Below are 55,287 nucleotides of genomic sequence, written 5' to 3'. Positions count from 1 at the left end.
TTGCTCTCTGTTTTTTCTGTTTTTCTCTATCATTTTTATCACCTGCTTCTATTTTACCACTTTTATCGAAAAAAGCCCAGCGAAAGCTGAGCTTTTTCGACAGGCTGAGCGGCTTCAGTTTTGAAGCCGCTGTTTTTTAATTATGGAAATATACTGTTTTCTCATTTACCTCGGAGAATATGTTCTGTAAAAATATATTGAACATATATCCCTTGTCCACATCCTCCTGGGTGGAATAAACGTAAAATTCTGTGTCGCCGTTTTCAGTGGTTCTCTTTCCCCACCTGAAATAAAGCTGGGGATTTTCAGTCATGCAGTTTTCCTTTATGTCGAAAACATAAGATGAAACGCATACCTTTTGACCTGTAAAAACGGTGACCTCTTTGTTTTCGTTTATAATGTAGATGCTTTCGCCCTCATTCTTTCCTGAAAGGGCGTCTTTTATGAAGTTTTCAATTTCCTTAATCTGTGCGTCGTTTGACTTTGAATTGATTACAATAAAACCGTCCTTCTCCGCATTTTCAATGTTGTAGTCCGTTGGAAGAGAATCAAGCTTTTCCGAAGTCATTTTTTCCGAACAGCCGGAAGCAAAAACTCCCAACACAAAAACCGCCAAAAGAATAATCAAAACATTTTTAGTTTTTTTCATAAAACACCACCTCTTTCATAAATAATAAAATGTTTTTATATATATTATTTTCTTTATTATACCATGCTAGTTTTAAAAATAAAATATTTTTATAAAAAATAAGTTTGTTTTATAATAAATCGTTGGTGTGGTGTAAATTTATAGTTCCGCAAAAGAAAAAAACAGCCACGGTCAAAACAACCGTGGCTGTAACAATTCAAATATAAATAAAACGCAACCGAGAGCGAACCATTCCCAAAATTAAGGAAAACGTCTCGCCCGACCTGTGCAGGTGTTTATTTTTTATATTTTTACCTTGCAGGTCGGAAATAAAAAACTCGCCCGACCTGTAACGGAAGTCAATTTTTATATCCTCACTTTGCACGCCAGAAATAAAAATAATCAACCCTAACCGAGAGCGAACCACTCCAAAGATTTTGTGGAACGTCTCGCCCGCCTTGAAACGAACTTTATTTCCAAGCTAAACCTTTGCAAGGCGGAACTAAAAATCAGTTCCAGCCCATTACGAGCATGAAGATTCTGAGAGCGAAAAGTGCACCGGCAACGTACATAACAGGGTGAATTTCCTTGAATTTGCCCTGGAAAAGTCTGATGATAACCCATGCAAGGATACCGAACATGATACCGTTTGCAATTGAGCTTGTGAAAGGCATCATGATGATTGCCAAAAATCCGCCAGCCATGTCAGCGGCGTCGCTTGTCAAATCCATGTCCTTTACAGAGGACATCATGAGAAGTCCTACGAAAACAAGTGCAGGAGCTGTAGCAAAGCTTGGGATTGCAAGGAATATCGGTGAGAAGAAGAGAGCAAGGATAAATCCGATTGCGGAAACAACTGCTGTAAGACCTGTTCTTCCGCCCTCTGCAACACCGGCAGTGGACTCAACATAGCTTGTAACTGTTGATGTACCCAAAACTGCACCGGCAACTGTACCGATAGCGTCGCTCATGAGTGCTCTACCTGCCTTTGGAAGATTGCCGTCCTTATCAAGAAGATTTCCCTTTGAGGCAACGCCAACCAAAGTTCCTACTGTGTCGAAAAGGTCAACAAAGAGGAAAGCAAAAACAATAATTGCAAACTGAAGAACATTCTGAGTCATAAATTCAAAATTAAATTTAAAGAATGTAGGTGCAAGGCTTGGAGGGAGAATATTCTCCACGCTGAAATTAGGAATAAGTGAAGGATTTACAGTTACATCGTACCATCCTGTAAGCTGTGCGCCAATTCCCAAAAGCCATGTAACTATAATTCCGATAAGGATTGCACCTTTAACCTTGTAGTGTGTGAGAATTGCGATAATAAGGAAACCTACCAAAGCCAAAACAACCTGAGGAGTTGACATTTTACCCATGCCAACCAAGTTGCTTGCATCGTCTGCAACAATTCCTGCACCTTTAAGTCCTACAATAGCTATGAAAAGACCGATACCTGTTGTAATACCAAGCTTGAGGTTTTTTGGAATTGAGTTAACCAGTGATTCACGGAACTTGAAAATTGAAAGGATAATAAATATAATACCCTCTACGAGAATAGCGGTGAGAGCAACCTGCCAAGGGTCTGTTATGCCCTGCTCTGCAAGCATTGGACATACTGAATATGCAAAGTAAGCGTTAAGACCCATACCGGAAGCAAGTGCAACCGGATAGTTTGCCAAAAATGCCATCAAAAGTGTGGCAAATGCAGCGGAAACCGCTGTGGCTGTGAAAACCGCACCCTGATCCATTCCTGCTGCTGCCAGCATACCAGGGTTTACTGCAAGAATATAAGCCATTGACAGAAATGTAGTAATACCTGCAATGACTTCTGTTCTTACGTCGGTTCCGTGTTCTTTCAGTCTGAAAATTTTTTCCATCTTGAACATTCCTCCGAGTAAAATTTTTCTAAAGGATGACGTTTTAAAGTAAAATATCAGCCCTATTAGTCACAGAGCTGATTGTTTTCACTTTATTTTTTAAATTACGTCACCAATCGTACACTTTAATATTAACAGCACACAAAAGGAATGTCAATTATTTTTTGATGTTTTAATCCGTTAAACTTCAAATTATATCAAGATTTTTCAAGATACAAAGAAGATTTCAAATGAGATTTTTACATAATTTACCGGTTGCTAAAAGGTTATTTTTTCTTTGAATTAAATACGCTTTTAAAAATTTTCTGAGCCTGTATTCCGTTTTGGAAAATCTCCGCTTTCAAACGGTCAAGGTTTTCAAATTTTTTCTCCGGTCTTATGAAGTCCAGCAAAAGGGTTTCCGCCATTTCCCCGTAAATATCGCCGCTGAAATTTATTATCCAGGTTTCATACAGGGGGATTTTTGAACCAACCGTGGGTTTTACTCCCACATTGGTAACTCCGCAGTAGGTTTTCCCCTTTACCGTCACCGCCGAAGCATAAACTCCGAATTTCGGCAGAACTCCTCCCGGCGGAACCTGCTGATTTATTGTAGGGGTTCCCATTGTTCTTCCGATTTTATTTCCGGCAACAATGGTCTGTGACACTCCGAAATATCTGCCCAGCATTTTTGAAGCTGTCAAAACGTCGCCGTTTCTTATACATTCCCTTATGCGTGTGGAGCTTACCGGCTGTCCCTCAAAATTTTCCGCAGGAACAACAACCGGTTCTATTCCGTATTTGGAGCAGTTTTCAAAAAGGAAATCCTTATTTCCCTCTGCGTTTTTGCCGAAGCGGTAATTTTCACCGAAGAAAATCTTTTTTGCATTGAGCTTTTCAAAAAGTATTTTTTCCACAAAATCAGATGCTGACATATCCCTTACGGAATTAAAGTCAACGGCATACAAAACCTTTACGCCCAGCTTTTCCATAATAACAGCCTTATCGGAATTTGTGGTCAAAAGTCCCGGGCTTCTTTCCTTAATTTTTGCCGAGGGCATATCCAAAAAGGTAAAAACCGTTGGCACAAGTCCCTGCTTTTTACAGTTTACCGCCTGTGAAATTACCTTTTGGTGTCCCAAATGAACCCCATCAAAAAATCCCAGAGCTACAGCAGTGGGATTTTTTTCTTTATTTTCAAAAGTTTTGATTATTTTCATTATACCAACCTTTTTAATAATCCTTAAATCAAATCTTTCCTGATTTTAAAAGGAGAGCCGTTTTCAAAACTCCAATCTGAGTTTTTGCGTCGGGAATTTCGTTATTGAGAACCATCTCAACAGCCTTATCAAGAGGTATTCTTTCAAAGTTTAGGAACTCGTCCTCGTCAAGGTGCTGGTTTCCGAAAGACTCAACACGGCAGCAGTAAAGATGAATAATCTCGGTGCAGTATCCCGGTGTGGGGTAAATTTTTCCCAAAGACATATAGTTATAACCGGTAGCGCCTGTTTCCTCCATAAGCTCACGCTTGCCGTTTTCAAGGGGATTTTGTCCCTTTTCAAGCTTTCCGGCAGGAAGCTCCAGTGTTATCTCCTTATAGGGATAACGGAACTGTCTTACGAACAGCAGCTCGTTTTCATCTGTCAGCGCAGCAATGCTTACGCCGCCCGGATGAGCCACAATTTCTCTTTTTGCCGGTTCTCCGTTTGGCAGTTCAATGTCGTCTACAAAAACATGAATAATTTTTCCGTCATAAATTTCCGTTGTACCGACTCTCTTTTCTTCCAAATCCATCTTTTATTACCTCCTTTTATTTTTATTTCCGACCTGCAAGGTAAAAATATAAAAAATAAACACCTGCACAGGTCGGGCGAGACGTTCGCTTTATTACTTGCAATAGCTCGCTCTCATTTAATTTAATTTTTGTTCTATTTAATCCGTCCATACGGCGGTGTTTTATTTTTTATAACTATTTATGATTATAAAAATTATTTCTCATCCTCGCCGAAATAAATCTTATACCATACAAGGAAAACATAAATTGTCCAAACCTTACGGCTGTTATCCTCTTTGCCGCTGTAGTGCTCGTCAAGCCATGCAATAAGCTGTTCCGGCTTAAAGAATTTCTTTGAAATGTCGCTGTTGAACATATCCTTAACCACGTTGTAGTACTTCTCATCACGAAGCCATACTCTTGTTGGAACAGGAAAACCGAGCTTCTCTTTTTCCGCTGTTTCCTCCGGCATATGACGCTGGGCGGCTTTTCTCATTGCATATTTTGTATTGTGCTTATTAACTCTCAGTCTTGTTGGAAGCTTTGAAGCAACCCTGAAAACTTCCTTATCAAGGAAAGGAACTCTAAGCTCCAAGGAGTTTGCCATACTCATTCTATCGGCTTTAAGGAGAATATCTCCCACCATCCAAAGATTTATGTCAAGGTACTGCATCTTTGTAACGTCGTCGTAGTCCTTAACTCTATCGTAAAATTTCTTTGTGATATCCTGAGGACGTGTAGCGATTGACGGGTCTTTCAAAATCTCCTGCTTTTCCTTCATATTGTACATGAAAGCGTTTCCGATAAATCTTTCCTCCAGCGGGTGGGTGGCTCTCATAAGATAGTCACGTCCCTTTATATCAGGAAGCTTTGAAACAAGCTTATAAATTCCTCTTCTCACGCAGTAGGGAACTATTGTCTGATAAACCTTAAACACACGTGGGTCGTTATAAACTGTATATCCGCCGAACAGCTCATCTGCGCCCTCTCCGGAAAGTACAACCTTTACATACTCGGAAGCAAGCTTCGATACAAAGTACAAAGCGATACATGAGGGGTCAGCAAGTGGCTGATCCATATGATACTGAACCTTTGGAACTGCGTCCCAGAACTCCTCGCTTCCGATAATCTTTGTGTGGTGTTCAACGCCTATCTTCTCGCTGAGTCTTTGTGCCCAGCTTATCTCATTGTATTTAAGACCGAAGTCAAAACCAACTGTAAAGGTTTTCTGGTCTGCAAAATATGTGGAAACATAGCTTGAGTCAACGCCGCTGGAAAGGAAGCATCCAACCTCAACGTCTGCAATCTTATGGGCATTAACGGAATTTTCAAAAACCTTTTCAATCTCGTCAACAGCCTGTTCCTCTGTAAGGCTTTCGTCCGGGTTAAATCTTGCTTCAAAATATCTTGTGGTTTCCACCTTGCCGTCCCTATACCACATATAGTGACCGGGAAGCAGGCAGTAAACACCCTCAAAGAAAGTTTCCGGCGGAACTGCATACTGGAAAGAAAGATATGTATCCAGCGCTCTTGTATTGAATTTCTTAACAAATTTCGGGTGGCAGAGAATACTCTTTATTTCAGAGCCGTAAACCAACTCACCGTCAATAAGTGTATAGTGCATTGGCTTTATTCCGAAGAAGTCCCTTGCAATAAACACACTTCCATCCTTTTTATTATAGATAGCGAAACCGAACATACCTCTAAGCTTATTCAAAAGGTCTGTTCCCCACTCTTCAAAGCCGTGGATAAGTGTTTCACTGTCTGTTTCTGTATAGAACTTATGGCCTGCGGCGATAAGCTCTTTTCTCAAATCACGGTAGTTATAAATTTCTCCGTTAAATGTAAGTACAAGGCTTTTATCTTCATTATAAATAGGCTGGCTTCCTGCCTCAAGGTCTATAATGCTCAGACGGCGGAAACCCATTGAAATTCTATCGTCCAGAAAAAATCCGTCAGAATCCGGACCTCTATGTGTGATAACTTCCGTCATCTTATGTATTGTTTCGTTACGGTCAATAACTTCTCCTGTAAATCCGCAAATTCCGCACATACACTATTCTTCTCCTTTTTTATTTTATAATCGCCTTGCAAAGGTTTAGCTTAGAAATGAACGTCAGCACAAGGCGGGCGAGTCTTTTAGTTCCGCCTTGCAAGACTTTAGCTTGGAAATTAACATCATTTCAAGGCGGGCGAAACCTTTTCCGCAGTTTTGGGAATGGCTCGCTCACAATGAACTTTTGTATTTTAGTTCCGGCAAGGAAAGGTTAAGCTTGAAATTAGCTTCCGTTTTCCGTCGGGCGAGTCTTTTAGTTCCGCCTTGCAAGACTTTAGCTTGGAAATTAACATCATTTCAAGGCGGGCGAAACCTTTTCCGCAGTCTTTGGAATGGCTCGCTCTCAATTAACTTTTGTTTTTTTAGTTCTGCCTTGCAAAGGTTTAGCTTAGAAATAGGCATCATCACAAGGCGGGCGAAGCCTTTTCCACAGTTTTGGGAATGGTGCGCTCTCATTTAGCTTTATATTTTATATATTTATTTTAACTATATATACTTATTAGAAGTATATCACACCCCCACACCCTTTGCAATATTATTTTTTATTTTTCTTTTATGGAATAATTTTTCATTAAATCAATTCAATCCACCCCTGCGGTTTGGTTTTATTTTTAAAACATCATAATAAAAATGACTATGCCACAAAACTAAATGTGACATAGCCATTGTAATTTCAAAAACTAACGTCTCGCCCCTACCTGTGCAGACGTTAATTTAAAAGCTAAACCTTTGCAGGTCGGAAATAAATTACATGTTATTTTTATATTCCTCTACGGCTTCTATTTTCTCTCCGCCGTTTTCCAGATAGAGGTTATAAATTTCGTCAAAAAGCTTTCCCTCCGGGTCTTTCCAATAGGTTCTGCTGTCCTGCAAATTGTCATAGGAGGCAACTCTCACATCTCCGTCAATGGAAATTATAATTTCATAGGTTTCCTCGTTTTCATACACGTGCAGCGCAAAACCCAAATTAGGCATGGAGTTGTCTTTTTCTGCCCTTTTCAGATTTACATCTGAAATAAGCAAGCTTCTAAGCTCCTCTTGGGGCAATTCAATTTTATCGGTATATATGTCAACTCCCGGAACGCTTTCAAAAAAATGTACGGTTACAATTTTGCCTTTCTCCAAAGCGGGACATTCCTTTTTAAGGGTGGAATTAGAGGTTACGCTCCATACAACAAAAATCACTGCGGCAATCATAACAACGGCAACGCCGAAAATTACATATTTTTTCTTTGATTTTTTCTCCATAAAGCTCATCCCCTTTTTAAATTTTTTATTACACCTAATTATACCATGTTTAATTATTATATACAATTTATTTTTAATTTTTTTGTTATAACTTTATCGTGTTACCTTGTGCATAATAACAAACACTCTGTAACAATATATAAAAATAACATAAATTATTATACAAAATAACAAAACAGAATAACTACACAACAAACAATCCGAAAGCGAGCCATTTCAAAGACGGAAAAACAAAAGTTCATTGAGAGCGAACCATCCAAAAACTAAGAAAAACGTCTCGCCCGACCTGCGCAGGTGTCAATTTAAAAGCTAAACCCTGGCAGGTCGGATATAAAAAAATTGCATATCGGAAATAAAAAATAAGGGGTTGTAATAATGGGGGGAGTATAGTATAATAAGTTTTTGTCGGGTTAAATTGTTAAAATTTAAACCATTGAAGTGCTAAAGCGTGGGATTTTTTATCATTACAGGATTTTTGTAAGAAAAAATCCCAAAAAATCTAATGGGGGTGCTTTTGTGTCATCAAAAAATAACAAGAGTGCAGGTAACACTCTTGTGCACAAAAACGGCAGTTTCTCAAGCTCTATAGGATTTGTAATAGCCTGCGTTGGCTCGGCTGTAGGTTTGGGAAACATTTGGATGTTCCCGTACCGTCTGGGACAATACGGAGGAGCGGCGTTCTTAATTCCGTACATTCTTTTCGTAGCTCTTTTCGGCTATGTGGGACTTTCCGCAGAATTCGGAATCGGCAGACTTTCCGGAACAGGAACCTTAGGTTCTTACGAAAGATGCTGGTCTGAAAGAAAAGTAAACAAACACAATTTAGGCAAAGTGGGCAAGGTTCTGGGCTGGATACCGCTTTTTGGTTCCCTGGGAATCGCCATAGGTTATTCGGTAATTATCGGCTGGGTACTTCGCTTTTTGGCAGGTTCTGTAACAGGCAAGCTTTTTGAAAGCGGTCAAACCTCAGAGTATTTCTCACAGGCAACCGGTGAGTTCGGCAGTGTGCCGTGGCACGCAGCTGTAATTATCATAACAATGATAATCCTTATTTTCGGCGCAGTTAAGTACATAGAGCGTGTAAACAAAATAATGATGCCTGTATTCTTTGTTTTGTTTGCAATAATTGCTGTAAGAGTTGCTTTTCTTCCGGGCGCTGTAGACGGATATAAATTCCTGTTTATCCCTGACTGGTCAAAGCTTTTAGAGATTGACACCTGGGTTATGGCTATGGGACAGGCATTCTTCTCACTTTCAATCACCGGTTCAGGCATGATAGTTTACGGTTCATACCTCAGCAAAAAAGAGGACATCACAAAGGCTTCAGTCCGCACTGCATTTTTCGACACTGTAGCGGCTATGCTTTCCGCTCTGGCAATTATGCCGGCAGTGTTCGCATTCGGAATTGAGCCAAAGTCAGGCCCGCCTCTCATGTTCATCACAATTCCGGGAATTTTCGACCAGATGCCTATGGGCAGACTGTTTGCGGTTTTGTTCTTCCTTTCAGTTGCATTCGCAGGAATCACTTCCCTTATAAATATGTTTGAAGCAGTTGTTGAAAGCTGGCAGCACAAATTAAAGCTCAACAGAAAAGTAGCTGTTGCTCTCTGTGCAGCTATAGCATTTGCAGTTGGCATATTTATCGAGGAGGAAGGCAAGCTTGGCTCATGGATGGACTTCATCACAATCATTGTTGTTCCATTCGGCGCAGTTTTGGGAGCATTCTCAATTTACTACATTCTGGGACTTGACAAAATTCTCAAAGAGCTTAACATAGGCAGAAGCAAGCCGCTCAAAAAGATTTTCGGATGGCTGGGAAAATACTTCTATGTGCCTATAACAATTCTTGTTTTTGTTCTGGGAATTGTTTACGGCGGCATAGGCTGATAAATGCTTACATGAAGAAATTTTATTTCTTTATCTCGTCGGGCGCACAATTCAACGTGCGTCCGATTTTATTTTTACCATATAAATTAAAACAAAAGGATTAAAGTTAAAAAACATAAAAAATATGGCGCAAAAGTCAGAAAATTGTTGACATTCTGCCAAAACTATTTTACTATATGAATATCTGTTATATGGAACGTGATAGATATAATGAAAAAAGTTAGGAGTTGGACAAATTGTTTATCGGAACATGGTGGTCTATAGTACCGCCTATCCTTGCGATTACCCTTGCCCTTATCACAAAAGAGGTTTATGTTTCCCTTTTTGCGGGCGTTCTTTTGGGTGCGCTTTTTGTAGCAGGTTTCCATCCTTGGGAAACCTTTGACACACTTTTCACCACAATGGCTGACAGCATCGACCTTAACATTGTTATTTTCTTAGTTCTTCTGGGAATGGTTGTTGCTCTTATGACAAAGTCCGGAGGCTCTAAGGCTTACGGCGACTGGGCAAGCCAAAGAATAAAGACCAAAAAAGGCGCATTGCTTGCCACAACAGGTCTTGGCTGTCTTATTTTCGTTGACGACTATTTTAACTGTCTTACAGTCGGCTCAGTTATGCGCCCTGTTACAGACAAAAACAAAATTTCCCGTGCAAAGCTTGCATACATAATCGACTCAACAGCTGCTCCCGTATGTATTATCGCACCTATTTCAAGCTGGGCTGCTGCGGTAAACTCATACGTACCTGAGGACAGCTCAATGTCAGGTTTTCAGCTTTTCATAAACACAATCCCATTTAACCTCTATGCTTTGCTTACAATTTTCGCCGTTGTATTCTTAGCTGTAACCGGAATTGACTTCGGCAAAATGAAGATACACGAGAGAAACGCCGCAAAAGGCGACCTTTTCACCAGCGGCAAGGACGACATTGAAAGCTCTGAATCTCAGCCTCAGAACCTCAGCGCAAAAGGCAGAGTTATCGACCTTGTTCTTCCTGTTATCGTTCTCATTATTTCAGCAGTTGGCGCAATGATTTACACAGGTTTCCTTTCCGGAGCTACAAACGTAGTTGACGCTTTTGCAAACTGCAATTCCAGCAAGAGCCTTATTTTCGGCGGAATTATAACAGTTATTTTCATGGGATTTTTGTATCTCCCAAGAAGAGTTCTCCGTTTCGGAAACTTTATGTCAAGCCTTGTAGAGGGCTTCAAGCTCATGGTTCCTGCAATCACAATCCTTGTTTTTGCATGGACTCTTAAAGGCATGGGCGACCAGCTTGCAATCAGTGATTTCGTTAAAACCACAGTTGGCAACAACGCAAGCGCAAGCATTTTCATTCCTGTAATCATGTTTGCAATCGCTATTTTCCTCGGTTTCTCAACAGGTACATCATGGGGAACATTTGCTATTCTTGTTCCTATAGTTATTGACATGTTCGCTTCCACAGACCAAAACATGATGGTTATTTCCGTATCCGCAGTTTTGGCAGGAGCTGTATGCGGCGACCACATTTCACCTATTTCCGACACAACAATTATGTCATCGGCAGGCGCACAGTGCAACCACATCAACCACGTTTCAACCCAGATGCAGTACGCTCTGATTGTTGCCGCAGTTTCCGCAGTAGGTTATATTATTTCCGGTATCACAAAGAGCTGGATTATTTCCCTTTTGATTTCCGCTGTTCTTTTGGTAGCAATATTCCTTGTTATAAATCATCTTTCCAAAAAGAACGACATAAAATGATTTTTGGTTCCGACCTGCAAAGGTTTAACATAGAAATTAACACCTGCACAGGTCGGGCGAAACCTTCGGTTTAATATTTGGAATGGTTCGCTCCCGGTTGAGTTTTATTTTAAATATTACAGTTACAGCCACGGTTGTTTTACCGTGGCTGTTTTCTTTTATAGAATAATAATTTTACTGTGTTTATTCTTTTCTATTTCCATATACAACAAAAAAACCACCGACATAATCGGTGGTTGAAATTCTGGAGCTGATAGGCAGGCTCGAACTGCCGACCTCATCCTTACCAAGGATGCGCTCTGCCGCCTGAGCTATACCAGCGAAAAAAAATGGCGACCCGGAACGGGTTCGAACCGTCGACCTCTAGCGTGACAGGCTAGCGTTCTAACCAACTGAACTACCGGGCCATTTTAACGGCAATAACTTCAGGTCATTGACCGTTTTTTATTATATCATATGTTAAATGAAATTGCAAACATTTTTTTCAAAAAATCCAAAATTTTTTTGAGTTTTATATTAGTAATAATATAACTCTATTTCGCAGTAAAGCTCTTCCCAATCGACGGTGTCATTTTCCTCGTCCTGAACAGGGCGCATGTATCCCACTTTCATAACATCTCCGTCGTTTTTATCATAGAGTATTCTTTTGATATCCTCTACGCTGTCCACGGTTTCCCCGTCTATTGATACCACTACATCGCCGGCTTGAAGCTCACTGTTATAGGCAGGACTTTCCTCTATCACTTCGGCTATCAAAACTCCGGCAGGCATTCCGCTTTCTTCGCTGTCCTCCTCGGTAATCCTGTAACCGTAAATTCCCAGGCTGAGCCTTTCCCTTGCTTCTCCGTATTTTATAATATCGTTGGCAACCTCACGGACTGTATCGGAGGGTATGGCAAGACCTATGCCCTCAAAATTTTCCTTTGCCAGCTTTGAGGTGTTTATACCTATAATCTGACCGTCCATATTGCACAGAGGGCCTCCGCTGTTTCCGGGATTTATGGCGGCGTCAACCTGTATATAGGTTATTTCCTTGTCAAGCTTTCTGTTTATGGCTGATACAATCCCCTTTGTAAGGCTGTTCCTGAAATATATGCCCTCGGGATTTCCCAGAGCAACAACCTCCTGACCCACTTTCAGATTCTCGGTTTCCGCAAACTCCGCAGGCTCAAGGTCTATACCGTCAACCTTTATAACCGCAATATCCGTTTCCGGGTCGCAGCCCACAACAACCGCCTGTGAAATATTTCCCATATTATCTATAACCATAACCTGGCTGTCCCTGGAATTGTCTACAACGTGGCTGTTTGTAACTATATATCCGTCGCTGTGAATTACAACTCCTGTTCCCTGGTAAACCTCGGAAATATTTTCGCTTAACTCCTCTTTATTTGTCACAATAAGCACGGTGGAGGGCAGAATTTTTTCATAGGCCTTTTCCGCCGAGGACTCTCCGTCCACTGTCTGGGGCACAAGCTCTATTGATACATCGTCACGGAGATAATCTATGTACTGGGTTGAACTTTCCGTTGGTTCTTCCTCATATGTCTGTTCCTCTGTGGTGGTTGTTTCAACGGAATTTTCCTCATAATTATTATTTCCGTCGGAATACGTAAGAACAACAAAGCCCACAGCGACTGCGCAGAAAATAACTCCCACTGTCGCAAGAAAAATTATAAGTCCCGTGTTTTTCCTGCTTTTTTTATTTTGTTCAGTGCCTTCCGTTAAGCTTTGACTTGCAACAGGCGGCTGAACTGTGGGAATCTGAAAATCCGGAACATCCGGGCTAAAGCTCTGCCATTTAGCTTCTCCGTAAGGGTTTGGCAAGCTCTCACCCTGAGGGAAAAGCGGCTTTTCCGCCGGTTGTATGTTTTCAGCTTCCGAGATTTTTTCCTCTTCCTCAAAAGAAAAATTCTCATCCGGGTGTTTTTTAGGAGGTACAAAGGAAAATTCCTTCTGCCCCATCTTGGCTTTTTTATCGATAAAGCTCTGATAAGGTTTATCCATCATTTGAAATTTTTGAAACTGTGTTTCATCTTCCGTTTGATTTTGACTGCCCTGAAATTCTTCCTCCATTTTTCACCCTCCTTTTCTCAAAAAATTTACCATGTTGTTTTATTATATCACGGTCAAACCAAAAATAACAGTGATTTTTAGCCTTTTGGTTATTGAATATACAAAAAAGAACAGCGGCGTTTTTTACCTCGCCGCTGTAAAATTACATTTTATAAGCCCAAAGTAGGAGCCGGGTCATATCTTACGCCGTTGTACCAACATTCAAAATGGAGGTGAGCTCCGAAAGAATTTCCCGTATTTCCGATATATCCGATAAGCTGACCACGTTCAACGTAATCGCCTACATCTACAAGAACCTGGCTGCAATGGGCATACTGGGTAGCATATCCGCTGCCGTGGTCTATCATAATGTGATAACCCCAGCCTGAACCCCATTCGTCGGTTTTGTTTGCTCTGATAACCGTTCCTGATTCAGCCGCTACAATAGGTTTGCCGTATGCGCTTCCGTAACATGCAATATCAAGACCCTGGTGTGCTCTGCCATCGCCCCAATATGAGGTTATAACAGTACATCCCGGTGCCGGCCAAAGATAACTTCCGCCTGTTGGTTCTCCTGATGAAGAGCCGCCGTCAGATGAACCACCTGAGGATGAGCCGCCCTCTGAAGAGCCACCGGATGATGAACCGCCTGATGAAGAATCTCCGTCAGATGAACCGCCGGAGGATGAGTTTTCCTCTTCCTTCTTCTGTTCTTCCTGTTCTTTTACATATTCCTCATGCCACTTGGCTATTTCATCCATAAGCTGATCTTTTTCTGCGGCAATGGCAGCTTCTCTTTCCTCATAGCCGTCAACCTGAGTTCTAAGCTCTTCTATAACAGCCTTTCCCTCTGTTTCAAGCTGTGCCAGCTCATCGAGTTTTGCTTCCTGTTCCTGCTTTGTCTTGGTAACCTCATCTTTTGCTTTTTGAGTTTCCTCTATAAGTGTGTTTTTTTCATTTATAGAATCATTCAAGCCGTCGATAAGGTTTTTATCAAATCTTCCTACAGCCTCAACAATAACGCTCTTGTCAACAAAGTCGTTAAAATCCTTAGCTCCTAAAATTATTTCCAGGGATGAAGCATTGCCGGACTTGTAAATAGCATTGAGTCGGCTTCTGAGAACCTCGTAATCGTCTTCAATTTCCTGTTCGTTTGAAGCAATTTCAGCGTTGAGGGTTTCTATCTCCTCTTCATAGAGCTGGATTTTCTCTCGCATTGTATCGATTTCCTGCTCTACGGAATCCATTTTAGCACGGATTGTTTCCAGATATGCTTCCTTATCCTCTATTTGTTTTTTTGCCTCTTCCATGGCTTTGTCAAGCTCTTCCTGCTCCTCTTCAAGCTCGGACTGTTTGTCTTCCAAAGCGTCAAGCTCGTCTTGGCTTACCGCCGCCGCATTAAATGCAATAAAGGACGTTATGCAGGCAGCAGCCAGTAAAAGGCAAAGTAATTTTTTGAACTTCTTCATTTTTTCCTCCGTCAACCGCCGAATTTCGGCATAAAAACTTTTAAATCCTCTTAAAGTCGAAAATACTGACTAAATTGTAATTCATTATACAATAAAATTACAAATTTGTAAATATTTTTTCACTGTTAAAAATTTGCTGACGGAGTATAGACTTTATATTAAGCTGTTTAGGTCAAATATCGCCTGATGATTTTTTTGACATGGATAATTTTAAATATTTATTTTTAGTGGCAAGACCGCCACGTATATGCCTTTGGGATTTGTTTATATCCAAAATTTTCTTTACTTCGCTGTACAAAGCCGGATTGAGCTTTTTAAGCCTTTGACTTACGTCCTTGTGGACTGTGCTTTTGCTTATGCCGAACTTTCTCGCCGCCGCTCTGACGGTCTCCTTGTTTTCCAGTATGTATTCCCCAAGCTCTACAGCACGTTCTTCAACAACGCCTTTCACAATGACTACCCTCCAATCCTTGAGTAATATGCGTTGTTAAATCATATGCCGGTTATATATTTTTTATTTCTTTTTTATTTTTTCCATAGTTAAAGATAATTCAATAAAAGAATAATAAAAACAGCCACGGTAAAATAACCGCAGCTGTAAAATTATAATATTCAAAACAAAACCCAATCGAGAGCAAACCGTTCCAAAGATTGCGGAAAAGGTTTCGCCCGCCTTGAAATAATGTTTATTTTTAAAGTAAAGTTTTGCAAGGCGGAAATAAAAAACTCGCCCGACCTGAGCAGGCGTTAAATTACAATGTAATCTTTTGCAGGTCGGATATAAAAAATTCGCCCGGCGTTTAATGGGAGTTAATTTTATATCCAGCATTTGCTGGTCGGAAATAAAAACAATCAGACCCAACAAAGAGCGAGCCATTCCCAAAATTAAGGAAAAGGTTTCGCCCGGCGTGTAATGACGTTTATTTCTTAAAATTACTTTTGCACGCCGGAAATAAAAGTAACGACGTTGGTTGGGGTTCCGTTTATGAAGGATTTTAGGTTGTGCTCTACTATTTCCATGAGCCTTATTCTTGTTTCGTAGTGTGCCCAGGCAATGTGCGGTGTTATGATGCAGTTTTTTACACCAAGCAGACAGCAGTCGTGCTTCATCGGCTCTGTTTCTAAAACATCTATGCCGGCTCCGGAAAGCTGACCGCTCTCCAAGGCTTCCTTTAAATCCTCTTCGCAGAGAACGCCGCCTCTTGAGGTGTTCACGAAAAATGCGCCCTTTTTCATTTTGTTAAAGGTTTCCTTTGTAAACATCTTTTCAGAGTCCTTGTTTAACGGACAGTGAACTGTTACGATGTCGCTGTTTTGAAGAAGCTGGTCAAGGGAACAGAATTTTCCGTTTTCAACCTCTTTGAAATTTCTTGAATGGGCAAGAATATTCATTCCGAAAGCGTGGGCAATTCTTCCCACTGCCTTTCCTATGCTTCCGTAGCCAACTATACCTATGGTTTTGCCCCAAAGCTCGTTTATGTCAAATACAAATGGTGAAAATGTGGGACTGTTTTTCCAGCCGCCCTGCTGTACAAAATCGTTGTACTTTCCAACCTGTGTGAAGTGCTCAAGGATAAGGGCGAAGGTGTGCTGGGCAACAGCGTTGGTGGAGTAGCTTCCGGCGTTGCAGACGGTTATTCCCTTTTCGTTGCAGTAGTCAATGTCTATATTGTTGTAGCCTGTGGCAAAAAGCCCTATGTATTTGAGCTTTTCCGCCCCTGCCAGAGTTTCTCTGTTCAGGGGTGTTTTGTTGCAGATTACTGCGTCTGCGTCCTTGAGTCTTTCGGAGATTTCCTCTTTTGAGGTCAGTGGATATATCACCACTTCCCCGTATTTTTTTAAAAAGTCCAGGGAGATATCCCCTTTTGTAATTGTCTGTGCGTCGGTTATAACTATTTTCATTTTTTAATTCCTTCTTTCATTGGGAAAGCAGTCCCAGTATATTTTTTAAATAGGTTTCACCCATGTGGGATTTTACGCATACAAGGTTGTTTACATCCTGGGGCTTTATGTTTTCCGGATTTTCGCCGTACTCACCCAACACAAGCTTTGACAAAGGCTCAAGCTTTGTGTTCATTGAAAGCATAAACCTTGAAACCTCTCCAAGGGGATATTTTTTCGACATAAGTCCGGCAAGCACACGGAAATATTCATAAAGGGTAAAGGATTTCCCCTTTTCGGATGTTATTCTTTGTCTGTAATATTCGTTTCTGTCCTTTGCGATTTCCCATGCGCAGCGGGAAAAATCACGGCGCAGGTCGGTTTTCGGCTTTTCTCCCAAAGAAATTATTCTGCCGTATTTGCCAAAACCCCACTGACCGGGAGGACATACTGTTATTATATCGTTTTGATTTTCAAAATTCACTATATTTTCGTAATCTTTTTTATTTTCTACGCAAAAAGCCACGTTTGGCGCACCGAAGGTTATACAGCAGACATTTTTCTTGCCGTATTTCTCGGAAAGATACACACCTAAAAGATTAGCCGCCGCTCCCCCACGGCTGTGGCCCGTTACGAAAAACCTGACATTTTGTTCCGATATTTTTTCTTTTTCCAGATATTTCAAAAGGTTTTTCTTTATTTCAAAACAGCAGTTGTAAAAGCCTCGGTGAAACTTCTTTTCACCAAGGTCGAAATTACTGTACCACTGCTTTTTCACCGTTCCGCTTACGGCAATCATCACAAGGGTAAAATTTGAAAGCTTTCTTTTTCCCAAAGCAAAGGCGCAGGGCTTTACTCCGTTTTTGTCACGGTAGTTGTAAAGCCTTATATCCGTAAAACCGCAGGAGGAAAGGCAGTTTTTTATTTTCTCCCCGTTATAGGCACAAAGGGACACGGCGGAAAAGGCAAAAGCCCTTTTAAAATCCACGGAATAAAGGTCTGTATCCTTTTCCAGCTCCTCTTTTGAAAAAGCCTGAAAAAATCTTTTTGAGGGAGAAATTTTTCTTTTAAAAACAAATCTCTTTTGTCCGAAAGCACATCGTTTTAATTTCATTAAAATCACCATGTGTATTTTGTCCCGAACAAAAGAGATAATTCTTTAATATTAAATTTTAAACCTGTATTCCCAGAAGATGTGTTGCAATCTGGAAATAAACAAAAAGTGAAATTGCGTCAACCAGGGTTGTGATGAACGGGCTTGCCATAACTGCCGGGTCGAAACCGATTTTCTTTGCAAGCAAAGGCAATGTACATCCGATAATCTTGGCAACAAAAACGGTGACAACAAGTGTAAGACAAACAACCATTGCAACCGGAACAGTTACTGCCGGATTTGACATAAGCATGTTGTCGATGAGCATCATCTTTGCAAAGTTCGCAACAGCCAGCACAGCTCCGCAGAGGATGGCAACTCTCGATTCTTTGAAGATGATTTTCGGAACGTCCTTAAATCCGATTTCGCCCAGTGAAAGGCTTCGGATAACAGTAACGGAAGCCTGACTTCCCGAGTTACCGCCGGTGTCCATGAGCATTGGAATAAATGCGGAAAGCACAACGGAGGTTGCCAATGCGTCCTCGTAGAATGTGATTATCATTCCGGTAAAGGTTGCGGAAATCATCAAAACCAAAAGCCAAGGAATACGGCTTTTCCAGGTTTCAATAACGCCAACCTTTAAGTAAGGCTTGTCGGTAGGTGTGATAGCAGCCATCTTCTGCATATCTTCCGTGGTTTCCTCTTCCATAACGTCGATAGCGTCGTCAACTGTAACGATACCAACAAGACGGTTTTCAGTATCAACTACAGGCAAAGCCAGGAAGTTATATTTGTTAAACAGATGGGCAACGTCCTCCTGGTCGTCCAGGGTGTTTACGGAAATCACGTTTGTTTCCATAAGGTCTTCAACCACTTCGTCATCCTCGGCGATAAGCAAAGTTCTTATGGAGATAATTCCCGCAAGCTTGCCGGTTTTATCGTCGGCAACATAGCAGGTGTAAATTGTTTCCTTGTCGATACCTGTTCTTCTGATTCTTTTGATAGCCTCTTCGGCGGTCATCTTCGGGCGCAGTGTGACAAACTCAGTTGTCATAATTGAACCTGCGCTGTCCTCAGGGTACTTCAAAAGCTCGTTAATTTCTTTTCTTGTTTCCGGGTCTGCCTGACGGATAATTCTCTTTACAACGTTTGCAGGCATTTCCTCGATAATATCAACGGCGTCGTCCACATAAAGCTCGTCAACGATTTCTTTAAGCTCGCTGTCGCTGAAGCTGTGGATGAGCATTTCCTGTGTATCCTCGTCCATTTCGACGAAGGTTTCCGCCGCAAGCTCTTTTGGAAGCATTCTGAAAAGAAATGTAATCTTTTCGTCCTGAAGCTCTTCAAAAAGTGCCGCCAAGTCGGCGGAATTCATTGTTGTAAGTATGTCTCTCAAGGTTCGAAATTTCTTTTCTTCCAAGAGAACCTTGATTGTTTCAGTGATTGTAACCGATACTTTCTCCATTCTTTTTCCTCCCATTCTTTTTGATTAAGAAATAACTTGGGAAGTAAAGACACGTTCGGGTTATATTAGGCAAGAGAAAAAAACAGACGCAAAAAACACTTATCCGTCTGCTTTTTCCCGATGCTACTTCGCCCGGGAACAGCGCCTGCACTACTTCCAGCGTCCATTTTTTATCCCCCTTCAAAACTTTATTTATTTGCGCTTATAACTCTATAATGTTCCTAAAGCACCAAAATAATTTTATACTATCACGGCTTTATTGTCAATGTGTTTTCTTCTAAGAAACAATCCATTTTTGCCGGGTTTTTGGTCGATTTTTATATTTATACATCACATTAAGAATTTTGTAAAAACTCTGTTTTTCATTCGTTATTTTTAGGTAAATTTTATGTGTTTAAGTATTTTACACATAAAAGAATATTGCTGAAAAAACTTACAAAAATCACCGAAAAAATCAGTGTATCAGTAATTTTTCAGTTAAATATTATCGGCAGTCACCGTCATCGTGGAATTTGTGAAAAAAAACTCATATGCAACAAAATAATAATGTTATCATGCAGTAAAAACAAACCGTAAGGTTCGCAAATTTATGGGAAATGCTGAAAATTCACAAGAGATTTGACAATACAAAAAAATAAATATATAATTCATATTAACAGGTTAGGGATGGCCTGTATTTTCAAGGAAGAATTGTGGATTCAAAAGTAGAAAGTTTTTAATGAAAGAGGGTAAAACCAATGGCAACTACAAAGAAGACAGCTCCTGAGGCTGCAAAGACAGAAACAGCAAAGGTTGAAGCTGTAAAGGCAGAAGAGGCTGTTGAGACAGTTACCGCTGCTGATACAAAGGTAGAAGAGGTTGCTGCTCCTGCAAAGGCAACTGCTAAGAAAACAACAAAAAAGGCTGCAACAAAGAAAACTACAACTAAGAAAGCTGCTAAGAAAGAAGAGGCAGCTGAAGTTGCTGCTCCTGCTGCAACAACAGAAATTTTTGTTGAGTACAACGGAGTTCAGGTTTCCGGCGAAGAAATCGTAAGACTCGTTAAGGGCAGCTACGGCAAAGACGTAACAGACCTTAAGATTTATGTTAAGCCTGAGGACAACCGTGCATACTATGTTGCAGACGGCGAAGCCGGTTCTGTAAGAGTATTGTTCATTTAATCTTACATCTCGGAACTATAGGTTCTGAGGAAATCTTAACCTTTAATACTGCGGTTTTTTAATCACTGCGAATCAGGGACAGACCGAAAAGTCTGTCCCTTTTTTCATATTCTATAAATAAAAGGAGAGGAGAAACAAATGGCCAAAAAAGAAAAGAAGCCAAAGTCCGAAAGGTTTTTTTACGGACTTTTAGAGCAAATCAAAACAAGCAAAAGCACCTTTGCAGTTTTTATAACACTGAGATTTTTTGTAATACTTGCAATGGTGGTTTCCGTAATCAGAGGAAACTATGAAAACCTTTTTGTGTGCACCTTGGCTCTCGCCCTTTTTATGATTCCCGCCTTTGTGGAAAAAAACTTCGGCATACAGCTTCCGTCCACTTTGGAAATCATAATCCTGCTGTTTATATTCTCGGCAGAAATACTGGGAGAAATACAGAGCTACTACACAAAAATCCCCTTCTGGGACACAATGCTTCACACAATGAACGGTTTTCTCTGCGCCGCTGTGGGCTTTGCGCTGGTGGATATTTTCAACCGAAACGAAAGATTCACCTTTAAGCTTTCACCATTTTTCCTTGCATTTACAGCTTTCTGTTTTTCGATGACAGTTGGAGTTGTATGGGAATTTTTCGAGTGCGGCTGCGACCTTTTTCTCCACACGGACATGCAGAAGGATACAATCGTAACACAGTTTTCATCTGTGCTTTTAAACCCCGAGGGCATAAACGTGCCTATTGCCGTAAACAATATACACGATACGGCCATAAACGGAAACTCTCTGGGAATCAACGGCTATCTGGACATAGGACTTCTTGACACAATGAAAGACCTTTTTGTTAATTTCATAGGCGCAGTTGTGTTCAGTATTATCGGATTTTTCTATGTTAAAACCAGAGGCAAGGGGAAGTTTGCCAGAAGATTTATTCCGGTGGTAAAACATCATTTTGAATACTCCGACAGCAAAACAACACAGGCAAATCCCGAAACGGAAAACTCATCGGATTTATAATCCGGAAAGGCAAAATCATGAACAATTCTTTCCCCGATAAAATCTTTTATAACGGAAACATAATCACAATGGCAGAAAATGAAAACCCCGAAGCTGTGGCAGTGACTGACGGAAAAATTTCTTTTGTGGGAAAGCTTTCTGAGATATTAAATGATGAAAGCTTTAAAAACCACAAAAGGGTTGATTTAAAGGGCAGAACACTTATGACATCCTTTATAGACCCTCACAGCCATTTCACATCGGTGGCAACCTCATTTTTAGAGATATCACTTGAGGATGCGCAGTGCTTTGAGGACATATGCGAAAAAATCAAAAACTACATCCAAACCCAAAAGCCGGAAAAAGGCAAATGGATAGTTGCAAAGGGCTACGACCAGAATTTTCTCAAGGAAAAAGACCACCCCAGAGCCGCTGTGCTGGATAAGGTTTCACAGGATTACCCTGTTATAATCCACCACCGCTCGGGACATATGGGCGTCTTTAACTCAAAGGCTATGGAGATTTTAAAAATCGACAAAAATACTCAATCTCCCAATGGCGGAAACATAGAGAAAAAAGAGGGCGTTCCCACCGGCTACATGGAGGAAAACGCCTTTATCGAGCTTAGCAAAAAGGTTCCCATGCCCTCCCTTGAGGACATGAAAAACGCCTACATCAAAGCCCAGGAAAAATACGCCTCCTACGGTATCACAACCATTCAGGAGGGCATGACTGTCACAGAGCTTCTGCCAATGTATGAAATGCTGAAAAGAGAAAATGTATTGTTTCTCGACACAGTATGCTACTGCGGAATAGACTCTGGCAAAGGGTTTACGGAAAGGTTTTCAGAGCATAAAGGAAAATACAAAGACCGCATAAAAATCGGCGGATATAAAATCTTCCTTGACGGCTCACCCCAAGGCAGAACCGCATGGATGAGAAAGCCATACGAAAACTCAAAGGATTACTGCGGCTACGGCACAATGAGTGATGAGGCTGTTTACTCATCCTTGAAAAAAGCCCTTGATGACAACATGCAGCTTTTGGCACACTGCAACGGCGACAGAGCGGTACAGCAATACCTTGAAGCCGCAGAAAAGCTTAAATCACAGGGATGTGAGGTTTCAAAAATAAGACCCGTTATAGTCCACGGTCAGCTTATGGGAACAGACCAGCTTAAAGAAGCCGCAGACTTAGGATTTATCGCCTCTTTCTTTGTGGCTCACGTTTACCACTGGGGAGAAATCCACCTTGAAAATTTCGGAAAAGAACGTGGCTCTCACATAAGCCCTGCGGGAAGCGCATTGAAAAACAAAATGATTTTCACATTCCATCAGGATTCGCCGGTTATAGAGCCTGATATGGTAGAAACAATCTGGAGCAGTGTAGTTAGGGAAACACAGCATGGCATTTGCATAGGCGAGGAAGAAAAAATCCCCGTGTACGAAGCTTTAAAAGCCGTCACCGTAAACGCCGCCTATCAGTATTTTGAGGAAAAGGAAAAGGGCACAATCGAAAAGGGCAAAAAAGCCGACCTTATTATCCTTGACAAAAACCCCTTGACCTGCAAAAATGAGGAGCTGAAAAACCTGAAAGTCCTCTGCACCATAAAAGAGGGCAAGACCGTTTACTGCCGTGATATTGAAGATTTAAAAATATGATGTTATAATTAGGGAGATAAAGGAAGGAGAATGTGTGTGATAAAGCTTGTTGCCACAGATATGGACGGAACTCTTCTCAACGACAAAAAGGAGCTTCCGAAAGATTTTTGCAGTTTCGCCGCTTCCCACAAGGACATAAAAATGGTAATCGCCAGCGGCAGACAATATTTTAATCTGATAAAGACTTTCCCAAACAACGTGGAGGATTTTATATTCATCGCCGACAACGGAGCCGTGGTTTTTGAAAAGGGAAAACCTCTTTTTATAGACTCAATCGACATGGACGTTGTTGAAGAGCTGTTAAAGGAAATCCATAAAATCGAGGGCGTTGCCTGTGTATTGTGCGGAGCAAAGTCCGCCTACATATCCACAGTTGACGACATCGCCCTGAAAAATATTCAGATGTATTACGCCAAGGTTAAATTTGAAATGAAAAGCATTGACCAGATAGAAGATGATAACATCTTAAAGATTGCGGTATTTTTGAATAAAGAGGCGGAAACAAAGCTTTACCCAGCCATTGCCCACCTGAACAATCCGGACGGCAGGCTTTCCGCAGTGCTTTCCGGCGACAGCTGGGTTGATATTATGAACCGAGAAACAAACAAGGGAACAGCACTTAAAAAGATTATGGATATATACGGCATAAAGCCGGAAGAGTCCATGGCTTTCGGAGATTATCACAACGACCTTGAAATGATTAAGGTCTGCAAAGAAAGCTACGCCATGGAAAACGCCCACGATGACATAAAAGCCGCCGCCAAATACATAGCTCCCTCCAACAACGACGAGGGCGTTATGAAAATCCTTTTAGAACGCATTAAATAAAATTAACGCCTGAAGCGAAATTGCTTCAGGCGTATTTTTTTATCTTTGAGAGCCTAAGAAGAACAGGGCAACTGTTCCCGGGCCGGAGTGAGTTCCTATTGAAGTTCCTATAAAGTTAATGTAAAACTTTTTGCTTCCCAGCTTTTCCTTTATCTGCTTTTCCACGTACTTTGCGTCCTCAAGGCAGTCGCCGTGGGATATAAACACATAGCCGTTTTTGGCGTCCGTTACGGTTTCAGCCATCATTTTTACAAGTCCGTCCAAGGACTGCTTTCTTCCTCTCACCTTTGAAACAGGTATCAGGTGTCCCTCGTTGTCAACATGCAAAACAGGCTTTATGCCCAAGGCGCTTCCCAAAATTGCGGAGGTTGCGGAAACTCTTCCCCCTCTCTTTAAATGGAAAAGGTCGTTTACTGTAAACCAGTGGCAGAGGTGCAGTTTATTTTCCTCAACCCACTTTGCGTTTTCCTCAATGGAAAGTCCCTCGTCCCTTTTGTCGCAGGCAAGGACGGTCAAAAGTCCCAGACCCATGGAAGCGCAAAGAGAGTCAACAACCAAGAATTTTCTCTCGGGATATTTTTCCATAAGCTCTGCCGCCGCCATGTTGGCGTTTATGCAGGTACTGCTGAGTCCCGATGAAAAACCTATGTACAAAATGTCCTTTCCCTCTTTGAAAAATGGCTCTGCCATTTCCACGAAATCCGCAGGGTTAGGAGCGGCGGTTTTTGACTCCTTTCCCTCTCTTAAAAGTCGGTAAAATTCCTCTATCTTCATTTCCCTGCCGTCAGGATATCCCAAATAGGGTTTGCCGTCCACTGTGTAGGGCATGGGTAGTACTTCTATATTCCACTTTTTTATCATCTCCGGCGACAGGTCGCAGTTTGACTCGGTAAGAATTATATAGCTCATAATTTTTCTCCTTTTTCTACAGTTTATGTTGTTTGCAACATTTTTCACTAAAAAGTTCCTGTCTTATCCAAACTCTTTATGTAATTTTAACCTATAGCGAGAGTTTTATTTTTCTTTATAAGAAATAAAGTTATTTTTTACAGGTCTATTTCATATATTTAAAAAGCTAAAGAAATATCGGGGGCAGGATTATGAAAAAAGAGATATTTGTAAAAAACGCTTTACTGCTCACAGCCATAACGCTTATCACAAGGTCGCTGGGAGTATTTTTCAGAATTTACATATCGGGAAAAATAGGCGCAGAGGGCATCGGTCTTATGGGACTTGCCATGACCGTTTATTCTTTCAGCGCAACCTTTGCCGCCTCGGGAATAACCCTTACGGTCACAAGACTTGTAACAGACACTTTGGCTAAGGATAACAAAGCCGGCGCACTTTTTGCCGTAAAAAGGTGTGTGGCTTTTTCCGTAATCATGTCCGCCGCCGTAGGCGTCTGCCTTTTTGTTTTTTCAAATGAAATAGGCACATATTTTTTAAAGGACAGCAGAAGCGTTCTGTCTTTAAAGGTTTTGTCCGCAAGTCTGCCCTTTATGGCGGCTTCCTCCTGTTTAAGGGGATATTTTTTCGCAAGGCGGCAGGCTGTTAAAACCGCACTGGAACAGCTTTTGGAACAGGTCTGCGAAATCGGCGTTTTTATGACCGTAAGCCTTAGGTTTATTCCAATGGGTCTTGAATACGCCTGCTGCGGCGTTGTTTTGGGAACAACCTTGGCTGAGTTCTTCTCTTTCTTTTTCTCCCTGGCTTTGTATCTCCACGATGTAAAAAGGCTGGGAAGAAAAAGCGAAAAAGTCCCGGGCTTTGCAAAAAAGGCTTTGGCTATCGGCACGCCTGTGACCCTTTCTTCCTGTCTGCGCTCGGGACTTTCAATGGCTGAAAATGTGCTGATACCCTATGGTCTTAAAAAATACGGTGCTGACAGCAGTACGGCTTTAAAGGAGTACGGAAAAATCACAGGAATGGCTATGCCGGTTTTGATTTTTCCCAATGTGTTTCTATACAGCTTCGCCATGCTTATGATTCCCGAAATGAGCGAAGCGAAAATTGCAGGAAACCACCGCACAATAAGCCGCATGGCTCAGCGTGTTATGCGGTTCTCCCTTGTTTTTTCCATATGCGTAGCCACAATGTTTTTATTTTTCGGGGACGATATAGCTATGCTTATTTACGGGGATAAAAGCCTTGGTTTTTTTATAAAAGTCCTGTCCCCCATAATTCCCTTTTTGTATCTTGACAATGTGGTGGACGGAATGTTAAAGGGATTAAACGAACAGCTCCACTACCTGATTTATAATATTATGGATTCGGTGACAAGGGTAATACTCACCTTTACCCTGCTTCCGCTTATGGGAACAAAAGGCGTTATTATTGTGTGCTATGTCAGCGCAATTTTAAATTCCGGACTCAGCACTTTAAGGCTCATAAAGGTCGCCCATATAGATATGAAAATTTTTTCATGGATTATTTTTCCGGTTATAACGGGGATTTCCTCAGGCTTAATAATAAACGCAATTCTCCCCCGGTACAGCGAAAACAGCCTTTTCCTTGTAATAACAAAATGCGTTATTTTTATTTTAATATTTACCGCCGCTGTGTACCTTTCAAATAGGGTTTCTGAAAATGGTTTTAATAATAAAATCACCCATGGGTAGGGATTCGTTTTCTATTTAAATTCATAATAAACAATAATATAATTTAAAATAAAATCAAACCCAACCGAGAGCGAGCCATTCCAAAGACTAAACAAAAGGTTTCGCCCGACCTGAAACGAAAGCTAATTTTTAAATCCGCCCTTTGCAGGTCGGATTTAAAATTAAGAGTGGATTAGTTTTATGGCTATGGCGGAGATGTCGTCGTCGTGGCCGTCGTTGCGGCGGCTTTCCGCTCCGCTTATTACCTCCTTTGCAAGCTTTGAGGCGTGTCCCTCGTTCCAGCCGGCAAGTAAATCCTCAATCCAGCTGTCATTTCCGAAAAGCGCACCGTCGGACACCATAAGCACCCAGTCACCCTCGGAAAGCTTTATCCTCTCCTTTGAAAATTTCACGTTGTTTAAAATTCCCACAGGCAGAGAGGGCATGTCAAGCCTTGTAACTCTGCCCTTTCTTTTGATGTATGTCAAAGGGGCGCCGGCTTTCATAATGTCCACCTCGCCGCTGAAAAGATTTACCGAGGTTACGTCAAGGGTCGCCAGGGACTCCTCTTCGGATTTTATCATTACAGATGAATTTACAATCTGCAATGCGCTTTCACAGGAAAGTCCCGAGCGGCAAAGCTTTGTCATAATGCTTACAGCCATGTTGGAATCCACGGCGGCTCTTCCCCCTGTGCCCATTCCGTCGCTTAAAACCGCTGTCATTTTTCCTGTTCCGTCGGTAAAGTAGTTCACGCAGTCGCCGCATAAGGTGGAATTTCCGCAGATGTGCTGGCTTGTTCCTATCTGCACGTCAAACTCCGGAAGCTCGTTGAAAACCGCCCTTATTCTGTCCTCGGCAACGCTGATACATGGGGAATCAAACCTGCGCATACAGCTTCTTGAAACCTCTCGCAAAAGTCTTGCCCTGCTCAGATCCTTTGGATTTATTCCGGTCATCTCGATTTCAACGGTCATTTTTGAATTTATATCTATGCGGCAGCTGCACTGCATGGGAACAATACCCATACCCTCAACGGCGGCGCAGACACGTGAAGCACTTTCGCAGTCGTAGTCGCAGATGTTGTCAAACTCTATGGACAGGTCGTTTAAAATATTTCCCAGTCCCGAGAACTGTCCCGCCACTACAGAGCGTATCTGGGTAATCCTCTTGTCGGCGGCAACGCTTGCAAGGTAGTCCCTGTAGTTTCTGTTTATACTTTCCGCAAGCTCCTTGTTTTTACAGCATTTTTTAACAAATAGTTTTTCTATGTCCTGGGCGGTCACTTCTCCTTTTTCCTTTAACAGGGGTGTCAGCCTGTTGAAATCGTCTTTCGTAACATCACCCTCTTTCTCGGTACAGAATACCCTGAGACCGCAGCCCTGGCAAGCCTCATTTGCGGCTTTTTGGTATACTCCTTCGATTGACGGCGTATATATTCTTTGTAAACGCTCGGACACGCCGGTAACACAGCTGCTGACTCCCTCCAAGGCTTTTGAAGCAAAGGAAAGCCTTGACACAACATTTTCCCTCAATGCGTCAGCCATGTGGCTGTCCATGTCGTTGGAAAAGACAGAGGAAATAAAGCTTCCCGTGCTGTTGGGTATAACCATAAACAAAGCCGCCGCACAGATAAATTCAAAAATCATCATAAGCTCAGGGAATCCCTCTCCTGCGCAGAGAGATATAACAGCCGCCGAAAGAGCAAAAGCAAGGGCTGAACAGATTTTTCCCACCGGCGCAAAAAGTCCTGCCATAAGACCACCGAAAGCATATGCTCCGCTTATGTAAAAATCTCCGGTCTGAGCAAGGCTGAACACCATTCCGAAAGCCGTTCCGCAGATACATCCGCCGGAAACCGAGCCGTAACGGGCAAACACAAGGATAATCAAAATTGACAGCACCCTTGCCGGATAAAATCCGTTAAGTGATATTGAGCTTACAGACAAAAGCAATATACATCCCGATATAACCAGCATGGCAAGCTCTGTACTGGACCAGGCAGTGACGGCTTTTTTTGACCTTACGCTGTTTAAGGTCTGTTTAAAAAAGTATGCGGCAGCAGATGCTATAATCGCTTCCGTCATACAGGCGGTAAAGCCCTCCAGCGTTTCCGAGCCTGCGGTGAGAAGCACCACTCCCGTGGCGGCAATTGGAATAAAGGAGGCAAGAGCCGGAAAAATTCTTGTGTTTGCGATTTTTAAATCGTTTAAAACCCACCTGATACCCACTATTCCCATAACCACCGCCATATATCGGAAGCTTTCCGCCGGAGAGGAAAAGGTATATCCCACCAGCGAGCCTATAAGAGAGGGCGGCAATGCGTTGTAAGGCACTGAGGCGCAGAAAGAGGCTCCGAAAGGAGAAAGTCCTCCCAGTATTGTTCCCCCCGACACAACGGCAGAGGTCACCAGATACGCCGCCTTGACCATAAGCCATTTTACCACCTTTGTGGTCTCTGCGTTAAATTTTGTTTTTCTGTTCAAAACAGCCTGCTTTGACATCTTCTTCACGTCCTTGATTTCATTTTATTCTGTCCCTTTACCTATAAGGGAATGTAAATATATTATATAAATCCGGACATAATTCTTTTGTCGCTGTCTGTATGGATTTTTTTCAAATCTTTTGTTTGATTTTGCGCAGTTTATTTTTTACAGGTCGCTGATGGTAATAATTTAAAATTTATCCCATATGCGACAGCTAAACCGATTTTTAATTCTTTTACAGATTTTTATTTTGTCTATTCCCCATATAAGACTTAAAACGCAGTGAAAAATCGGGAATAAAATAAAAAAATTTTAAAAAAGTGTTGACAATAGGCGGACATGATGATATAATAATAAAGCTGTAACGACAGCGAACAAAAAGTAAATAAGTTGGTGTTGATGACGCTGAGGGTCCACCCGTTCCCATACCGAACACGGAAGTTAAGCTCAGTGGTGCCGAAGATACTTGGCTGGAGACGGCCCGGGAAAATAGGGAGATGCCAACACAACAAAAACCGAATGCAAAAGCGTTCGGTTTTTCTTTTATCTCCGACCTGCAAAGGTCATTTTAGGAAATAAACGTCGTTTCAGGTCGGGCTAAACCTTTTTCTAAGTCCTTGGAATAGCTCACTATCGGTTGGGTTTGATTTTTTAATCTATTGCAATTACATCCACGGTTCATTTCAATTTGACCGTGGATATTTTATTATTCTTTAAAAGAAAATCACCGTAGGGGCGCACTATCATGTGCGGACGGTAGCAGTAAGGTTTATGATAAAACCAAGCCTGTTTACAAAGATAAATCTAATTGACGGCTCAACCCTATCCTAATTATTTATCGGCTAAATTTATTACTGTTTTTCCTTTCTTTTCAGCAAGCTTTTTAAACTTATACGCACCGCCAAATGTTGTTTTAACATATGTAACCACATAATCTGATTTATTTAACATCCACCTGTTCCGTTTGTCTATTGCATATTTTGGTGGAGTAAATTCAAGCTCGTCAGGATAAATTGTATCTGAAAAATTATATGTATTTAATATATTATTTTCTTTAGGCATATAAGCAAGTACAACATAATAGTTAATATGTGGAAATGTCGATTTTAAAAGATTTAATTCTTTTCGCACCAATGCGTCAAAATCTCCATTGTTTCCTACATAAAATAAATTAACGTCTTTATTCTTAATCAGATCTATTAAAACTATCTGCAATTCATTTTCAATATTTTTCGGTATTGCTCTATGTCCAAAAAAAGTACAAATCACGATAAACAACCTTTCATATATAGGATATATCGTAATTATAACATATTTTCTTGAAATATGCGATATATCCCACACGATTTATCGCATATTTGTATACCATTTATTTCAGAATAAAAAACAAGAAAAGGTGAAATAAATGGACATAAAAGAAGCCGTTGAAAAAAGAATTTTAGAACTTTGCCGTCAAAACAATATTGCCGTAAATGCCCTCGCTAACATTTCCGGAGTTTCCCCCTCCACAATATACAGTATGCTCAACGATAAAAGCAAAAACCCCGGCGTTGTTTCCATAAAGAAAATCTGTGACGGTTTAGGAATAACCATAAGGGAATTTTTTAACAGCGACATATTCGACAACCTCGAACAAGAAATCAAATAGTTTTGGCTCCGACCTGCATGGGTTTAGCATGGAAATTGACATCTGCACAGGTCGGTCGAGTTTTTTATTTCCGACCTGCTGAGGTTAGCAAAGGAAATTAACATCATCACAGGTCGGGCGAAACCTTTTCCGCTATCTTTGGAATGGTTCGCTCTCAATTACCTTTTATTTTTAACTTATTGCAATTACATCCACGGTTCATTTTAAATTGACCATGGATGTTTTATTATTCTTTAAAAGAAAATTATTCTATGGATTGTTTTTTATTGAACCTCATAATCAAATAGCTCTGCTACAGACTTAACTGTAACAGAGCTATTTTTATTTCTTAAAATAACGTCTCGCCCGACGGTAAACGGGAGTTTATTTCCCAATTTACTTTTCCCCGTCGGTTATAAAAGAGCTTCCAAAGCGGCTTTCAGCTGAGCTATTTTTTCTCTTTCACGGGCTGCCTGCTGTTTAACGGTTTCTACAACCTTTTCCGGAGCCTTTGAGATAAAGCCCTGATTGTTGAGCTTACCCTCGGACTGAGCCAAAAGCTTTTCTGTGGCGGCAAGTTCCTTTTTAAGTCTTGCGGTCTCTGCTGCCTTGTCTACAAGCTCATCCATAGGGATATAAATCTTTGCGTCGGTGGTAACAACTGTTACTGCGCCCTCGATTTCAAAGCTTTCGCCTATTTCAACTTCGCTTGCGGAAGCCAGCTTGCAGATAAACTTAGAGCCGTTTGCAAATACATCACTGAGCTTTGTGGCAATGTATACCTTTGCTTTTCTTGACGGAGGAACGTTCATTTCCTGACGGCGGTTACGGATTGCCTTTATTGCGTCCATAACGCTTTCCATTTCCTTGGCTGCCTGTGGGAAGTCAAGGCTTTCGTCGTACTCCGGGTACTTTGAAAGCATTATTGTTTCGCCCTCGTGAGGCAGTGTCTGCCAGATTTCCTCTGTGATGTAAGGCATAAACGGATGGAGAAGTCTCAAGGTCTTTTCAAGAACCCATACGAGAACCTGTCTTGCGTTCTGAGCTGTCTGCTCGTCGGACTGGAGTCTTGACTTTGCAAGCTCGATATACCAGTCGCAGTAGCAGTCCCAGATAAAGTCATAGAGCTTCTGAACTGCAACGCCCAATTCAAACTTTTCAAGGTTTTCGTTGATTTCCTTTGTAACCTTATTGAACTCGTTTAAAATCCACTTGTCCTCTGTTTCAAGCTTTTCAGGGAGCTTGTTCTCAACATTGAAATCATCTATATTCATGTGAACAAAGCGGCTTGCGTTCCACAGCTTATTTGCAAAGTTACGGCTTGCCTCAACACGCTTTTCACTGAATCTCATGTCATTTCCCGGTGAGTTTCCTGTTGCAAGGAAGAATCTCAAAGCGTCTGCGCCGTACTGGTCAATAACCTTAAGCGGGTCGATACCGTTTCCGAGAGATTTTGACATCTTTATACCCTTTTCATCTCTTACGATACCGTGAATAAATACTGTATCATATGGAGGGCATCCCATCTGCTCGCAGGCTGAGAAAATCATTCTTGCAACCCAGAAGAAGATAATGTCGTATCCTGTAACAAGTGTATTTGTGGGATAGAAATACTCAAGCTCAGGTGTCTTATCAGGCCAGCCCAATGTGCTGAAGGGCCACAATGCAGAGCTGAACCATGTATCCAATGTATCCTCGTCCTGTGAAAGCTTTGTACTTCCGCACTTAGGGCATGTATGAGGCTCTTCTCTTGAAACGATTACCTCGCCGCAGTCTGCGCAGTACCATGCAGGAATTCTATGACCCCACCAAAGCTGACGGGAGATACACCAGTCTTTAATATTTTCCATCCAGTGGAAATAAATCTTTTCAAATCTTTCCGGGATGAACTTTGTTCTTCCGTCCTTAACACACTCGATTGCAGGCTCTGCCAAAGGCTTCATCTTTACAAACCACTGCTTTGAAACCTTAGGTTCAACAGTTGTCTTACAGCGGTAGCAGGTACCTACATTGTGTACGTGTGGCTCAATCTTAACAAGGAAGCCGCCCTCTTCAAGGTCGTGAACGATTGCTTTTCTGCACTCGTATCTGTCCATACCCTGATATTTGCCTGCGTTCTCGTTCATATGGGCAGTATCGTCCATAACATTTATAACAGGCAGATTATGTCTTAAACCAACCTCGAAGTCATTAGGGTCGTGAGCAGGTGTAATCTTAACACAGCCTGTTCCGAAATCCATCTCAACATAATCGTCGGCAACAACAGGAATTTCTCTGCCAACAATCGGGAGGATAAGCATTTTTCCAACGATATTTTTATATCTTTCATCATTTGGGTTTACTGCAACTGCTGTATCGCCCAGAAGTGTTTCAGGTCTTGTGGTGGCTATCTCAACATATTCGTCGCTGTCCTTAATCGGATATCTGATATGCCAGAAATTGCCCTCCTGCTCGGAAAATTCAACCTCTGCGTCGGAAATTGAAGTACAGCAGTGAGGACACCAGTTGATTATTCTTTCGCCACGGTAAATAAGTCCCTTTTCATAGAGCTTTACAAAAACCTCTTTAACAGCCTTTGAACAGCCCTCGTCAAGGGTAAATCTTTCTCTTTCCCAGTCGCAGCTTGAGCCTAATTTTTTAAGCTGGTCGCAGATTCTGCCGCCGTATTCTTTCTTCCAGTCCCAAGCTCTTTCCAAAAACTTCTCTCTGCCCAAGTCCTCTTTTGTAAGGCCCTCTTTAGCCATAGCCTCAACGATTTTTGCCTCGGTAGCGATAGAAGCGTGGTCAGTACCCGGAAGCCACAAAGCTGAATATCCCTGCATTCTCTTATATCTAATCAAAATATCCTGCAAGGTTTCATCCAATGCGTGACCCATGTGAAGCTGACCTGTGATATTTGGAGGCGGCATCACAATAGTATATGGTTTTTTATCCTTATCAACTTCAGCGTGAAAGTAGTTGCCTTTCAGCCAGAAGCCGTATATTCTATCCTCAAATTCCTGAGGATTATAAGCCTTAGCAAGCTCCTTAGCCATTTTCTTCTCCCCTTTATTTTTTATATCCGACCTGCAAAGGTTTTGTTTTGAAATAAACTTCATTTCAGGTCGGGCGAGACCTTTTCCGCAATCTTTGGAATGGTTCGCTCTCATTTAACTTTTTTATTTCCGACATACAAAAAGTCTATCTTAAAAATAAACATCTGCACAGGTCGGGCGAGTTTTTTATCTCCGCCTCGTAAAGCTCCAACTTAAAAATAAGCATCGTTTCAAGGCGGGCGAGACCTTCCACTTAATCTTTGGAATGGTTCACTCTTATTTAACTTTTCTTTTTATCTTTTCGCAATCGGGATTTTATATTCAATAAAAGTCCTTTTCACGAAACTGAAACACTTTTTATTATCTCATTTCAGCTATATTTTGTCAATGGGGTTGGTTTGCAAAATTCACACCATTTCCCACAAAAACCGCCCTTATCTACATTAAATACAGAAAATTATCAAAACACGTGCATTAGTCCTATTGTTATGATAAAATAAAATTACAATCTTTTTTATAGGAGGTAAAAACATGAACAATCAAAAACTTAAATTACCGTTTGCGGCAATAACCGTATTGTGCTGGTTTTTATTTACGGTCTACTTAATCGGCAGCATGATTATCAAGATTAACGATATGGGAATACCTATGGATTTTCTTTTTGAAAACTATGGTATCAACTGGATTCCCTCTATTGTATCCCTCTTACTGCTGACCCTTGTGCTTTTCTCACGCACAAGAAGCTTTATGCTTCCTTTGGCAATACTTATACAGCTTTCATCTCTCTCAAGCTATGTTTACAACTTTATTATAAAATCAAACTTTACAGAGCTTTTAAGGTATACCTCCGAGGATTTCGTTTACGGAAACACCTTATATGCTGTTGCCTTTGGAATTATCACTATCTATGCTTTTCTTTTTTCAATCATTTGTTTAAGCGGTAAAAACAAGCCCTTATCTATTGTTTTCTTTATAATCTATTTAATTCTGTTTTTGCTTTATGTGGGCAGTAACATCATATGCTCTATAGCTTTGCAATACACAGTTGAGAGCAACATAGAAATGTGTCTTAATCTTGTAAGCTACTTCTTCCTGGGCATTTGGATAGCTTTCCCGTACAAGTACAATAAAGCGGCTCAGGCAAGTTTCCCCCAATATACATACGGCTCAAATCAGCAGTTTAATCAGTCACAATATCAAAATTCACAGTATAACGACTCCTTTAACAATCAGCAGCAGAGCATTCAGCAGTATAATCAGTACACACAGCAAAACCCACAGCAGTTTAAGCAGACTGCTAAATACAATTATCCGACCGGTCAAAGCTCATTCACTCAGACAGAAAATTATAACAAACCAAAAACCTGTCCATCCTGCGGCGCTCCCTTAAACGACGACGATATCTACTGCGGAATCTGCGGAACAAAATGCAATTAAATTTTCCATATAAATACCGAACCCCGTGATTTTTCACGGGGTTTTGTTTTTAAATATCAGCTGAACTGACTGTTATAAAGTGTTGAATAAAATCCTGCTTTTTTCAGCAGGTCTTCGTGTCTGCCCTGTTCTATTATGTTTCCGTCTTTCATAACAAGAATAACGTCGGCTTCCTTGATTGTGGAAAGTCTATGGGCTACCACGAAGCTTGTTTTGCCCTCCATCATTTTGGCGAAAGCCTTTTGAACTCTCTGTTCCGTAAGTGTATCAATTGAGCTTGTGGCTTCGTCCAAAATAAGCAAAGGCGAATCGGTGAGCATTGCTCTGGCTATACACAAAAGCTGTTTTTCTCCCTGGGAAAGGTTGGAGCCTTCCTCGGTTATCACCGTGTCATAGCCCTTTGGAAGTCTTGAGATAAAGCCGTGTGCGTAAGCTGATTTTGCCGCCTTTATCATTTCTTCTTCCGTGGCGTCAGGATTTCCGTAACAGAGGTTTTCCCTGACCGTTCCGTTAAACAGCCAGCTGTCCTGCAAAACCATTGCAAAGTTTTGGCGCAGGCTGTTTCTTTTTATGTCCTTTATGGGAACGGAATCAAGACGAATTTCTCCGCTGTTCACGTCGTAAAATCTCATAATAAGGTTTATCATTGTGGTTTTGCCGCAGCCTGTAGGGCCTACAATGGCTATGCGCTGACCTTTTTTTACTTTAAGGTTAAAGTTTTCTATAAGCTTCTGATTTTCACGGTAAGAAAAGTTTACATTTTCAAAAACCATATTTCCGTCGGCTCTTTCGATTGTCACTGCGTTTTCCTTGTCGGCGGTTTCGTTTGGCTCGTCCAGCACCTCAAAAACACGTTTTGCAGAAGCTATTGCGGTTTGAAGCTGGGTCAAAACGCCGGTTATTTCGTTAAAGGGCTTTGTGTACTGGTTTGCATATGTTAAGAACACGGAAATCTGACCTACTGTAAGTCCACCGTTTACCGCAGACAGTGCTCCTAAAATTCCTGCGGCGGCGTATACAAGTCCGTTTACAAAGCGTGTTGAGGGGTTTGCAAGGCTTCCTGCAAACTGGGCTTTTTGTCCCACCTTGTACAGCTCCTGATTTTTTCTTTCAAATTCCTGTTCTGCCCTTTTTTCATAGGCAAAGGACTTTACAATCTGCTGGTTTCCCACCATTTCTTCTATATATGCGCTGACTTCGCCCTGTAAAAGCTGTTGCTTTCTGAACTTGCTTCCGGAAAATTTTCCGATAAAAGCCGCAACAAACAATGACACCGGGGTCAAAAGCATTACAGCCAAAGCTATGGTAACATTTATTGCGAACATAAACACAAGGGTGGCAACAATGGTAACAACGCCTGTAAAAAGCTTTGTAACCGACTGCAAAAGACCGTCGCCCACTGCGTCAACGTCGTTTATAACACGGTTTATAAGGTCGCCGTGGCTTGAGCCGTCGATGTAGCTTAAAGGAACCGAATTGAACTTTGAATAGACCTGCTGTCTTAAATCCCTTGCGGCGCAGTAGCTAAGCTTATTTGTGCAAAGTCCCATAATCCACTGAAACAGCGCAGAACCCGCAGTTGTGAGCATAAAGCCAATTAAAATTTTTGAAATGGTTTCAAAGTCCACCTGTCCATTGTCGATAATGCAGTCGATAGCGTTACCGGTGAGCACCGGGCCCAAAAGTGTAAGTCCCACGCTTATAAATGCGCAGATAATGCCTATCACCGCATATTTTTTGTATTTGGCGGCGGCTAAAACTATTCTTTTAACTGTTGAATAGGATTTTTTCTTTTTCATCAAACCGCCTCCTCTGCGCTGAGCTGTGACAGACATATCTCCCTGTACTCTGAACAGTTTTTGTAAAGCTCCTGATGAGTACCGATACCGACGCACTCGCCCTCATCTAAAACAACTATTTTATCTGCGTTCCTGATTGTGGAAGCTCTCTGGGAAACTATAACCACCGTCATGTCCCTTGTCTGCTCTTTAAGCTCTTTTCTAAGATTTGCGTCGGTGGCAAAGTCAAGAGCCGAAAAGCTGTCGTCAAGGATAAGTATATCCGGCTGTTTAACCAAGGCTCTCGCTATTGTAAGTCTTTGTCGTTGACCACCGGAGAAATTCTTTCCTCCCTGAGCCACGTCAAAGTCAAGCTTTCCGGGAAGCTTCTCCACAAAATCCCGGGACTGGGCGATTTTTAAGGCTTTTATAATTTCCTGGTCAGTTGCCTTTTCCTTGCCCCACTGCATATTTTTTCTCAGGCTTCCCTTAAACAAAACGGTTTTCTGAGCCACAACGCCGATTTTCTCTCTCAATGTTTCTATTTCGTACTTTTTAACGTCAACGCCGTTTACAAGCACCTGTCCTTTTGTTGCGTCGTAAAAACGTGGGATAAGGTTTACAAATGTGGATTTACCGGAACCGGTTCCGCCGATAATTCCCAAAGTTTCGCCCTTTTTAATAGAAAAGGTCACGTTTTTCAATGCTTTCCCCTCGCCGTAGGAAAAGCTTACGTTTCTAAATTCTATTGCATTATCGTTTTCAGCAGTTGGATTTTTCTCTGCTTTCTCCTCTGTCACAGAGGTTTTTGTTTCAAAAATTTCGTTAATTCTCTGAGCAGATGCGGAGGCTCTTGTAAATATTACCACCAAGTCCGCAACCACAACCATTGCAAGCATTATCTGGGTCATATAGTTAACAAGGGCAATTATATCTCCCTGTGAAAGCTCGCCGATATTTACGTTCATACCGCCAAACCAGATAATAAGGGCAATGGCGATATTTGTTATTATACAGGTCAAAGGGCTTAAAAGAACCGAAATTCTGCCCGCCGAAATACTGGCGTCTGTAAGCTCCTGCGCCGCCTTTGAAAACTTTTCTTCCTCTTCATCCTGTCTTGCAAATGCTCTTATAACCCTATTTCCACGGAGATTTTCTCTTGAGATAAGGGAAATTCTATCCAGTCTTTTCTGTATAGTTTTAAAAAAGGGAACGCTTTTGCTCATTATAATATAGAGGGTAAGTCCGATAAGCACTGCCGCACCGAAGAATATTACAGACAGCTTCAGGCTCACAGTTGACGCCATTATCATTGCGCCCACAACCAAAAAGGGCGCACGTATAACAAGTCTTATAAGCATTGCAACGGCAAGCTGTATTTGATTTATGTCGCTGGTCATTCTTGTGATAAGTGACGGCGTGCCGATTATATCTATTTCCTTATGGGAAAGGGTATTTATATGGTGAAACAAATCACGGCGCAGTATTGTTCCCACTCCCTGAGATGCAAAGGATGCGCTGTACTGGCAGATAAGTGCGCTTAAAAGTCCCGTAACTCCCAGTATTACCAGCAAAACTCCCTGTTTTGCAATATATCCTGTATCGCCGTTTTTTACGCCTATATCTATTATATTAGCCATTATCAGCGGTACAATAAGCTCGAACACAGCTTCAAGGAGCTTAAACACCGGACCTATTGTCACCTGTATTTTATAATATTTTAAATATCGTGCAAGCTTCAGCAATATCTTTTCCCCCTTTATTTAACAAAACAGACGGCGAAAACGCCGTCTGCCTTTTTATTATTTACATAATTCTTTCAAATTATCTATGGCTTTACGGCTGTCCTCAGCCTTGAAAACCGCTGTTCCCGCAACGCAGACATCTGCTCCGCCCTGATATGCGTGGGCAATAGTCTTATCGTTTATTCCTCCGTCAACCTGACAGAGAATATCTTTTCCAAGTCTTTTTGCTTCTGCCTTGATTTTGGCGATTTTTTCAATATTTTCCGCCATATATGACTGGCCGCCGAATCCCGGTTCAACAGTCATAACCAAGGCAAGCTCTACTTTATGCAGATAAGGGAAAACCGCCTCCGCAGGTGTCTTTGGTTTTACCGCAAGTCCTGCCTTAATATTCTTTGAATGAATTTTATCTATGGTTTTTTCGATATCTGACTCACACTCAACGTGGAAAACTATGTAATCTGCTCCTGCATCCGCAAAGTCGTCCACATATTTAAGCGGGTCGCTTATCATAAGATGAACGTCAAAGGGAAGCTTTGTAAATGGTCTTATCCACTTAATAACCGGTGCGCCGAAGGTTATATTGGGAACAAAATGTCCGTCCATAACGTCAAGGTGAATCCAATCGGCTCCCGCCTTATCCATTTTTTCTGTTTCAGCTCCCATTTTTGAAAAATCACATGAAAGCATTGAAGGTGCTATAAGCATTTCTTATCCTCCTTTTTTATATCCGACGGGGAAAAGTTCAGCTTAAAATTAGCTCATGTTTTCCGTCGGGCGAGACCTTCCACTTAATCTTTGGAATGGTTCGCTCTCATTTAACTTTTTTATTTTTATTTCCGCCTTGCAAAGGTTTATAGTTGGAAATTAACACCTACACAGGTCGGGCGAATTTTTTGTTTCCGCCTTGCAAAGCTCTATCTTAAAATAAACTCCATTTCAAGGCGGGCGAGACCTTCCACTGTTTCCTTTGGAATGGCTCGCTTTTATTTAGCTTTTTTTATTTTTATTTCTTTATTTTCCTTAAACTACGGTTTTTGTATAAATGAGGGGACAACTACCGCTACAAGCCAGAACACAACGAAAAGTGACATTTCCAGTGTTTTTACGGAGTTTACTCCCGAATACAAAGCCAATGTGGAAACCAGAAGTATTCCCACGATAACGGCTATTGTCTGCAAAAGAACCGCCAATGAAATGTTTGATTTAAGTCTTACACATCCGGAAATAGCTCTCATAAGGGAAGTAATCTTTCCGTTTGTGGCAAGGTAAGCACGGGATTTTTCCTCTTTGCTCTCTGTAACCTCACGGCATACATTTGAAAGTCCTGTAGGCAGAACCTTTACTGAGCGGTAGAAAATACCGAAATCCTTGGCGATTTTATCCTCGGTAATATTGTAGTCTGTTGTGCTTACAATAATGCTCAAGCCGTTTTCCTCGGCTCTCTGAAGTTCTTCACACATTGTTGTATTTGTTGAGTATTTCAGTGAGAAAACTGCGCAGAGCTGTCCTGCGTGGGCGAAATAAACAACCGGGTCGCCGTCAGAGAATTTCTCCTCTTCTTCCTCTTCCAAAACGTCTATGCCGTATTTCTCAAGGAGAAGTCTTGTGCCGATTAAAATTCTTTCGCTGTTTACCCAGCCTACAAGGCCTGCGCCCTCTTCGTACAAAACACTTTCAACTGCCGGAAGTCTTTCTTCCTGCTTTTCCAAAAGCTTTTTAAACACAAACTGTATTGGGCTTTTTGCCTCTTTAAGCACTGAATATGCGGCGATTATTGCTTCTTCAATTCTATGCTGTTCAAAATCTCTTGCTCTTACGATTTCCACACAGCCCTCAGGATACAGCTCGCAGGCGTCAACCATAATTGCTGATGTATCGCAGAACTGCTTGATTGACGGATATCCGGTAATCATTGCGCCCCTCTGACGAAGCTGCTTACAGAAGCTTGTAATCGGGAAGTTTGCAAGTATAAGATTTCCCACCGGAACGCTTACGGCTGTTGTTACCGCCAAAGTTGTTACGGCTCCCATAAATGAACCGTAGAATATGGCGTAAAGCAGGGATATTACAAAGGAACAAACCAATGTAAACGGTGCCAGTGCGCCTGAGCTGTCCTCGCCTGGATCCGGAGCATAGGAAAGCTTTAAATAGTTACTCAAAAATGAGGTTTTATGCTGGTAAGCTATAATCGGTCTGCCAACCGCTGTGCCGCTGAGCATCTTTGAGGCGATTTCCTCGTTGTCGTAAATCTTTGCGGCGTAGCACTGCTGTTCCGATGACATAAATCTGAGGTTTTCCTTTGTGCGTTTCAGCATAAGGAGTTTTCCCAGGTAATTTCCTATTACACAGATTATAACTATAAGGGTGTAGAAGGAATATTTTCCGCTGAAGAAAATATCCGAGGCAAAGAGAGCTACAAGGCCCTGCAATGCTGTTGCCATTATCGCCACAGACAATGCGGTGTCGGAATTTCCCTTAAACCTTGTCAGCGCCGCAAATCCGTTTAGGATTGTGGTCTTTGAAACCACCACAACGGCAATAACTATTATTGCGTTTATTATACATACAGTCAGCGGAGCTGATGAATGGGTTATATCCGCAATTTCCGGAACCATAAGCTGCCAGATGCTTACTCCCAAATCAAAGAGTCCCAAAACACCCAAAATCATGCAGCGGAAAAACAAGCTTTTAATATTTACGTTTATCTCGCTTTTTACATTTCTTACGTCTTCCAGTCTTTCGATGTCCTCAATAAGGTCTTCTGACTGAATTTGCTGGGTTTCGGTCTGACTTTTATATCTCTTTCCTGTGAAAATGCTCTTGAGAACCTGTCCGCCGTGGCGTTTGATAAAGTCAAAATTTATCTTCTCTTCTCCGTCCTCGTCAAGGGCAATTTGTCCCTTAACCTTTTTGCCTGCGCTTTTCGGAACTGCGTAACAGCTGTAGGCGTCCCTTACTATTGAAGAGAATTTTCCGGCTTTAACGTAAATCTTCTCAGAATTCTTGTCCTTTTCATATGAAGGCGGTCTTACTCTTGTAAAGTCAGGAGTTATCACATTTGATTTCTCTTCGGCTTTTTCCTCCATAGGCTGAGTATTTACAGTGGTTTCATTTTTAATTTTCTTCTGCTGATCTTTCTGAGCCTGGTTTTTCTTTTTCTTCTTTTGATTTTTTCCGGTTACCGGCTTGTTCTCAGGCTCTTTTTTCTTTTGTGGAGTCTTCTTTTTCTCTTCCTGAGCCTTTGTGTTCTTCTGGGGAGTTTCTTTTTTCTCCTCCTGCTTAGGCTGTTCTGCTTTTTCCTGATTTTTATTCTTTGAATTCTTTTTATTCTTTTTTCCTGAGGAGTATTTTTCTTTTTTCAGCTCTCTTTTTCTCTTTACGCTGTCCTGAGAAACAAGGTTTTCCATTTTCTTTTCCTGTTCCTCTTTTTTCTCCTGCTCCTCTTCAAAATCGCTTAAATCAACGTCGATAGTATCTATATCCTGTATTACCGGCTTGTTGTGGTTCTGAAGATATTCGTTTCCGTCGGCGTACATGTCGTCGTTTGTATCATCGGAAACATAGTCTGTAAAATGCTTTGGCAGATAGCTTTTTTCATCATCTCTGCCCACGGCTTTTTCCGCCGCACTGTCGAAAATTTCAAAATCTTTGAACTTTACGGACTCCTGGTCGTCCTCTCTCTTAAACTCCCTTATCTGGAAAATAACGGCGTTTGTGCCGTCGTCGCTGTGACTTTCTTTCTTTTCTTCTTCAGCTTTGCCCTTTTCACTGTTGAAAATTTCTTTTACAACTCGGCTTTTTTTCTTTCTCTTTTTCTGCTCAGGCTTTTTTTCCTCTTCGCTGAGCTCTCTGGTTTCTTTGAGAATAGATTCAATAAGTTTATCCTCTTCGGAATTATCTCTATTTGCAAAGTCCAGGATTTCTTTTGTCTGCTTATCCACAATCAACACTCCTGTTTTTCCCTTTACATTTGTCTTAATTATCTTCCCTTTGCCATTTCATACATCAATATACCTGCCGCAACCGAGGCGTTTAAGGAATTTATCTTTCCTTTCATAGGAAGAGAAACTATAACGTCGCATTTCTGCCTTACAAGCTTTCCTATTCCCTTGCCCTCGTTGCCTATAACCAGCGCAGCTGCGCCGTCAAAATTGCACTTGGAACATTCCGTTCCGTCCATGTCTGCGCCGTAAACCCACAGACCTCTTTCCTTTAGCTCATCTATTGCCGCCGGAATATTTGTAACCCTTGCTACAGGCACATACTCCACAGCTCCCGCCGAGGCTTTTCCCACGGCATAGCTCAAACCTGCGCTTCTTCTCTTTGGAATTATTATTCCGTGAACGCCTGCACATTCTGCGGTTCGAATAATTGCTCCCAGATTGTGGGGGTCTTCTATTTCATCCAGCACAACCACAAAGGGCTTTTCCCCACGCTCCTCAGCCAATGCAAAAATATCGTCTATTGTGGAGTATTCCTTTATGGCGGCAAGAGCAGCTATTCCCTGATGGTTTTCACCTGCGCAGAGAAAATCAAGCTTTTTGGCGTCAACCTCTTTTACGGTTATTCCCTTATCTCTCGCCTTAGCCAAAATTCCCACGACCGCTCCGGAGGCGGCGTTCTTTGCCACAAGTATTGTATCAATGGCTCTTCCGCTTCTTATGGCTTCTGTTACAGGGTTTCTTCCGGCGATAACGTCTTCACGTTTTTCGGGAACTTCCCTATATGTATCCTCTTTTTTAAATTTTTCTCGTCTTTCTTTCATATTTCAACTTCCTGTATCTGTTCTTTTTTATATCTATTATGACCTATATTTATCATATTTTATAAAATCTGCATACACAATTAGTATAACATATATTACACCGAGATTGAATAGAAAAGAATGAAAAAAAGTCGAAAATTTTCTTTAAATCAAAATGATTTTTCCGTATAAATTGTCAAGAACATCGGTGAAAAACTTGAATATTTTAGGTCACTATCCCGTATGTATTAAAAAAATTATCCACAAACAGGAAATTGTGCGGTGGATAAAGTGAAAAACAGAACACAGCCCCCACCATTAAAGCCAATATAATTACACATACACCAAAGCCCCTTGTTTTTTCAATGTTCTTAACAGCTATATTTGAAATGAAATAAAAAATATAGGATAAAGCAACGCAGAAAGCAGTGGGAAGCCACCAAAAAAAATCCTCTGCACAGTAAAGCAGAATTGTATTTGACAAACAGCAGAAAAAGCAAAGGAAAAACAGAGAAATCACCTTTGCTTTTACATATATCTTAAACTTTTTCACTCCCCACAAAAGCTCCAGCGACCACCAAAAAAGGCACGCCCAGAACACAGGCTTCATAAGCTCCCATGGACTTTCATTGACGCATGAAAAAATAATCCCCAGCACGCCTTTGTCAAAAAAATCATAGTACAAGCTTAAAAAAGGTATCACCACTATCGGAAAGAAAAACAAACATATTTTTCTGAACCATTCTTTCAAAATCGCCTTCCCCCCTTTTGTTATTTCTAATATAAATAACATATGATTTAAAAATTTAATATATTACAAAAACCCCGTGATTTCCAAAAGAAACCACGGGTTAATGTGTTAATAATATAAAATCAAAATAAACCTAACCAAGAGCAAGCCATTCTAAAAATTAAGGAAAAGGTCTCGCCCGCCTTGAAACGACGTTTATTTCTTAAAATAAGTTTTGCAAGGCGGAAATAAAAGACTCGCCCGACCTGTGATGGTGTTAAATTCCAACATAAACCTTTGCAGGTCGGTAATAAAAAACTCGCCCGCCTTGAAACGACGTTTATTTCTTAAAATAAGTTTTGCAAGGCGGAAATAAAAGACTCGCCCGACCTGCGATGAACTTAATTTTTATATCCTCCCTTTGCAGGTCGGATATAAAAAAATTATTTGAGCCAAACCAGGTCGGTGTCGGTGGCTAAGTTGTCGATGCCGTAGGCTATTAAAACCCGGTCGGCTTCCTCTGTCTTAATAAGCTCTGATACGGAGCCTTTGTAGTATCTCATGTCAACCATAACGATTTCGCTGTAGTTGTCCGCAAGGAAAGGCACAAGACAATGGGCGAAACTGTCCTTGATTACAATGAGCTTGCCCTCAGGGGCGTTTGTGTTTGTAATTCTGACAAAAGGCTGGTTTCCGTCCAGATATACAGGGTACTTGTCATCCTCGGAAAGATGCTCTTTGTAGAAAAGACTGTGGCTTTCCTTGGTTTCCTGACCTTCTGTTATTTGAACTGTGATGTTCTCTTCTGTGTTCTGTGGATTTACCCAAAGCTCTATGTTGTCCGGTTCGTTAAACCAGTATGCGCTTCCGGAATAGGTTGTTCCGTAGAAATCTGAATATACTTCAATTTCGTACCGGTCCTCAGAAACAGGTGTAATTCCCAAAGACTCACAGATAAGCGTATAGGCTCTGTATGCCCCGAGACTTGTCCAGTGGTGGTCGGTTTTGTAGTAAAGCTGATCGCCATTGGCAGCGTACTGCTGGAACGGTTCTAAAAGATTTACAAAGTTTACCTTGCTGTCTTTAAGGGCTGATTCCATCTGTGCAAAATATTCGTCATCCTTATAGGTAAGGTGATTTGCAGGGAGCTTGTCGCTCATGATGTAACCGGTTGAGGGAACAAGTGTCATTGTTACAGGAACGTCAACGGAATCGGCAAAGCTTTTGATGATTTCCGTGTTCTCATCAAGACGGTTGTCGTTAGCATTTAAAGGCTGGTTGATTATATAGCCGTCACTGCAAAGATATTTTCCGGATACGCCGTTTAAGCCCTGGAAAAGATTTGCATAAGCGTTAAGTCCAACAAAGAAATTTCTTCCGGTCATGTGGTCGGAAAGATATTTTTCAAATTCGGTTCCAAACTGTCCGCTTAAAAAGCTTTCCGATGTAAGCTTAGGAAAGCTTGCAAGATATCTCTTTTCGGAGGTGCTGTAGGCTTTTTTGGGAAGAGCAAGAAAGGCAATTCCCATTGAAAAAATAAACAGCACAAAAACTATTGCAGGCGCATATTTTTTTATTTTTTTCACAGCTTGTACCTCCTTTTAAAATCTGAAATACAAAAACGGATTGTAGCTCTGATTTACAAGTGACGCTGTGCATACAAACAAAACCACAGCGCAGAGAACAGTTTCAACGAGCCACATAAGGCGTTTTTCCTTGAGCTTATTGTAAATATTTGTCATAAGCGGTGTGCTTGCAACGGCAGCCGCAATAAGCAGCGGCAGATATGCCAGTGTGTAATAGAGAGCGGAGCTTCCTATAAGTCCGTTTGAAAGGCTGAACATGTTTCCCAGATATGCAAAAAGTGCGCCCATATCCTCGAAATAGAAAAGAACCCAGCCAAGGATAATTATGAAAAGGGAATAAACATGTGATACCCATGAGGGGAGCTTTGCAAGTATTTTTCCCAAAAAGATTTTTTCAATAATGAGGATTGCGCCGAAATAAAGACCCCAGAGAATAAAGTTCATGGCGGCGCCGTGCCAAAGTCCGGTTAAGAACCATACTATAATAAGATTTACAATCTGACGGGGAACGCCTTTTCTGTTTCCGCCAAGGGGAATGTAAACGTACTCTCTGAACCATGTTCCCAGAGAGATATGCCATCTTCTCCAAAACTCGGTTATTGTCTTTGAAATGTATGGGTAATCGAAGTTCTTGAGAAATTCAAAGCCCAGCATATTTCCCAGACCGCACGCCATGTCGCTGTAGCCGGAAAAGTCAAAATAAATCTGGAATGAATAGGCGATAATTCCAACCCAGCTTCCCAAAATTCCGTTGGCTTCGCCTGAGTTTCTTATGCTGTCCCAAAGGAGACCCATCTGGTTTGCAATCAAAACCTTTTTGGCAAGTCCCACAAGGAAAACCTTTACGCCGTGGGTAAACTGGTCGAGAGTTTCTCTTCTGTGGTCAAGCTGATAGGCTACGTCCTTGTATCGAACGATAGGGCCGGCAATAAGCTGCGGAAACAGTGCAACGTAGGTTCCGAAAGAAATAATATTTTTCTGAACAGGAGCGTCACCTCTGTAAACGTCGATGGAATAGGACATTGTCTGGAAAGTATAGAAGCTTATTCCTATAGGCAGAGGGATTGTAAGCTTTGGAATATTTAAAAACGGCAGAATATTCAATGTGTCTGCGATAAATCCTGCATATTTGAAAAATCCCAAAAGTGAAAGATTTATAACCGCTGAAGAAATCACAAGGCTTTTGGCAAGCTTTTTGTTAGAGCGGTATTTGTCAATAAAATAGCCGTGCACATAGTCCACAACCGTGGAAAACATCATCAGCAAAACAAAAACAGGTTCACCCCAACCATAGAAAATAAGGTTTACAACAAATAAAAACAGGTTTCTGAACTTCCTTGGGGTTACATAATATATAAGTAAAACAAAAGGAAGATACAAAAATAAAAATAACAGGCTTGAAAATACCAAAAAATAACCTCCTCACACAAAATTGTCATATGCCTATATAATCGGTTCATAGTACCGTTTGCACATAGAAAAAAATTAAGGTGCAGTTATAATTATATATATTTCTAATTTTTAGTCAATGAAAAAAGCCATTTTCAATTGTAAAATTTTTTATATAAAGATTTGATTTTTTTGTCATAAAAAATTCAAGACCACGCAAAAACATGGTCTTGAAAGATTAAAAATTATTTATACCTTTTAATATGAGCTGCCCAGTATACACTGTATTTCCGTTGCGTCCTTGATTGTAATACTGCCGTCACCGTCAACATCAGCAAGAGCTTGGTCGAAAATTCCCTGGGACATATTTCCTAAAAACATTTGGATTGCCGTGACGTCGTTTACATCCACTGTATTATCATGGTTTACATCCATTATTCCGTATTCCGTGCCGCAGTTTCCGGATGTAGTAAATGTAAATTCATAAACATCCTGATAGTTTTGATTGTTGTCTTTTTCCCTTGTGACAAGTATGGCTCTGTAGAAAGTATCTGGCTCAAGTCCGGTAACTGTAACCTGTGAGCTTCCGCTGTTTATGTCAAAACGTGTTGCATTTCCTGCGCCGTCGTAAACCACAACATATGCGCCCTCTATTCTGTTTTCAAAACTGCTTTCATCCCAGGTGATGAATACAGAATTTTCCTCGGGATTGACACAAATTTTAATTTTACAGGATTTCTCCACTGATTTTTTTGAATAATCACAGTAATATATCTATTATTTTTAAAAATGATATATTTTATTTTCGATCATAAAAAATCTCTTTTGAATTATTTTATTGCCACTGTAAATCTTACTGCTGAACACAAAAAACACCATGGTTTCTTTAAATTTTGAACCATGGTGTTTTGATAAATAATTTTTAAATTCAATTTACATGTAATCTTACATGTGAGCGAGCCATTCCAAAGGAAACAGCGGAAGGTTTCGCCCGACCTGTGATGATGCCAATTTTTTCGGTAAACCCATGCAGGTCGGATATAAAAAACTCGCCCGCCTTGTAACGATGTTTATTTTTAAATTAAACCCTTGCAAGGCGGATATAAAATCAATCTGTGTCAAGTTTGAGGACTGCCATAAATGCGTCTTGCGGAACTTCAACTGTTCCAAGCTGGCGCATACGCTTTTTACCCTCTTTCTGCTTTTCAAGAAGCTTCTTCTTTCGGGTAATATCGCCGCCGTAGCACTTGGCAAGAACGTCTTTTCTAAGTGCCTTTACTGTTTCACGGGCAATAATCTTTCCGCCGATACATGCCTGAATCGGAATTTCAAAAAGCTGGCGTGGGATTTTCTCCTTGAGCTTTTCCGCCATCTTTCTTGCTCTTGAATATGCTTTGTCCGCATGGATAATAAAGGAAAGTGCGTCAACCACTTCTCCGTTGAGCATTATATCAAGCTTTACCAGCTTGCTTTCCATGTAATCCTTCAATTCATAGTCGAAAGAAGCGTAACCCCTTGTGCGGGATTTAAGCGTATCAAAAAAGTCGTAAATAATTTCAGCCAAAGGAAGTTCGTAATGAATATCAACACGGTCTGAGTCGATATATGTCATATCCTTGAAAATTCCTCGTCTGTCCTGACAAAGCTCCATAATATTTCCAACATATTCCGTAGGTGAATAGATATGGGCGTTGGTCATAGGCTCTTCGGCTTTCATAACCAATGATGGGTCGGGATAGTTTGTGGGGTTGTCTATCATTTCAACAGTTCCGTCGGTTTTTGTTATTCTGTAAATAACGCTCGGAGCTGTTGTGATAAGGTCAAGGTTGTATTCTCTTTCCAGTCTTTCCTGGATTATCTCCATGTGGAGAAGTCCCAAAAATCCGCATCTGAAACCAAATCCCAAAGCAACGGAAGTTTCCGGCTCAAAGGTCAGGGAAGCGTCGTTTAATTTCAATTTATCAAGAGCGTCTCTCAAATCCCCGTACTTTGCACCGTCGGCAGGATAAATACCGCAGAACACCATTGACTGGGCTTCACGGTAACCGGGCAAAGGCTCCGGTGCAGGGTTTGAGGTCAATGTAACTGTATCGCCAACCTTTGCATCCTGCAAGGATTTAATTGAAGCGGCAATATAGCCTACCTCGCCGGCATAAAGTCCGTCTGTAGGGTCAAGGGTTGTGGCACGCATAAAGCCGCACTCCACCACATTGAACACTGAGCCTGTAGCCATAAGCTTAAACTCATCGCCCGGGTGAATCTGTCCCTCTTTAATTCTAACATATATAATAACGCCCTTATAGCTGTCGTAGTAGCTGTCGAAAATCAAAGCACGCAAAGGAGCGTTTATATCTCCTGTAGGAGCCGGAACGTCTGAAACGATTTTTTCCATAACGTCGTGAATGTTTATTCCTGCTTTTGCGGAAATTCTGGGCGCATCCTCAGCCGGAATACCGATAACATCCTCGATTTCCTTTATAACCTTATCCGGATCGGCACTTGGCAAATCTATCTTATTTACAACCGGAACAATCTCAAGTCCGCTGTCAACTGCAAGATAAGTGTTAGCCAAAGTCTGTGCCTCAATTCCCTGAGAAGCGTCAACAACCAGCACTGCACCCTCGCAGGCTGCCAATGAACGGGAAACCTCGTAGTTAAAGTCAACGTGTCCCGGAGTGTCTATAAGGTTAAAAAGATAGTCGTTTCCGTCGTCTGCGTTATAGACAAGTGTAACCGCATGGGCTTTTATGGTAATTCCTCTTTCCCTTTCCAGTTCCATATCATCAAGAATCTGGTCCTCCATTTCACGGAGAGAAACAGACTTTGTCTGCTCCAAAATTCTATCTGCAAGGGTTGATTTACCGTGGTCTATATGCGCTATAATACTGAAATTTCTGATTCTATCCTGCTGAAATCCCATACCATTCCTCCTGTTTTTTATATCCGCCATGCCTCACTTCCATATGACGGTAAAGTTCTGCACATGGCGGGCGAGACCTTTTCCTAAGTCTTTGGAGTGGCTCGCTCTAATTTAACTTTTTCTTTTAGCTCCGACCTGCAAAACTTTATTTTAAAAACTACCGCCTGCACAGGTCGGGCGAAACCTCTTCCGCAATCTTTGGAGTGGCTCGCTCTCATTATACTTTTAATTATTCATTCTTAATTATTCATTTTAATAATTTTCATTATATTTTTGTCCCGACGCATAGATAAATTTAATCATCAAAACAAAAATTTTCACGTCGTACAGAAAAATGACGGGTTTATTATACCATAAACCCGTTCATTTTAAAATATTTTTTTATTTTATATTCAATTATACTTTTGCTTTTTCCTTTGGCTTTGCCTTTAAAACAGGACCTGCGGCTTTTTTGCCTGTGGATTTTTCAAGCTCTTCCTTTGCAACAGCCAGCATAAGCTTAATTCTGTTTTCCTGGTTTACTCTCGGTGCGCCCGGGTCATAGTCGATCGCAACAATGTTTGCCTTTTCGTTTATGCTCTTTATCTTTCTTATCATGCCCTTGCCGTTTATATGGTTAGGCAGACATCCGAAAGGCTGGGTACATACGATATTTTCATATCCGGTTTCAGCAAGCTCAAGCATTTCCGCTGTCAAAAGCCAGCCCTCGCCCATCTTGCTTCCGTAACCGATAACGTCCTTAACAAGCTCCTTTGTGTGCTTGTATCTTGATGGCGGCAAAAATCCGTATTTAGCGGTGCTTTCAACCATGTAGCCTTCCATTTCCTCAAGGTAATCCATGAGCATTTTTACAACGCTGTATTTAATTTTACTTCCGCCGTAAAGCTTTATATCCTCAAGACGGTTATCAACCTTAAAGAGCGCAAAGCCCATAATTCCCGGCAGGCATACCTCACAGCCCATATCATAAAGGAATTTCTCAAGGTCGTTGTTTCCAAGTCTTGCGTACTTAACGTAAATCTCACCTACAACGCCTACCTTGATTTTCGGAACCTTATTGATTTTTACCTTTGAAAAATCACAGGAAATCTCATCGAGGTTTTTAGAAATCTCTTTTCTTCTGTAGCCGTCGCCCTTAGCAAACTGCTTTGTCAAAATATCCGTCCATTTCTGAACCAAAGCTGCGCTGTCGCCCTTGTTTACCTCGTATGGCTTTACCTGATTGTCAAGGAGCATAAGCACGTCGCCGTAAACAAGTCCTGCTACAATTCTTCTTATCATCGGAAGAGTTATTGAAAATCCCTCGTTTTTCTCAAGACCTGAAAGGTTAAGAGAAATTACAGGAACCTGCTCAAGACCTGCTTTTTTAAGAGCTTTTCTAAGAAGATGTATGTAGTTTGAGGCTCTGCATCCGCCGCCTGTCTGGGTAATCATAAGGGCGGTTTTATTAACATCGTATTTTCCGCTCTGCAAAGCGTGGATAAACTGTCCGATTACCAGCAAAGCCGGATAACATGTGTCGTTGTGAACATATTTAAGTCCTGTCTGAGCTATTTCAGGGCCGTCTGTATCCAGAAGCACACATTTATATCCGTAATGGATAAACACGTTTTTGATTATATTAAAATGAATCGGCGCCATCATGGGAATGAGGATGGTGTATTCCGACTTCATTTCCTTTGTAAAAATAAGACGGCCGGTTTTATCATATTTAAGTTCTGCCATATATCCTTTCTCCTCCCACAACTTATTATTACTCTCTGCCTATAGCGGCAAGCAGACTTCTAAGTCTTATCTTAACTGCGCCAAGGTTTGTAATCTCGTCTATTTTAATCTGGGTATAAATCTTGCCTGCCTGCTCGAGGATTTCTCTTACCTCGTCGGTTGTGATAGCGTCAACACCGCATCCGAAGGATACAAGCTGTACCAAGTCCATATCCTTTCTTGTTCCCACATATTTTGCGGCGGCATACATTCTTGAATGATATGTCCACTGGTTCAAAACTGTGGTCGGGAATTTTTCAACACGGCAGGAAACCACGTCCTCACTTATAATTGCACAGCCAAAGCCTGCAATAAGCTTATCTATACCGTGGTTAATCTCAGGGTCAACGTGATAAGGTCTGCCTGCAAGGACAATAATATGTCTGTTTTCCTTTTCGGCAATCTCGATTATCTCTTCGCCCTTTGCTCTTACCTTTTTAAGGTAATTGTCGTACTCCTCGTAGGCGGCTTCAGCGGCTTTCTTTACTTCTTTCAAAGAAATTCCGTTAAAGTGCTTGCAGAGTGCCTCATAAGCCTTTTTATAAAAATCTTTCTTTCTGTGTATTCCCAGATAATCGTTGATAAAGGTTATCTTTTTAACATCCTTCATGTTGTTTTTGATAACCTCAGGGTAATAGGCAACAACAGGGCAGTTGTAATGGTTATCTCCCAGTCCCTCGTCCACATTGTAGGAAAGACATGGGTAGAAAATAGTGTCACAGCCGTTGTTGATAAGCCACTGAACATGGCCGTGCATAAGCTTTGCCGGGAAACATACCGTATCTGATGGGATGGTCTGCTGTCCTAAGGCGTAAATCTCACGGGATGAATAAGGTGAATGAACAACCTCAAATCCCAAAGTTGTGAAGAATTTATGCCAGAACGGAAGAAGTTCGTAGATATTAAGTCCCATTGGCAAGCCTATTTTTCCTCTATAACCGCTTACAGGCTGATACTCGCCTAAAAGCTTCAGTTTGTATTCATAAATATTCAGGCTCTGACTTGGTTTTTTCTTTGTAATAGGTCTTTCGCAGCGGTTGCCGCCGATAAACTTTCTGCCGTCTGCAAATTTATTGACAGTAAGGCGGCAGTTGTTCTGACAAAGACCGCAGTTTATAACTGAAATCTCATGGACGAAGTTTTTAAGTCCCTCCTGAGAAATTATAGAGCTTTTTTCAACGCCTTTCTTTTTGCTCTTTTCCATTGCGTAAAGAGCAGCGCCGTATGCACCCATAAGTCCTGAGATAGAGGGGCGCACAACGTCAACCTTCATTTCCTGCTCAAAAGCACGGAGCACTGCGTCGTTGAGGAAGGTTCCTCCCTGAACAACAACACGTCTTCCCAGCTCGTCAGGGCCTGAAGCTCTTATTACCTTATAAAGTGCGTTTTTAACAACGCTCAAAGAAAGTCCGGCGGAGATATCCTCAATAGTTGCGCCGTCTTTCTGCGCCTGCTTAACTGAGGAGTTCATAAACACGGTGCAGCGTGAACCCAGGTCAACAGGGTGTTTTGCAAAAAGTCCCAGCTTTGAAAATTCCTCAATGGAATAGCCCAAAGCGTTGGCAAAGGTCTGCAAGAAGCTTCCGCAGCCTGAGGAACATGCCTCGTTAAGGAAAATATTATCTATTGCGCCGTTGTGTACCTTAAAGCATTTGATATCCTGTCCGCCGATATCAATAACGAACTGAACGTCAGGCATAAAGGAGCGTGCGGCGGTAAAGTGGGCAACGGTTTCAACAATGCCGTAATCCACGTTAAATGCATTCTTTATAATCTCTTCGCCGTATCCTGTAACAGCTGCGGCGGCGATATTTATATCAGGGTTAATCTCGTAAAGGCTTTCCAAAAAGCTCTTTATAATAGGAACAGGGTTACCACTGTTTCCAAGGTAACAGGAGTGTAGAAGCTCCATATCCTCGCCCAAAACAACAGCCTTAACTGTTGTTGAACCTGCGTCCATACCTATATATGTCTTTTTCTTATAGCCTTTAAGCTCACCACGCTTTACATCCGCCTTGTTGTGACGGGCAATAAAGTCGTCGTATTCCTTTTGGTTTGCAAACAAAGGAGGGTTAAAAGCAAAGTTTCCGCTTCCTCTGTAGATCTTAATCTGATTTATAAGTCCGTCAAAATCAATGGCCTTATCAGCACAGAGAGCCGCACCGCAGGCTACATAATAAAGTGAATTTTCAGGACATGTGCCTTTTGTATTCAAAACCATGTCAAATCTGGCTCTAAGTCTTGACATAAAGGTCAGCGGGCCGCCGAGATATACCACATTGCCGGTAATTTCACGTCCCTGAGCCAAGCCTGCAACAGTCTGGTTTACAACTGCGCAGAAAATACTCTCTGCAATATCGCTTTTTCTTGCACCCTGGTTCAAAAGGGGCTGTATATCTGTCTTTGCAAAAACGCCGCAGCGTGAGGCTATTGTATATGTTTTCTCATGCTGTGCTGCAAGTCCGTTTAATTCCTCCAGGGGCACGTTCAAAAGTGTTGCCATCTGGTCAATAAATGCGCCTGTACCGCCGGCACAGGTACCGTTCATGCGGACTTCCATTCCGCCCTCAAGGAACAAAATTTTTGCGTCCTCGCCGCCCAGCTCAATTATAACGTCTGTACCGGGCAAAAATGTATTTGCGGCAACTCGTGTTGCGTAAACTTCCTGGATAAAATCCACGTCACAGCTCTGGGCAATTCCCATACCTGCGCTTCCTGAAATAGCAAAAAGAGCGTTTTCAACTCCAGGTACTGCCGCTTTGACATTTTCCAAAATTTCAGAAATCTTTTGTGTTATTTTAGAAAGATGCCTCTCGTAAACACTGTAAATGATTTTATTATCGTCATCAAGCACTACACACTTAACGGTGGTGGAACCTACATCCAATCCTAATCTCACATTATCACTCCAAACATAACACAACAAAATAAAAACAATTACTTAATTCTCTCATTTGTACCATTTTAACACGAATTTTAAAATACTGCAATGCACAAAAACCTCAAAATGTGCCAAATTCCACACCTTAAAACATTTTCATAGACTTATACAAAACTGTAAAATACTATGTGGAAAAATACAATAATAATAGCAATAGGAATAATGAAAAAAGGGAATAATATGTAATCTATATGAAAACTTTTTTAAAATTAACAAAATATAAAGATTTAATCTTTGTCGCAGGGCTTATATATAATTGTATACTATATAAAATAAAAACAACTGTAGTTAAGACAATAACCACAGCTGTAAAATTATAATTTAAAATCAAAGCCTATATCATTTCAAATCTAATTGTTTAAAATATAAAAATAAAAAACAAACCCAACCGAGAGCGAGCCATTCCAAAGACTAAACAGAAGGTCTCGCCCGCCTTGAAACGATGACTATTTCTAAGTCGAAGTCTTGCAAGGCGGATATAAAAAAAGCGGATATAAAATAAAGGTCTCGCCCGACGGAAAACGGGAGCTAATTTCAAAATGAGCCTTACCCCGTCGGACAAAAAAATAACACCATCTAAGAAGACGGTGTATGTAAAAGGGTTTAACACCCTGAAAACTGAATAAAGAGTATACAGACAAATCCAAAGGACTTATGGTCAAGCCCTCGACCTATTAGTACTGCCAAGCTGAATGCCTCACGGCACTTACAC

General features: G+C 41.3%; 37 protein-coding genes, 2 tRNA genes and 1 rRNA gene. 10 read left to right on the top strand and 30 right to left on the bottom strand.

The window, feature by feature from the left end:
- Window positions 1-136: 136 nt before the first annotated feature.
- The 6 genes from B5F08_RS09315 to B5F08_RS09290 all read right to left on the bottom strand — a co-directional run bounded on the left by B5F08_RS09315 (window position 137) and on the right by B5F08_RS09290 (window position 7,559).
- On the bottom strand, window positions 137-649 hold the full coding sequence (locus B5F08_RS09315; protein WP_087378609.1) for a hypothetical protein: 513 nt from the start codon (window positions 647-649) through the stop codon (window positions 137-139).
- 488 nt (window positions 650-1,137) lie between these two features.
- A complete protein-coding gene (locus tag B5F08_RS09310) occupies window positions 1,138-2,502 on the bottom strand; it encodes an NCS2 family permease (RefSeq protein ID WP_087378607.1) in 1,365 nt (454 codons plus the stop codon).
- A 266-nt stretch (window positions 2,503-2,768) separates the two neighbouring features.
- On the bottom strand, window positions 2,769-3,701 hold the full coding sequence (locus B5F08_RS09305) for a bifunctional riboflavin kinase/FAD synthetase (protein WP_087378605.1): 933 nt from the start codon (window positions 3,699-3,701) through the stop codon (window positions 2,769-2,771).
- A 28-nt stretch (window positions 3,702-3,729) separates the two neighbouring features.
- The gene (locus B5F08_RS09300; protein ID WP_087378604.1) at window positions 3,730-4,275 is read right to left on the bottom strand and encodes an NUDIX domain-containing protein; all 546 of its coding nucleotides are present in this window, start codon (window positions 4,273-4,275) and stop codon (window positions 3,730-3,732) included.
- Between the two features lie 194 nt (window positions 4,276-4,469).
- On the bottom strand, window positions 4,470-6,308 hold the full coding sequence (gene asnB / locus B5F08_RS09295) for an asparagine synthase (glutamine-hydrolyzing) (RefSeq protein WP_087378602.1): 1,839 nt from the start codon (window positions 6,306-6,308) through the stop codon (window positions 4,470-4,472).
- A gap of 750 nt (window positions 6,309-7,058) precedes the next feature.
- Complete coding sequence (locus B5F08_RS09290) at window positions 7,059-7,559, bottom strand: hypothetical protein (protein WP_087378600.1); 501 nt, start codon at window positions 7,557-7,559, stop codon at window positions 7,059-7,061.
- A gap of 516 nt (window positions 7,560-8,075) precedes the next feature.
- Between B5F08_RS09290 and B5F08_RS09285 the strand changes: the two genes are divergently transcribed.
- Together B5F08_RS09285 and B5F08_RS09280 are read left to right on the top strand one after the other, a co-directional pair.
- Window positions 8,076-9,446 carry a sodium-dependent transporter gene (locus tag B5F08_RS09285; protein ID WP_204245183.1) on the top strand — a complete coding sequence of 457 codons (1,371 nt, stop codon included), beginning with the start codon at window positions 8,076-8,078 and terminating at the stop codon, window positions 9,444-9,446.
- 236 nt (window positions 9,447-9,682) lie between these two features.
- Complete coding sequence (locus tag B5F08_RS09280; protein ID WP_442856069.1) at window positions 9,683-11,191, top strand: Na+/H+ antiporter NhaC family protein; 1,509 nt, start codon at window positions 9,683-9,685, stop codon at window positions 11,189-11,191.
- Window positions 11,192-11,436: 245 nt separating this feature from the next.
- Here B5F08_RS09280 and B5F08_RS09275 read toward each other — a convergent pair.
- The 9 genes from B5F08_RS09275 to mgtE form a co-directional block, all read right to left on the bottom strand.
- Window positions 11,437-11,512 (bottom strand) — tRNA-Thr (locus B5F08_RS09275).
- 9 nt (window positions 11,513-11,521) lie between these two features.
- Window positions 11,522-11,598, bottom strand: a tRNA-Asp gene (locus B5F08_RS09270).
- Between the two features lie 109 nt (window positions 11,599-11,707).
- Window positions 11,708-13,267: a S1C family serine protease gene (locus B5F08_RS09265; protein ID WP_087378596.1), complete on the bottom strand. Its 1,560-nt coding sequence runs from the start codon at window positions 13,265-13,267 to the stop codon at window positions 11,708-11,710.
- A 149-nt stretch (window positions 13,268-13,416) separates the two neighbouring features.
- A complete protein-coding gene (locus tag B5F08_RS09260) occupies window positions 13,417-14,715 on the bottom strand; it encodes a murein hydrolase activator EnvC family protein (protein WP_087378594.1) in 1,299 nt (432 codons plus the stop codon).
- A gap of 172 nt (window positions 14,716-14,887) precedes the next feature.
- Window positions 14,888-15,166 (bottom strand): sporulation transcriptional regulator SpoIIID, encoded by a 279-nt coding sequence (spoIIID, locus tag B5F08_RS09255; RefSeq protein ID WP_087378592.1) that lies wholly within the window; start codon window positions 15,164-15,166, stop codon window positions 14,888-14,890.
- A gap of 63 nt (window positions 15,167-15,229) precedes the next feature.
- Window positions 15,230-15,577 (bottom strand): hypothetical protein, encoded by a 348-nt coding sequence (locus B5F08_RS13130; protein WP_158096274.1) that lies wholly within the window; start codon window positions 15,575-15,577, stop codon window positions 15,230-15,232.
- A 71-nt stretch (window positions 15,578-15,648) separates the two neighbouring features.
- Complete coding sequence (locus B5F08_RS09250) at window positions 15,649-16,617, bottom strand: D-2-hydroxyacid dehydrogenase (RefSeq protein ID WP_087378590.1); 969 nt, start codon at window positions 16,615-16,617, stop codon at window positions 15,649-15,651.
- 16 nt (window positions 16,618-16,633) lie between these two features.
- Window positions 16,634-17,710, bottom strand: a complete 1,077-nt coding sequence (locus B5F08_RS09245) for a lipase family protein (RefSeq protein WP_158096273.1) — start codon at window positions 17,708-17,710, stop codon at window positions 16,634-16,636.
- Between the two features lie 58 nt (window positions 17,711-17,768).
- Complete coding sequence (gene mgtE, locus B5F08_RS09240) at window positions 17,769-19,154, bottom strand: magnesium transporter (RefSeq protein ID WP_087378585.1); 1,386 nt, start codon at window positions 19,152-19,154, stop codon at window positions 17,769-17,771.
- Between the two features lie 737 nt (window positions 19,155-19,891).
- Between mgtE and B5F08_RS09235 the strand changes: the two genes are divergently transcribed.
- From B5F08_RS09235 to B5F08_RS09220, 4 genes are all read left to right on the top strand, one after another.
- The gene (locus tag B5F08_RS09235; RefSeq protein ID WP_087378583.1) at window positions 19,892-20,314 is read left to right on the top strand and encodes a DUF6465 family protein; all 423 of its coding nucleotides are present in this window, start codon (window positions 19,892-19,894) and stop codon (window positions 20,312-20,314) included.
- 138 nt (window positions 20,315-20,452) lie between these two features.
- Window positions 20,453-21,325, top strand: coding sequence for a hypothetical protein (locus B5F08_RS09230; RefSeq protein WP_204245182.1), 873 nt, complete (start codon window positions 20,453-20,455; stop codon window positions 21,323-21,325).
- Between the two features lie 17 nt (window positions 21,326-21,342).
- Entirely contained in the window at window positions 21,343-22,965 is a 1,623-nt protein-coding gene (locus tag B5F08_RS09225; RefSeq protein ID WP_087378581.1) for an amidohydrolase, read from the top strand.
- A 36-nt stretch (window positions 22,966-23,001) separates the two neighbouring features.
- Complete coding sequence (locus tag B5F08_RS09220) at window positions 23,002-23,793, top strand: HAD family hydrolase (RefSeq protein WP_158096272.1); 792 nt, start codon at window positions 23,002-23,004, stop codon at window positions 23,791-23,793.
- A gap of 39 nt (window positions 23,794-23,832) precedes the next feature.
- On the opposite strand, the gene B5F08_RS09215 is transcribed toward B5F08_RS09220, so the two are convergent.
- Window positions 23,833-24,702, bottom strand: a complete 870-nt coding sequence (locus B5F08_RS09215; protein ID WP_330395815.1) for a DegV family protein — start codon at window positions 24,700-24,702, stop codon at window positions 23,833-23,835.
- 191 nt (window positions 24,703-24,893) lie between these two features.
- Between B5F08_RS09215 and B5F08_RS09210 the strand changes: the two genes are divergently transcribed.
- A complete protein-coding gene (locus B5F08_RS09210; protein WP_087378577.1) occupies window positions 24,894-26,411 on the top strand; it encodes an oligosaccharide flippase family protein in 1,518 nt (505 codons plus the stop codon).
- Between the two features lie 161 nt (window positions 26,412-26,572).
- On the opposite strand, the gene B5F08_RS09205 is transcribed toward B5F08_RS09210, so the two are convergent.
- Window positions 26,573-28,894, bottom strand: a complete 2,322-nt coding sequence (locus tag B5F08_RS09205; protein ID WP_087378575.1) for a serine/threonine-protein phosphatase — start codon at window positions 28,892-28,894, stop codon at window positions 26,573-26,575.
- A gap of 371 nt (window positions 28,895-29,265) precedes the next feature.
- On the opposite strand from B5F08_RS09205, the gene rrf reads away from it, so the two are divergent.
- Window positions 29,266-29,382, top strand: a 5S ribosomal RNA gene (gene rrf, locus B5F08_RS09200).
- Window positions 29,383-29,707: 325 nt separating this feature from the next.
- Here rrf and B5F08_RS09195 read toward each other — a convergent pair.
- Window positions 29,708-30,145: a hypothetical protein gene (locus tag B5F08_RS09195; protein WP_087378573.1), complete on the bottom strand. Its 438-nt coding sequence runs from the start codon at window positions 30,143-30,145 to the stop codon at window positions 29,708-29,710.
- Between the two features lie 136 nt (window positions 30,146-30,281).
- Between B5F08_RS09195 and B5F08_RS09190 the strand changes: the two genes are divergently transcribed.
- A complete protein-coding gene (locus B5F08_RS09190) occupies window positions 30,282-30,524 on the top strand; it encodes a helix-turn-helix domain-containing protein (RefSeq protein ID WP_087378571.1) in 243 nt (80 codons plus the stop codon).
- Between the two features lie 392 nt (window positions 30,525-30,916).
- Here the strand turns inward: B5F08_RS09190 and B5F08_RS09185 are convergent, their stop codons facing one another.
- Entirely contained in the window at window positions 30,917-33,538 is a 2,622-nt protein-coding gene (locus B5F08_RS09185; protein ID WP_087378611.1) for a valine--tRNA ligase, read from the bottom strand.
- 531 nt (window positions 33,539-34,069) lie between these two features.
- Here B5F08_RS09185 and B5F08_RS09180 point away from each other — a divergent pair.
- Window positions 34,070-34,975 (top strand): zinc ribbon domain-containing protein, encoded by a 906-nt coding sequence (locus B5F08_RS09180; RefSeq protein WP_087378569.1) that lies wholly within the window; start codon window positions 34,070-34,072, stop codon window positions 34,973-34,975.
- 56 nt (window positions 34,976-35,031) lie between these two features.
- Here B5F08_RS09180 and B5F08_RS09175 read toward each other — a convergent pair whose 3' ends face one another.
- The 11 genes from B5F08_RS09175 to B5F08_RS09120 all read right to left on the bottom strand — a co-directional run bounded on the left by B5F08_RS09175 (window position 35,032) and on the right by B5F08_RS09120 (window position 54,533).
- Window positions 35,032-36,774: an ABC transporter ATP-binding protein gene (locus B5F08_RS09175; RefSeq protein WP_087378567.1), complete on the bottom strand. Its 1,743-nt coding sequence runs from the start codon at window positions 36,772-36,774 to the stop codon at window positions 35,032-35,034.
- The gene (locus B5F08_RS09170) at window positions 36,774-38,498 is read right to left on the bottom strand and encodes an ABC transporter ATP-binding protein (RefSeq protein WP_087378565.1); all 1,725 of its coding nucleotides are present in this window, start codon (window positions 38,496-38,498) and stop codon (window positions 36,774-36,776) included. The genes B5F08_RS09175 and B5F08_RS09170 overlap by 1 nt, the downstream gene beginning before the upstream one ends.
- Window positions 38,499-38,555: 57 nt before the next feature.
- Complete coding sequence (gene rpe / locus B5F08_RS09165) at window positions 38,556-39,206, bottom strand: ribulose-phosphate 3-epimerase (RefSeq protein ID WP_087378563.1); 651 nt, start codon at window positions 39,204-39,206, stop codon at window positions 38,556-38,558.
- 320 nt (window positions 39,207-39,526) lie between these two features.
- Window positions 39,527-42,442, bottom strand: coding sequence for a hypothetical protein (locus tag B5F08_RS09160; RefSeq protein ID WP_087378561.1), 2,916 nt, complete (start codon window positions 42,440-42,442; stop codon window positions 39,527-39,529).
- Window positions 42,443-42,480: 38 nt separating this feature from the next.
- Entirely contained in the window at window positions 42,481-43,266 is a 786-nt protein-coding gene (gene rlmB / locus B5F08_RS09155) for a 23S rRNA (guanosine(2251)-2'-O)-methyltransferase RlmB (protein WP_087378559.1), read from the bottom strand.
- A 1,152-nt stretch (window positions 43,267-44,418) separates the two neighbouring features.
- Window positions 44,419-45,561, bottom strand: a complete 1,143-nt coding sequence (locus tag B5F08_RS09145) for a DHHW family protein (protein WP_087378555.1) — start codon at window positions 45,559-45,561, stop codon at window positions 44,419-44,421.
- A gap of 15 nt (window positions 45,562-45,576) precedes the next feature.
- The gene (locus B5F08_RS09140) at window positions 45,577-46,971 is read right to left on the bottom strand and encodes an MBOAT family O-acyltransferase (protein ID WP_087378553.1); all 1,395 of its coding nucleotides are present in this window, start codon (window positions 46,969-46,971) and stop codon (window positions 45,577-45,579) included.
- A 237-nt stretch (window positions 46,972-47,208) separates the two neighbouring features.
- The gene (locus B5F08_RS09135) at window positions 47,209-47,694 is read right to left on the bottom strand and encodes a dockerin type I domain-containing protein (RefSeq protein ID WP_087378551.1); all 486 of its coding nucleotides are present in this window, start codon (window positions 47,692-47,694) and stop codon (window positions 47,209-47,211) included.
- A gap of 364 nt (window positions 47,695-48,058) precedes the next feature.
- Window positions 48,059-49,870 carry a translation elongation factor 4 gene (gene lepA / locus B5F08_RS09130; RefSeq protein ID WP_087378549.1) on the bottom strand — a complete coding sequence of 604 codons (1,812 nt, stop codon included), beginning with the start codon at window positions 49,868-49,870 and terminating at the stop codon, window positions 48,059-48,061.
- A 396-nt stretch (window positions 49,871-50,266) separates the two neighbouring features.
- Window positions 50,267-51,595 (bottom strand): 2-hydroxyacyl-CoA dehydratase, encoded by a 1,329-nt coding sequence (locus B5F08_RS09125; protein WP_087378547.1) that lies wholly within the window; start codon window positions 51,593-51,595, stop codon window positions 50,267-50,269.
- A gap of 28 nt (window positions 51,596-51,623) precedes the next feature.
- Complete coding sequence (locus B5F08_RS09120; protein ID WP_087378545.1) at window positions 51,624-54,533, bottom strand: acyl-CoA dehydratase activase-related protein; 2,910 nt, start codon at window positions 54,531-54,533, stop codon at window positions 51,624-51,626.
- Window positions 54,534-55,287: the final 754 nt, after the last annotated feature.

It is taken from the genome of Anaeromassilibacillus sp. An172 (assembly GCF_002160515.1).
GTDB lineage: Bacteria > Bacillota > Clostridia > Oscillospirales > Acutalibacteraceae > Limousia > Limousia pullorum.
The sequence above is the reverse complement of the archived record's forward strand: the minus strand, read 5'-3'. Positions and strand labels throughout refer to the sequence as shown.

What these genes read in the sequence shown, in the direction of transcription:
- B5F08_RS09315 (WP_087378609.1), bottom strand. Translation starts at nt 649, where the DNA reads ATGAAAAAAACTAAAAATGTTTTGATTATTCTTTTGGCGGTTTTTGTG.
- B5F08_RS09310 (WP_087378607.1), bottom strand. Translation starts at nt 2,502, where the DNA reads ATGGAAAAAATTTTCAGACTGAAAGAACACGGAACCGACGTAAGAACA.
- B5F08_RS09305 (WP_087378605.1), bottom strand. Translation starts at nt 3,701, where the DNA reads ATGAAAATAATCAAAACTTTTGAAAATAAAGAAAAAAATCCCACTGCT.
- B5F08_RS09300 (WP_087378604.1), bottom strand. Translation starts at nt 4,275, where the DNA reads ATGGATTTGGAAGAAAAGAGAGTCGGTACAACGGAAATTTATGACGGA.
- asnB (WP_087378602.1), bottom strand. Translation starts at nt 6,308, where the DNA reads ATGTGCGGAATTTGCGGATTTACAGGAGAAGTTATTGACCGTAACGAA.
- B5F08_RS09290 (WP_087378600.1), bottom strand. Translation starts at nt 7,559, where the DNA reads ATGGAGAAAAAATCAAAGAAAAAATATGTAATTTTCGGCGTTGCCGTT.
- B5F08_RS09265 (WP_087378596.1), bottom strand. Translation starts at nt 13,267, where the DNA reads ATGGAGGAAGAATTTCAGGGCAGTCAAAATCAAACGGAAGATGAAACA.
- B5F08_RS09260 (WP_087378594.1), bottom strand. Translation starts at nt 14,715, where the DNA reads ATGAAGAAGTTCAAAAAATTACTTTGCCTTTTACTGGCTGCTGCCTGC.
- B5F08_RS09250 (WP_087378590.1), bottom strand. Translation starts at nt 16,617, where the DNA reads ATGAAAATAGTTATAACCGACGCACAGACAATTACAAAAGGGGATATC.
- B5F08_RS09245 (WP_158096273.1), bottom strand. Translation starts at nt 17,710, where the DNA reads ATGAAATTAAAACGATGTGCTTTCGGACAAAAGAGATTTGTTTTTAAA.
- mgtE (WP_087378585.1), bottom strand. Translation starts at nt 19,154, where the DNA reads ATGGAGAAAGTATCGGTTACAATCACTGAAACAATCAAGGTTCTCTTG.
- B5F08_RS09235 (WP_087378583.1), top strand. Translation starts at nt 19,892, where the DNA reads ATGGCAACTACAAAGAAGACAGCTCCTGAGGCTGCAAAGACAGAAACA.
- B5F08_RS09230 (WP_204245182.1), top strand. Translation starts at nt 20,453, where the DNA reads ATGGCCAAAAAAGAAAAGAAGCCAAAGTCCGAAAGGTTTTTTTACGGA.
- B5F08_RS09225 (WP_087378581.1), top strand. Translation starts at nt 21,343, where the DNA reads ATGAACAATTCTTTCCCCGATAAAATCTTTTATAACGGAAACATAATC.
- B5F08_RS09215 (WP_330395815.1), bottom strand. Translation starts at nt 24,702, where the DNA reads ATGAGCTATATAATTCTTACCGAGTCAAACTGCGACCTGTCGCCGGAG.
- B5F08_RS09210 (WP_087378577.1), top strand. Translation starts at nt 24,894, where the DNA reads ATGAAAAAAGAGATATTTGTAAAAAACGCTTTACTGCTCACAGCCATA.
- B5F08_RS09205 (WP_087378575.1), bottom strand. Translation starts at nt 28,894, where the DNA reads ATGTCAAAGCAGGCTGTTTTGAACAGAAAAACAAAATTTAACGCAGAG.
- B5F08_RS09190 (WP_087378571.1), top strand. Translation starts at nt 30,282, where the DNA reads ATGGACATAAAAGAAGCCGTTGAAAAAAGAATTTTAGAACTTTGCCGT.
- B5F08_RS09185 (WP_087378611.1), bottom strand. Translation starts at nt 33,538, where the DNA reads ATGGCTAAGGAGCTTGCTAAGGCTTATAATCCTCAGGAATTTGAGGAT.
- B5F08_RS09180 (WP_087378569.1), top strand. Translation starts at nt 34,070, where the DNA reads ATGAACAATCAAAAACTTAAATTACCGTTTGCGGCAATAACCGTATTG.
- B5F08_RS09175 (WP_087378567.1), bottom strand. Translation starts at nt 36,774, where the DNA reads ATGAAAAAGAAAAAATCCTATTCAACAGTTAAAAGAATAGTTTTAGCC.
- rpe (WP_087378563.1), bottom strand. Translation starts at nt 39,206, where the DNA reads ATGCTTATAGCACCTTCAATGCTTTCATGTGATTTTTCAAAAATGGGA.
- rlmB (WP_087378559.1), bottom strand. Translation starts at nt 43,266, where the DNA reads ATGAAAGAAAGACGAGAAAAATTTAAAAAAGAGGATACATATAGGGAA.
- lepA (WP_087378549.1), bottom strand. Translation starts at nt 49,870, where the DNA reads ATGGGATTTCAGCAGGATAGAATCAGAAATTTCAGTATTATAGCGCAT.
- B5F08_RS09125 (WP_087378547.1), bottom strand. Translation starts at nt 51,595, where the DNA reads ATGGCAGAACTTAAATATGATAAAACCGGCCGTCTTATTTTTACAAAG.